Genomic DNA, 55,941 nt, shown 5'->3' on the forward strand with positions numbered 1-55,941 from the left:
AACGCCCATGGCGTTATCCGCCCTACACGCCCCGGAAACGCCGGACAGTGCCCCCGCTCCGTAGGGCGAATAACCGCTCGCGGTTATCCGCCGCTTATCCGCCGCCCCCTCACTCCTTCGCCCCACCCTCCTCCGTCTCCAACGCCGCCCTGACGATGTTCCGGCTATGCGCGCCGAAATGCCCGATCAGCTCGATCAGTTGCGCGTTCAGCCCCGCATTGTCGTGGGCCTCGGGGCGTGGCTGGTTGCTCTCGCTGAAGTCCTGCGCGGCGGAGGCCGGGCGGGCGGCCAGCCATTCGCCGATGGCGGCGTCGAAGGCCGCGGCGTGGGCGTTCGACTCGGCGGCCACCACCTCGCGCAAGTAGGTCGGCGAATAGGCCGGATAGGCACCGTCGCGGCGGGTGTCGGCGTAGGCGTCGAGCATCGGCTGCGGGCGGCCGTCGCGGAGCAGTTGGCGCAGCCAGTCGAACTGGTATTTCTCCACCGCGGTATGGCGGTTCGCGACACGCTCGATGGCCGCCTGCTTTTCCTCCGGGTAGCCGAGCAATGCCTTGCCCTCCATCTGTAGCATCGCCGCCAGGCTGGCACCGGGCAGCGGCGTGGAGTGGTAGGGCTGGGTGATGTCCTGGATGTAGTGCATGCCCCAGCCAAGGAACCGGTAGCCCCAGTAGGGATGACCGTTGGCGAAGGCGAAGCGGGACAGGCCGAAGTACTGGTAGGCACGCCATTCCGGCCAGGCCCGGGCGAGGAACGGCGCGCCGCTGTAGATCACCGCCGCCTCGTGATAGAAGCCCATGTGGAACGGCGCCTGGGAGCTGAACTCGAAGCGCGGGTCGCCGAATGGCTGGGTGCCGAAGCCGTAGCGCTGGCCGGCTTCGCCGGGGTTGTCGCTGAACAGGTTGATGTCGTGGCCGTAGTCCGGTTCGTCGGCGGCGGTGGCCAGCACTGCCAGGGGCGCGACTCGCTCGCCGGGCTCCAGGCGGATGAAACGCCAGGCGGTCCACGGCGAGAGGTTCTGGAACACCAGCACCTCCTGTGGCTTGAGGTGCGGGCGCTGCGGCTGGTCCTGCCCGGGAAGCGGCTGGAGCGCCAGCGCCAGGCGGATCTCCGGGTTGACCCGCAGCGCCGCGAGGAACGCCTGACGCAAGTCGCCGGCCTCGCCCTCGGCAGCGAAGCGCAGGGCGTCCGGACGCGCCGGGTAGTTGCCGATATGCGCTCGGGCGTAGGCTTCCTGCTCGTCCAGCAGGGCGGCCAGTCCGCCGCGCTCGGCGGCGAGGAACGCCTCCAGCGGCTCCACCTCGACTTCCGGCGCCTCGCGGATGGCCGCCAGCTCGCGCAATGCCAGGTAGCTGCCCACCGTATGGTTGGACCAGGCCCACAGGCTCGGCGAGACGACCCACGCCCCCAGCAGCAGGCAACGCAACAGCAACTTCATCGGCTTTTCGCTCTTGTCTCGACTCGGTGCCGGCAAGCCTACCAATGCGGGACACCCAGGGCACTGTCCTGCCTGGACATCGGAACTCTCCGATAGCGCCATCGGACCAATGTCTATCCACGCCGGGCCGGCCCCATGACCGCCATCAATGGCGCCCAGGCGCCAGGCGGCTAGACTTTCCCGACATCAGGCACGCTGATACAAGGCACCCATCTGATGCTCCAGTCCGTTTCGCCCAAGCACGACCTGCCCCTCAAACCCGAAGGCCAAGCGGCCAAGCCAGAACGCACCGGCACCTGGGCGCCGTTCTCGATCCAGGCCTTCCGCATCATCTGGATCTGCAACCTGTTCGCCAACCTCGGCACCTGGGCCCAGTCGGTGGCCGCCGCCTGGGTGGTCACCGACGCCCACGCCAGCCCGCTGATGGTGGCGATGATCCAGGTCGCCGCGGCGCTGCCGCTGGTGCTGCTGTCGATCCTCTCCGGGGTCATCGCGGACAACCACGACCGGCGCAAGATCATGCTCTGGGGACTCAGCTTCGAGATGACCGGGGCGATGTTCGCCACCCTGCTGGCCTTCCTCGGCTACCTCGACCCGGTGCTGCTGATCATCTCCATCCTCTGGATCTCCCTCGGCGGGTCGGTGACCATCCCGGCCTGGCAGGCGGCGGTCAACGAGCAGGTGCCGGCGCGCATGGTCAGCGACGCGGTGCTGCTCAACAGCGTCAACTACAACGTCGCCCGCGCCGCCGGCCCGGCCCTCGGCGGCCTGTTGCTGAGCGCGGTGGGACCGGCCTGGGTGTTCCTGTTCAACAGCTTCTGCTACATGGCCCTGATCTGGGCGATCTGGCAGTGGCGGCGCGACGTGCCCAAGCGCAGCCTGCCGCCGGAAGGCATCCTCGAAGGCGTCACCGCGGCGCTGCGCTTCACCCAGTACTCCACCGTCACCCGCCTGGTGATGATGCGCTCCTTCGCCTTCGGCCTCTCTGCCAGCGCGGTCTGGGCCCTGCTGCCGCTGCTGGCGCACCGCAACCCGGACGGCGACGCGGCGATCTACGGCTACATGCTCGGCGCCCTCGGCCTCGGCGCGATCCTCGGCAGCACCCAGGTCTCGCGCCTGCGCCAGCGGATCGGCAGCAGCCGGCTGATCAGCCTGGCCGGCTTCACCCTGGCGCTGATCCTGCTGACCCTCGGCCTGGTGGACAACCTCTGGGTCCTGTTCCCGGTGCTGATCCTCGGTGGCGGCTGCTGGATCGGCGCCCTCGCCACCTACAACTCGGCGGTGCAGATCCTCGTCCCCGACTGGATCAAGGCGCGCGCCCTGGCGCTGTACCAGACCGCGCTGTACGGTGGCCTGGCGCTGGGTTCGTTCCTCTGGGGCCATCTCGCCGAGACCATGACCGTGCACGGCGCGCTGCTGGCCGCCGGCTGCCTGCTGCTGGCCTCGGTGATCCTCCTGTACAACTCGCGCCTGCCGGAAATGGACGCCGCCAGTATTTCCCGCGCGCCGGCGAGCATGCCCGGGCAGCCGAGCTTCGTCTTCAACACGCGGCGGGGCATGGTGCTGGTCTCCATCGAATACCGGATTCCCGCCGAGCGCACCCGCGACTTCGTTCGCGCCGCCCAGCCGCTGCGCCGCCTGCGCCTGCGCAACGGCGCGGAGCGCTGGTCGCTGTTCCGCGACGTGAGCAACCCGGAGGTCTGGCAGGAACTGTTCCTGGTGGACAACTGGATCCAGCACCTGCGCATGCTCGACCGCATGACCCTGGCCGACAAGATCGTCATCGACAACGTCACCGCCCTGCATGCCGGCGACGGTCCGCCGCAGATCCGCCATTGCGTGAGCTACGAGGCCAGCAGCTACGATACGCCGCTGGTGAAGAGCGCCACGCCGCCGGCCAACGACGAGGCGGGCGCGACGGCGGGGAGCTGAGAACGGGGCCAGGCAGTCCCCCGGGGCGGACAGCGCCAGCGGCGTTATCCGCCATCCAACGCCGGCGCGGCGGATAACAGCAAACGGTTATCCGCCCTCCGAAGCGGTCGGCGGCGCGCGATCACTCCGCCGTCGGCTTCTTGCGCTTGAGCGGCGCCATGCCGTCGGCGCTGACCACCGCCGACGGCCCGGCCTTCGGCCGCGCGGCGGGCTTGCGCTTGGCCGCGGGCTTGGCGGCGGCGCCCTTCCTGTCCTGCTTTTTCTTCTTGCTGCCGGCGGCCTTGCCCGACGCCTTGAGTTTCTTCGGCCCCTGGTAGGCGGCCTTCAGTTCCTTGATGTTGCGTCGTTCGAAGTTCTGCTTGAGGTAGCGTTCGACGCTCGACATCAGGTTCCAGTCGCCATGGCAGATCAGCGAGATCGCCAGACCCTCGGCGCCGGCGCGACCGGTCCGGCCGATGCGGTGCACGTACTCGTCGCCGCTGCGCGGCATGTCGAAGTTGATCACCAGGTCCAGGCCTTCGACGTCCAGGCCGCGTGCGGCGACGTCGGTGGCGACGAGGATCTTCACCGCGCCCTGCTTCAGGCGCTCGATGGCCAGCTTGCGGTCCTTCTGGTCCTTCTCGCCATGCAGGACGAAGACCTTGTGCTGGTTGGCGATCAGCCGCCCGGTCAGGCGATCGGCGGAGACCCGGGTATTGGTGAAGACGATGGCTTTGGTGTAGGTCTCGTTGCTCAGCAGCCATTGCAGCAACTGTTCCTTGTGCGCCACGTCGTCGGCGGTGATGACCTGCTGGCGGACATTCTCGTTCAGCTCGCCGACCTGGTTCAGGCGCAGCACTTGCGGCTCGCGCAGCACCTCGGCGATCACCTTGTTCAACCCGGCGCCGCTGTGGGTGGCGGAGAACAGCAGGGTCTGGCACTCGGCCGGGCAGGCATTGGCCAGGGCCAGCACGTCGTCGGCGAAGCCCATGTCGAGCATGCGGTCGGCCTCGTCCAGCACCAGCACCTCGATGTCCTGCAACGGCAGGTTGCCGGCGTTGCGCTGCTCGAGCAGGCGGCCGGGGGTGCCGATGATGATCTCCGGGTTCTTGCGCAGGCGCGCGCCCTGCACCTTGAAGTCCTCGCCGCCAGTGATCAGGCAGGCCTTGATGAAGGTGAACTGGGCGAAGCGCTCGACTTCCTTGAGGGTCTGCTGGGCCAGCTCGCGGGTCGGCAGGAGGATCAGCGCGCGCGCCAGGGAGCGCGGCTTGTCCTCGGCCAGCAGGCGGTGCAGCAGCGGCAGCAGGAAGGCCGCGGTCTTGCCGCTGCCGGTCTGCGCCGTGACCCGCAGGTCGTGCCCCTCCAGCGCCTTGGGAATGGCCGCGGCCTGGACCGGCGTCGGCTCGCTGAAGGACAGGCTTTCCAGTGCCTTCAGCAGGCGTTCGTGGAGGGGAAATTGGCTGAACAAGGGAAACCTCGGCATTGCACGTGAAAATGGACAGGTGCATAGCCTAACGGTTGCCGCGCCGGCGCGCAGGCTTTATTCGCGCGGCGCGACGGCCAGCGCCGGCGTCGCAATCGGCTCGACGCCGGGTCGCCGCCAGGCAAGCACGGCGCGGGCGGCGATCGCAGACTCGTTCGACGCCCGCCGCCCAGAGGAACCAGGTCATGCCCGACGCGCCCGCATCCGCCGCCGAACGCCTCGAACGGCTGCCGCTGAGTCCATATCACCGACTGGTCTTCGTGATCATCGCGCTGGCGTTCTTCTTCGACTCGATGGACCTGGCGATGATGACCTTCCTGCTCGGCTCGATCAAAGCCGAGTTCGGGCTCGACTCGGCGCAGGCCGGGCTGCTGGCCAGCTCGAGCTTCTTCGGCATGGTGATCGGCGCGGCCCTGTCGGGCATGCTCGCCGACCGCTTCGGGCGCAAGCCGGTATTCCAGGCCAGCATCGTGCTCTGGGGCCTGGCCAGCTACCTGTGCTCCACCGCCGGCGACCTCGACAGCCTGACCTACTACCGGGTATTGCTGGGGATCGGCATGGGGATGGAGTTTCCCATCGCCCAGTCGCTGCTGTCGGAGATGATCCCGGCCAGCCGCCGCGGCAAGTACATTGCGCTGATGGACGGCTTCTGGCCGCTGGGCTTCGTCGCTGCCGGCTGCCTGTCCTACTTCCTGCTGCCGCTGACCGGCTGGCGCAGCATTTTCCTGGTGCTGGCGCTGCCGGCGGTGTTCGTCCTCGCCATCCGCTTCCTGATTCCCGAGTCGCCGCGCTGGCTGGAGCAGGCCGGCCGGCGCGAACAGGCGGACCGGGTATTGCGCGACATAGAAGCACGGGTGATGCGTTCGCTGGGCCTGTCCGAACTGCCGCCGCCGCTGCGCCAGCCGCAGCGGGAACGCAGCCGTCCGGGCTTCTTCAGCGCCTTCGCCGAACTCTGGTCGCCAGCCTACCGGCGCCGCACCCTGACCGTCTGGGGCCTGTGGTTCTTCGCCCTGCTCGGTTTCTACGGCCTGACCTCCTGGCTCAGCGCGCTGCTCCAGCAATCCGGCTTCGCCGTCACCCAGTCGGTGTACTACACGGTGCTGATTTCGCTGGCCGGGATACCCGGCTTCCTCTGCGCGGCCTGGCTGGTGGAAAGCTGGGGCCGCAAGCCGAGCTGCGTGCTGATGCTCCTCGGCGGCGGCGCGATGGCCTACGCCTACGGCCAGACCGCGGTGTTCGGCGGCAGCCTGGCACTGCTGATCGGCTTCGGCCTGGCCATGCAGTTCTTCCTGTTCGGCATGTGGGCGGTGCTCTACACCTATACCCCGGAACTCTATCCGACCTCCGCGCGCGCCACCGGCTCGGGCTTCGCCTCGGCGGTCGGGCGGATCGGCTCGCTGCTCGGCCCGCTGGTCACCGGGCTGGTCCTGCCGCTCACCGGCCAGGGCGGGGTGTTCACCCTCGGCGCCCTCTGTTTCGGCGTCGCCGCCCTGGTGGTCTGGGCCTTCGGCATCGAGACCCGCGGGCGCACCCTGGAGGAGCTTGCCGGCTGAGCCCGCGCGTCGGCGGAAAACCTTTGTAGACACGTCGGGGATGCGATCCGGCGCCCGATGGGGCACTCTTGGTTCCTTTGTGCGTTCCCGGCCCCCGCGTCGGGATGTCCGTTCAACCGCGGGGCCGGCCCGTCCCCCCCGCCCGCAACAAAGGAAGTCGCCTGTCCATGGACTCCACATCCCTTCTCGACCAGCTCTCCGGGTACTGGTCGGCGCTCGACCAACACCCTATCCTGCACGCCGGCCTGGCCTTCGGCCTGCTGCTGGTGGGCGCCCTGATCCTCGGCCGGGTGGCCCGCTACATCGTCCTCTACGCCGCCAACCTGCTCGCCCGCCAGCCCGCGCTGCACTGGCTCGGCGACCTGATCCGCAACAAGGTGTTCCAGCGCCTGGCGCAGACCACGCCCTCGCTGCTGGTGCAATTCGGCCTGCCATGGATCCCGGAGATGCCGGACAAGGCCGCGCACTTCCTCGGCAACCTGGCACTGGCCTTCACCGTGCTGTTCCTGATCCTCGCCCTCACAGCGCTGCTGAATGCCCTGCTGGACATCTACGCGCGTACCGAGCACGCCCGCACCCGCTCGATCAAGGGCTACGTGCAACTGGCGAAGATCGCCGTGTTCGTGTTCGGCGCGATCATCATCGTCTCGATCATCATCGACCGCTCGCCGCTCCTGCTGCTGTCCGGCCTCGGCGCGATGTCGGCGGTCCTCCTGCTGGTCTACAAGGACACCCTGATGTCCTTCGTCGCCAGCGTGCAGCTCACCAGCAACGACATGCTGCGAGTCGGCGACTGGATCGAGATGCCGCAGGTCGGCGCCGACGGCGACGTGGTGGACATCACCCTGTACACCGTGAAGGTGCAGAACTTCGACAAGACCATCGTCTCGGTGCCGACCTGGCGCCTGATGTCGGAGTCGTTCAAGAACTGGCGCGGCATGCAGCAGTCCGGCGGACGGCGGATCAAGCGGGCGATCTACGTCGACTCCAGCCAGGTGCGTTTCCTCGACGAGAAGGAAGAGCGGCGCCTGAGCCAGGTGCGCCTGCTCACCGAATACATGGCCCGCAAGCAGACCGAGTTGCAGGAGTGGAATGCCGCCAACGGCGGGGTCGCCCCGCTGGCCGCCAACCGCCGCCGGCTGACCAACATCGGTACGTTCCGCGCCTACGCCCTCGCCTACCTGCAGAACCATCCGGACATCCATCCGCACATGACCTGCATGGTCCGCCAGTTGCAGCCGACCGCCCAGGGCATCCCGCTGGAGATATACTGCTTCACCCGCACCACCGCCTGGGTCGACTACGAGCGCATCCAGGGCGACGTGTTCGACTACCTGCTGGCGGTGATGCCGGAGTTCGGCCTCGGCGCCTACCAGCAGCCCAGCGGCCAGGACCTGCGCCAGGGGCTGCAGGGCATGCTCGAAGGGCGTGACGCCGAGGCCCGTTCGTTCGAGGCGTTGGCCGCACCGAGCCGCAGCGACGAAGCCACTGTCTGAAGCGAGGGGAGCGCCGTCCATGAAACCGCACCTGATCTACTACGTCGCCACCAGCCTGGACGGCTTCATCGCCCGTCCCGACGGTAGCGTCGACTGGCTCGACCGTTTCGCCGAGGGCGGCAACGACCATGGCTACAACGGCTTCTACCAGGGCATCGACGGGCTGCTGATGGGCCGCGGCACCTACGATATCGTGCGCGGCTTCGGCGACTGGCCGTATCCGGGCAAGCCCTGCCAGGTGCTCACCCGCAATCCCCGGGAGAGCGCGGTGGAAGGCGTCGAGTTGCGCCATGGCACGCCCCAGGAAGGCCTCGCACGCCTCGGCGAACAGGGCTGCCGGCGGGTCTGGCTGGCCGGCGGCGGCAGCCTCGCCGGTAGTTGCCTGGCGGCCGGGCTGCTCGACGAGGTGATCGTCAGCGTCATTCCGCAGCTGCTCGGCGCCGGCATCCCGCTGTTCGCCGGCGGCCGCGAGCGGCGCCTGCAACTGCTGGAACAACATGGCTACAACAGCGGCATCGTACAGATGCGCTATCAGGTGATCGCCGAGGACGACCCGCAATGACCGACAACCTGCTGAGCATTTCCGCCGCCTGCCTGTTCGACGACCAGGGCAACCTGTTGCTGGTGCGCAAGCGCGGCACCCAGGCCTTCATGCTCCCGGGCGGCAAGCGCGAGCCGGGCGAAACGCCCCTCGCCGCGCTACAGCGCGAACTGCTGGAGGAACTGCGCCTGCCGATGGGCGCCTCGACCTTCGAGCACCTCGGCAGCTTCCAGGCGCCGGCGGCCAACGAGGCGAACACCCGCGTCGATGCCGATATCTACGTCGCCCGCTTGCCCCACGCCGTCTGTGCGCAGGCGGAGCTGGAGGAACTGGCCTGGCTGGTCCCCGGCCAAGCGCAGCCGGACAATCTCGCGCCGCTGCTGCGCGATCATGTCCTGCCGGCCCTGGCGCGGCGCGCGGCGGAAAACCCGGAAACCCAGGCCGAACACCGGACGCGCCCCGATCATGTGCGCTGAGCGCTAGCGCTACCGTCAACGAAAAAGGCCACCTCGGGGTGGCCTTTTCGCGTTCTCGCACCGATCGCGCGGAATATCGGCGGTTAACGCCTCTCCCCCGTGCGCAGCCTGCGGCTGAGCCTCAGAACGAAGTCCGGCGGTAGGCACGGTAGCGCGGGAACCAGAAGTTCGCCTCGATGGCGTCGTTCAGTACCTCGTCGCTGGTATGCAGGGCCTTGCCCTCGGCCTGGGCCTGCTTGGCCACGGCGACGGCGATGCGCTTGCTGACCTCGCGGATGTCGCCCAGCGCCGGCAACACGGCGCCCTCGCCCTGGGTAACGATCGGCGAGCAGTTGGCCAGGGCGTTGGCCGCGGCCATCAGCATGCCTTCGGTGACCCGGTTGGCCCGCGCGGCGATCACCCCCAGGCCGATGCCGGGGAAGATATAGGCGTTGTTGCACTGGGCGATGGGAATCCGCTTGTCGCCCACCTGCACCGGTTGGAACGGGCTACCGGTGGCGACCAGCGCCTGGCCGTCGGTCCAGTTGAGGATTTCCTGCGGAGTCGCCTCGACCCGCGAGGTCGGGTTGGACAGCGGCATCACCAGCGGCTGCTTGCAATGGCTGTGCAGCTCACGGATTACCTCTTCGGAAAACAGCCCGCGCTGCCCGGAGACGCCGATCAGCACCGTCGGCCGGGCATTGCGGATCACTTCCAGCAACGCCAGGTCGTCGCCCTGCTGGCCGCCCCAGGCACCGAGATCGGCGCGTTTCTGCGCCAGGCGGTGCTGGAAGTCGAGCAGGTTGCTCATGTCGTCGGTGAGCAGGCCCCAGCGGTCGACCATGAAGATGCGCCGACGCGCCTGGGCCTCGTCCAGGCCCTCCAGTTGCATGGCGGCGATGATCTGTTCGGCGATGCCGCAACCGGCGGAGCCGGCGCCGACGAAGGTCACGGTCTGCTCGCTGAGCTTCTCGCCCTTGGCCTTGCAAGCCGCCAGCAGGGTGCCCACGGCCACCGCGGCGGTGCCCTGGATGTCGTCGTTGAAGCAGCACAGCTCGTCCTTGTAGCGCTCCAGCAACGGCATGGCATTGGTCTGGGCGAAGTCCTCGAATTGCAGCAGGACGTTGGGCCAGCGGCGCTTGATCGCCTGGATGAACAGGTCGACGAACTCCTCGTACTGCGCCCCGCTCACCCGCTCGTGGCGCCAGCCCATGTACATCGGGTCGTTGAGCAGGTCCGGGTTGTTGGTGCCGACGTCCAGCACCACCGGCAGGGTGTAGGCCGGGCTGATACCGCCGCAGGCGGTGTACAGCGACAGCTTGCCGATCGGGATGCCCATCCCGCCGATGCCCTGGTCGCCGAGGCCGAGGATCCGCTCGCTGTCGGTGACCACCACGATCTTCACGTTGTTCTTGGTGGCGCTGCGCAGGATGTCGTCGATCCGCTCGCGGTCCGGGTAGGAGATGAACAGGCCGCGGTGGGTCCGGTAGATCTTCGAGAACTCCTGGCAGGCCTGGCCGACCGTGGGGGTGTAGATGATCGGCATCATTTCTTCCAGGTGCTCCTCGAGCAGGCGGAAGAACAGGGTCTCGTTGTTGTCCTGGATCGAGCGCAGGAAGATGTGGCGGTCCAGATCGGTGTTGCACAGGTTGTACTGGCTGTAGGCGCGCTCGGTCTGCTCCTCGATGGTCTCGATGTTGTGCGGCAGCAGGCCCTGCAGGTTGAAATCGATGCGTTCCTGGGTACTGAACGCGCTGCCTTTGTTCAGCAACGGCATCTCCAGCAGCGATGGGCCGGCATGGGGAACGTACAAGGGACGCTTGGCTGTTTCAGTCATATCTGGACTCGCTTCTACGGGCTTCACTCGGGTACGGGGAACACGAACATACCCCCGGCGCAGAGGCTTTCCAAGGCCACGGCGAACAACAGGTCATTGCCGGACCCGCAAGTATCGCCACTTGCACGGCGAAACCGGCGCGTCACATCCGGAACCGATCATTCGACGAATGGTCAGAAGGCCGGCGTCAAAATAGGTCACAATAGCCGCCGCTTTCGTAGGGGAATACGCTGGGAACGCCGATGAGTCCCCGATTTTCCTTCGTGAAGCCCGTTATCGCCGGGACAACCTGAATGCATCCAGGCCCGGAAGCAGTTGGCCGTTTCGTTTGACGGCCTGGTCGGAAGAGTCAGGAGGGCTCGTTCCGGTCACCCAGAAGACACTCCGATGAACAGAGAGTAACCACGAACCAGCGGAAGCCTGGACCGTTATTCACGCACGCGAAGACATGCCGAAATGCGTTCACCCTTTTTGACATGCCTGTCTGTAGGCTTCGCGGCCCTTCTGGCCGCCCTCTCGACGCCCAGCCTGGCTTCCAACCAGGTCACCCACACCTTCAAGCCGTCGAAGAATTCCACCCTGTCGCCCAGCCGGGTCGTCAGCACCCGCCAGTCCGCCAACCGCTCGGTGGTCGCGGCCGCCGCTTCCGAAGTCACCGACCGCGCCTTCAGCATGATCGGCACCCCCTACCGCTGGGGCGGCACCACGCCGAAGAAAGGCTTCGATTGCAGCGGCCTGGTCAACTATGTGTTCCAGGACGTCGACGACGTCGACCTGCCGCGGACCGCCCGCGCCATCTACAACATGGACAACAACAAGGTCTCCCGCGGCAAGCTGCAACCGGGCGACCTGGTGTTCTTCCGGATCCGCAGCCGCAGCGTCGACCACGTCGGCATCTACGTAGGCAACGACCGCTTCGTGCATGCGCCGCGGCGCGGCAAGAAGGTCCGCGTCTCCGACCTCAACAGCAGCTACTGGAAACGCCACTACCTGGCCGGCAAGCGCATCCTGCCGACCACCCTCGCCCAGGTCGAAAGCACCCGCAAGCGCTGATTCCGGCGCCTGCGGCTCGCTCAGATGCCCCGCCGCGCCTGTTTCCTCAGCAGGCGCGCGCTGTCCCAGCCGGTCAACAGCACCGCCAGCCAGATCGGCGCGTAGGTCCATAGCTGCTCGGGACGGAACGCCTCGCCGAGGAACAGTACCGCCACCAGGAACAGCAGCACCGGTTCGACGTAGCTGAGAATCCCGAACAGCCCCATCGGCAGCAGCCGGCTGGAAGCCATCATCGCGCCGAAGGCCAGCGCGCTGATCAGCCCCAGCATCGGCAGCAGCAGCCACAGGCGCGGCGCCTCGCGGAAGGCCTGGCTCTCGTCGCCCAGCCAGTACAGCGCGGCCAACGCCAGCGGCAGCAGGAAGAGCATCTCGAAGACGAACCCGGACAGCGCGTCCACGCCCATCCTGCGCCGCAGCATGAAGTACGGGGGATAGCCCAGCGCGGTGACCAGGGAGACCCAGGAGAACGCGCGGGTCAGCCAGAACTCGTGGAGCACCCCGGCCAGCGCGCAGGCCACGGCGATAGCCTGCAGCGGCGTCAGGCGCTCGCCGTAGAACACCCGCCCCACCAGCACCATCGCCAGCGGCAGGAGGAAGTAGCCCAGCGACAGTTCAAGGGTTTTCCCGGCCAACGGCGCCCAGATGAAGATGCCCCATTGCAGCAGCATCATCGCCGCGGTCAGCGGGAAGCAGGCCAGCAGCCAGGGCTCGGCGAACAGCCGGCACCAGGCGGCGCGCAGGGTCGGCCACTGGCGGGTGGCGACGACCAGCAGGAATACCATCGGGATCGACCAGACCACCCGATGCGCCACCACCTGCAGGCTGTCCAGCGGCTCCAGCAGGTGGACGTAGCCCGGCAGGGTAACGAACAGCACCGAGGCGGCCAGCGACAGCAGCACGCCCTGTCCGGAAATCCTCATGCACGCACCTCGCGCCGGCCGAGCCGGTTGACCCACAGCGAAGCGACGATCACCGCGCCGCCCAGGGCCAAGCGCGGCAGGTCGGCGTGCTGGTTCCAGATCAGCAGGTTGAGCAGCAACCCGACCGGCACGTGCAGGTTGTTCATCACCGCCAGGGTACCGGCGTCCACCTCGGTGGCGCCCTTGTTCCACCAGAACTGGCCGAGGGCGGTGGCCAGCAGCCCCATCCATACCAGTACGCCCCATTGCAGCTCGCCGGCCGGCAGGCGCTGCGGATCGCCGAACAGCAGCCAGGCAGGCAACGCCACCAGCAGCGCGCCAACGAAGAAATAACCGAAGCGCTGGCGCTGCGGCAGCTCGGACGGGTACTTGCGCACCATGCGCTTGTACAGCACCTGGCCGGCGGCGAAGGTGGCGTTGGCCAGTTGCAGCAGCAGGAAGCCCTGGAGGAACTCGCCGGTGATCCCGTCGTAGCGGATGATCGCCGCGCCCAGCACCGCCACCAGCGCGGCGGCCAGGGCCCAGAAGTTGAAGCGGCGGTTGAGCAGGTCGTCGAACAGGGCCACGTGGACCGGCGTCAGCACGGTGAACAGCAGCACCTCGGGCACCGTCAGCACGTTGAAGCTCAGGTACAGGCAGACGTAGGTGATGCCGAACTGCAGCGCGCCGACCAGCATCACCCCGCCGACGAAACGCGGTTCGACGCCGCGCCAGCGGGTCAGCGGGAGAAACACCAGGCCAGCGAGAAGGACCCGGGTAAGCACGGCGAAGTAGCTGTCGACCTGGCCGGCGAGGTACTCGCCGATCAGGTTGAAGGAGAACGCCCAGAGGACGGTGACGAACAGTAGATAACGCATGGACCAGGCACCAGGATGGGGCGCCGACCATAACGTTTTTGCCGCCGCCAAGGAAGGCCGCGCGGGCCCGCGGCCACCCTCGCCGCCCCTGTATTACTTGCCGTGCGCGGTGGGCCAGCGGTATTCGAGCCAGTGCTCCATGCGCTGGCGCAACAAGCCGCTCTGCTCGGCGATGTGCAGCCACTGGTCGACGTAGCGCTTGAAGGCCTCGTCGCGCGGCAGCAGGTAGGCCTTCTCGGCGAAGTCGAAGGGTTGCTGCGGATGCACGGCGCAGAGTTCCGGGTGCAGACGCGACTGCAGGCGGGCCTCGATGGCGTCGGTCATCATCAGGTCGGCCTTGCCGTCGACGATCTGCTGGAAGATCGTCACGTTGTCCGGATGCACCAGGATCCGGGCCTTCTTCAGGTTCGCCCGGGCGAACTTCTCGTTGGTGCCGCCGGGGTTGACGATGGCCGTCACGCCCGGCTGGTCGATCTGCTCCAGGGTCTGGAAACGCGCTTCTTCGCTACAGAGGGTGATCGGCGTCTTGCCGTCGCGCAGGTAGGGAATCGAGAAATACGCCTGGCGCTGGCGCTCCAGGTTGATCGAGATGCCGCTCATGGCGATGTCGAAGCGGTCGTCGGCGAAATCGCGCATCAGGTTCGGCCAACTGGTCGGCACCACTACCAGCTTGGCCCCCAGGCTCTCGGCCAGGCGCTGCGCCATGTCCACGTCGAAACCGGCGTAACCGCCCTCTTCCGTGCGGTAGCTGAAGGGCTTGTAGTCGCCAGTGGTGGCGACGCGCAGCACGCCGCTTTCGAGGATGCGGTCGAGGCGGCTCTCCTGCGCCTGGAGGCTGGCGCTGGCCAGCAGCGCAAGGCAGGCCAGGGCCTGGACGAGATGGCGGAATGACTTCGGCATGGCGACTCCTCGGGATGGCGGACCGCAGAGAGACTACGCAAGTCGGCAGCCGCGGCCAAATCCCGGAATGCAGGGGAACGCCCGATGACGCCGGGGCGCGGGCCGAGCATGCGGCAGGAGAAGCGGAAAAAAGTGCGCGAAACGGCTGACGACCTCACACCGCCATCGACAGCGGTACGCCCTGCAGCCATTCCGGGTGGTAGCGCAGCAGCATCTCCAGGCCGCGCTCCTGGTAGGCCGGGAAGCTGATCGCGACCAGCGTCTCGCCCTTGACCTTCTGCGGCGGGCCGAGGCGCTGGAGGATCACGCCGTTGCGAACGAAATAGCGCTCCATGGCCGTGGTGGTCACCGCCACCACCGAACTGGCGCCCAGGTACCAGGCGCATTGCAGGCTGGACCAGAATATCTTCATCGCCAGTTGCGGATCGTCCGCCGCGCTGGCGGCGTAACGCGAAAGCTCCCAGACCGACGGATCGCTGGGCGGGGTTTCGCTGCACAGGTAGGCGAAGACTTCCTTGAGCAGGTAGGCGTCGGTCGTCGGCAACAGGCGGGCACAACCGCAGATACCCTGGCGGCCCATGGCGACGATGTAGCGGGTTTGCGGATGGTCGAACTGGTCGAACTCCTGGTCGCGGACCCTGGAGGTGGAGACCACATCCCAGCCCAGCTTCTCGATGAAGACCTGATGCCGGTAGCGTCCCAGCTCGGCGATCATGGCGGCGGAAAGCCCTTCCAGCGATTCAGAGAGCAATTCGATCATGACCAAGTCCCCGTGTCGTGCCGGCCGAGAAAAAAAGGCGGCATCCCTACCCTGATACTCCTGGGCCCTCTCAGTCGGAGGACATACCAGCACACACATGAGGGGGAAGACTAAAGGAGGATGAACGGCAGGCAACCTGCCAGATCTGGTAGGGCGCGCCAGCCGGCGCGCCCTAAGCATCAGATGAGGCCCAGCGCCGCGGCGTAGGCGGCAGCCAGCGTCTTGTTCGGCGCGTCGAACTTCTTCTGGATGTTCTTGTGGTGGAAGTTCACCGTGCTCTCGGAGATGCTCAGGATGATGGCGATTTCCCCGGAACTCTTGCCGTCGGCGGTCCATTGCAGGATCTCGCGCTCGCGATGGCTCAGGCAGACCGGGTTGGACATCAGCATCGGATGCTCCAGGTCGGTCAGCTTCTGGGTCAGCAACTCGATCATGCAACGCAGCCGCAGGCGTATTTCCTCGCGCTCGAAGCTGGAGATATTCTGCTGGTCGCGCGCCACGGAAAGCACGCTGAGCAAATTGTTCGGCGCGCGGATCGGCAAGGTCGCGCCGACACAGAGGCCCCAATCGCGAGCCTCGTTCCAGAGCATCCGGCTCTGGTCGAACAGGCTGTCGCTCCAGACCACCATTTCCGAGGAGCGCAGGCCGTTGAGGATCGCCGGATCCACGGCCCCGTAGTTCTGCATCTGGTATCGTTCCAGCCAGGCCTTGGGATAGGTGCCATGGACCTCGGTCTTCGGCCGGGTGAAGGGAATCGTATGGCGCACGCCATAGGCGTAGTAATCGAAGCCCAGGCGCCGCACTTCCTTTTCCAGGACGGCGAACACGCCCTGGCTGTCGTGGATCGGCTGCATCTCGCTACGCAAACCGTCCCACCACAGCAAAAAGCCTCCGTCATTCCTCATTGCAGTAAGCCCTGATCGATAAAATGCATCACAGCAGAATTGGCCCGGGGTATGACGCTGTCAAGCGCGCAGCCTTGCCGATACGGCAAAATCATGGCAACCCTATCTGTTATGCCAGCACCGTTCAGGACGCAGCCTTCAGCCATCGCGCATCCCCCTCCCTATGACAACGTTCGACCACCTGGGCCGCTTTACCGCAAGCGATACTGTGCGGTTGTGACAATTCCATGAAACGCCGACAGGCCGCCGCCATGGCCGGGTCCTCGAGCAAGCGCCACAGCGCCCCGCGCAACTCCTGCTCGCGCAACGGCACGCCCAGGCGCATCCCGCAGCCGAGCCGGACCAGCCGTTCGGCATTGTCGAACTGGTCGTGGGCGCAGGGCAGCAGCACCTGCGGCACCCCCGCCGCCAAGGCCAGGCTCATGGCGCCGATACCGCCCGGATGGACCAGCCCGGCGCACGATGGCAGCAAGGCTCCCAGTGGCGCGTAGGCGCGCTGCAGCACATGGTTCGGCAAGCCGCGCAGCGGTTCCTGGCCGGCGCCGGTGAGGAAGATCCCACGTGCGCCGAGGCGTTCCAGCGCGCGCAGGGCCATGGCGTAGAAGTCGCCCTGCAGGTGTTCGGTCGAGCCCTGGGTGAACACCAGCGGCCGGCTGCCCTGATCGAGAAAGCGTTGCAGTTCGTCGTCGAGCGGGGTTCCCGGGATACTGCCGTCGAACAGCGGGAAGCCGGTCATGTGCAGGGGTTGCGGCCAATCCTGCTGGGGCGGCGCGAACCAGGCCGGGAACAGGCAGACCACGCCCTGCGGCGAATGCATCCATTGGGTGAAGATGCGCTTCACCGGCGTCTCCAGGCCGACCTTGCGGCGCACCGCGTTGATCTCCGGCGCGCAGGTGCGATCCAGCTTGAAGCGCTCGATGCAGCGCCAGAGCAGCTTGCGCATCGCCAGCGGCATCTGCTCGGGCACGTTGAACTTGGGGTGTACCGGCGGCAGGTGCGCCGACAACAAGGTCGATGGCGAGACCTGCGCGGACAGGTAGGGAATCCCGTACTTCTCGTGAGCGATGCGTGCGCCCAGCGCCCAGAGCGAGCCGACCACCACGATGTCGTCATGGCGCTGCGCCGAGACGTACTCGTAGACCGGCTCGATCATCCCGGCGATGGCTTGCCAGAGCACGCCGAAGGACGTCTTGGGGTCCCACAGGCGCGGATCGCCCATGGTCCGGCGGTAGGTCAGTTCGTCGCTCAGCGGGACGAACGCGATGCCGTGCTGCTCCACCGCGTCGCGAAACACCGGGATGGTGCAGAGGCTCACGCGGTGCCCGCGCAATTTCAGGGTCCGGGCCAGGCCGATGAAGGGAAATACGTCGCCGGCCGAGCCGATGGCGATGAGGATGGCGTGCATGGGGCTACTCCGTGCGTTATGCAACCGCAAAGCCCGGCCAGGCCGGGTCTTCGCAGGTCAAGGGTTCAGGCGTAGCCGATGGCCATCTCGTGGAATCCCGCCGCGCGTTCCGCCCGCTGCGGCTCCGGTTGCTTCAGCAGGTGCTCGAGCAGGGCGCGGTGCACGCGTACCGCGGCCAGCTTGGACTCCAGGTCGAGGAAATGCCCGGTGCCCTCCACCCGCGAGAAACTGCAGTGCGGCAGGTAGTCGCGGAACTGGCGGGCGTCCTCGGCGGTGGTGTATTCGTCCCAGCTGCCGTTGATGAAATGCACGTGGCTCTGGATCCGCTCCAGGCAAGCCAGGTAGCCCCGATCGTTGAGCGCCAGCACCTGGTCGATGTGAAAGCGCGCCTGCTCGTATTCGCCGGTGGCCAGCGAAGCCATGTGCTGATGGTTGCTGGCTTTCAGGCGCGGCGGCAGGTATTTGCCGACGGTCTCGTTGAGCAGATGGCCGATCGCCGACTTGTCGTCCAGCTCGATCAGCGCCTGCGCCCGCCCGACGTAGTCGAGCATCGCCTGGTTCAGTCCAGGGGCGAATGCCATCACCACCGAGCTGCGGATGCCGCGCGGATTGCGCGACAGCGCCAGCAGCGTGGAGATACCGCCCCAGGACGCGGAGACCAGGTGATTGACCTCGAAGCGCTCGATCAGCGCCAGGAGGATTTCCACCTCGTCGTCCTTGGTGATCAACCCGCGCTGCGGGTTGTGCTGACGCGACTGCCCGGCGAAGGGCAGGTCGAACAGCACCACGTTGAAATGTTCGGCCAGGCACTTGCAGGTCCGGGCGAACGAGGCGGTGGTCGCCATCGCGCCGTTGACCAGCATCACCGTGCTGCGCCCGGGATCCTGCCCAACGCGCTCGACATGTACCCGCAGGCCCTTGCAAACCGATACCAACAGACTTTCGCGCCGCATTTCACACCTCCCAAAAATTTTCGAACAGGCAAACAGCTATCGCTGCCACGGGTATCCCGGCATTACGTAGAGTTCGTTCTTATTGTTCGAACGGCAGACAAGTAACTCAGCGGCCATCCGCGCGGACCAGCCACGGCGGATGCGTACCCCTTCAGGCGAGGGGCTTGTGTGGGTCTTGCAGATCGGCCTGCGCAAACGATTGGCGTCCGTGTTCACGCGTAGCCGATGAACACTTTTTAGCCAATTCGAAAGCTAACGGTAACTGCCAGATTTCACAGGACGGGCGGCCGCCTGCGCATAAGCCCCTGCCCGCCCGCGATAAGGCGTGCCAGAGCGGCCGGCGGGGAACAGCGAGGGGTTGGCGGAAAAGGCATGAAAAAACCGGGCGCCAGGCCCGGTTTCCGGTGTCGAAACGCTCTGGCGTCAGGCTTTTGGCAGGGTCACGCCGCGCTGGCCCTGGTATTTGCCGCCACGGTCCTTATAGGACACTTCGCAGGCCTCGTCGGATTGCAGGAAGAGCATCTGCGCCACGCCTTCGTTGGCGTAGATCTTCGCCGGCAGGTTGGTGGTATTGGAGAACTCGAGGGTCACATGGCCTTCCCACTCCGGCTCCAGCGGAGTGACGTTGACGATGATGCCGCAACGCGCGTAGGTGCTCTTGCCCAGGCAGATGGTCAGGACGTCGCGCGGGATGCGGAAGTACTCGACGGTGCGCGCCAGGGCGAAGGAGTTCGGCGGGATGATGCAGACGTCGCTGTTGATGTCGACGAAGCTTTTCTCGTCGAAGTTCTTCGGATCGACCACCGCCGAATGGATGTTGGTGAACACCTTGAACTCGGCGGCGCAGCGCACGTCGTAGCCGTAGCTGGACACCCCGTAGGAAATCACCCGGCTGTCGTCCGCGCCGCGCACCTGGCGCTCGACGAACGGCTCGATCATGCCGTGCTCCTGAGCCATGCGGCGAATCCACTTGTCCGATTTGATGGTCATGGAGGGTGTCCTGTCGAAAGCTGCGAAAAATGATCGCGAATCTTACCGGGGCCGCCGCCCCAGGGCAAAGGCAGCCGTCGCCGACGGCTGCCCGATCGCCTCAGTCGTCGCTGATGCTGATGTTCGGCAGGCCGACGCTGGCCCGCTCGCTGAGAACGATGCGCGCGCCGACATGGCGGGCGATTTCCTGGTAGAGCATCGCCAGTTGGCTTTCCGGGTCGGCGATCACCGTCGGCCGGCCGCTGTCGGCCTGGGTGCGGATGGCGATCGACAGCGGCATGGACGCCAGCAGCTCGACGCCGAACTGCGCCGCCAGCTTCTCGCCGCCGCCCTCGCCGAACAGGTGCTCGGCATGGCCGCAGTTGGAGCAGATATGCACCGCCATGTTCTCCACCACGCCGAGCACCGGGATGTTCACCTTGCGGAACATCTCCACGCCCTTCTTCGCGTCGAGCAGCGCCAGATCCTGCGGGGTGGTGACGATCACCGCGCCGGCCACCGGCACCTTCTGCGCCAGGGTCAGCTGGATGTCGCCGGTGCCCGGCGGCATGTCCACCACCAGGTAGTCGAGGTTGTCCCAGGCGGTCTGGGTGATCAGCTGGATCAGGGCGCCGGAGACCATCGGCCCGCGCCAGACCACCGGCGTGCTGTCGTCGGTGAGGAAGGCCATCGACATCACCTGTACCCCGTGCGCCTCCAGGGGCTCGAACCACTTCTGCTCGCGGACCTTCGGCCGGGTGCCTTCCGGCAGGCCGAACATGATGCCCTGGCTGGGTCCGTAGATGTCCGCGTCGAGGATGCCCACCCGCGCACCCTCGCGGGCCAAGGCCAGGGCCAGGTTGGCGGCGGTGGTGGACTTGCCGACGCCGCCCTTGCCGGAAGCCACCGCGACGATGTTCTTCACGTTGCCCATCACCTCGACCTGCGGCTGTGCCTTGTGCGGCTGGATCACGCAGTCGACCCGGACCTCGGCGCGAGCGACGCCGTCGAGCGCCTCCAGGGCCATTTGCAGGGTTTGCGCCAGGCCGTTTCTGAACAGCCCGGCGGCGTACCCCAGTTCCAGGCGCACCCGCACGCGGTCGCCCTGGATCTCCACCTCGCGCAGGCAGCCGGCGCTGACGGGGTCCTGGTTCAGATAGGGGTCCTGGTACTGGCGGAGGGTGGCTTCCACCGTTTGGCGAGTGATAGCGGACATGGGGGATTTCCTGAGGGTTAAGCGGGGAATCGATGCTGGTCATCCTACCCGAGTGGCGCGCGGATGAAAAAAAACCGCCGCTTCTTTATAGTGACCGATCCGTTTAGCTCTCAGCCGATAAGCCGAACCCATGTCCGAACCACGCAAGATCCTCGTTACCAGCGCCCTCCCCTACGCCAACGGTTCCATTCACCTGGGACACATGCTGGAGTACATCCAGACGGACATGTGGGTGCGCTTCCAGAAGATGCGTGGCAACCAGGCCGTCTACGTCTGCGCCGACGACGCCCACGGTTCGGCGATCATGCTCCGCGCCGAGCGCGAGGGCATCACCTCCGAGCAACTGATCGACGCCGTGCGCGCCGAGCACATGGGCGACTTCGCCGACTTCCTGGTGGACTTCGACAACTACCACTCGACCCACTCGGAAGAGAACCGCGAGCTGTCCAGCGCGATCTACCTGAAACTGCGCGACGCCGGGCACATCGACACCCGCCCGGTGACCCAGTACTTCGACCCGGAAAAGCAGATGTTCCTGGCCGACCGCTTCATCAAGGGCACCTGCCCGAAGTGCGGCACCGCCGACCAGTACGGCGACAACTGCGAGGCCTGCGGCGCGACCTACGCCCCGACCGAACTGAAGGACCCGAAATCGGCGATCTCCGGCGCCACCCCGGTGCTCAAGGAATCGCTGCACTACTTCTTCAAGCTGCCGGACTTCGAGGCCATGCTCAAGCAATGGACCCGCAGCGGCGCCCTTCAGGAGTCGGTGGCCAACAAGCTCGCCGAATGGCTGGACAGCGGCCTCCAGCAGTGGGACATCTCGCGTGACGCGCCGTACTTCGGCTTCGAGATTCCCGACGCTCCCGGCAAGTACTTCTACGTCTGGCTGGACGCGCCGATCGGCTACATGGCCAGCTTCAAGAACCTCTGCGCGCGGCGTCCCGAGCTGGACTTCGACGCGTTCTGGGGCAAGGACTCCGGCGCCGAGCTGTACCACTTCATCGGCAAGGACATCGTCAACTTCCACGCGCTGTTCTGGCCGGCCATGCTCGAAGGCGCCGGCTACCGCAAGCCGACCGCGCTGAACGTGCACGGCTACCTGACCGTGAACGGCCAGAAGATGTCCAAGTCGCGCGGCACCTTCGTCAAGGCGCGCACCTACCTCGACCACCTGGACCCGGAATACCTGCGCTACTACTACGCGTCCAAGCTCGGCCGCGGCGTCGAGGACCTCGACCTGAACCTCGAGGACTTCGTGCAGAAGGTCAACTCCGACCTGGTCGGCAAGGTCGTCAACATCGCCAGCCGCTGCGCCGGCTTCATCCACAAGGGCAACGCCGGCGTGCTGGTCGGCGCCGATCCGGCGCCGGAGCTGCTCGCCGCCTTCCGCGAGGCCGCCCCGGGAATCGCCGAGGCCTATGAGGCCCGCGACTTCAATCGCGCCATGCGCGAGATCATGGCCCTCGCCGACCGCGCCAACGCCTGGATCGCCGAACAGGCGCCCTGGGCGCTGGCCAAGCAGGAAGGCCAGCAGGACAAGGTCCAGGCCGTCTGCGGCCTGGGCATCAACCTGTTCCGCCAGTTGGTGATCTTCCTCAAGCCGGTGCTGCCGAAGCTGGCCGCCGCCGCCGAAGCCTTCCTCAACGTCGCCCCGCTGACCTGGGCCGACCACCAGACCCTGCTGGCCAACCACCAGTTGAACCCGTTCCAGCCCCTGATGACCCGTATCGAGCCCGCGAAAGTAGAAGCCATGATCGAAGCCTCCAAGGAAGACCTCGCCGCCGCATCCCAACCCGCCGGCAACGGCGAGCTGGTCAAGGAACCCATCGCCGCGGAGATCGACTTCGACGCTTTCGCCGCGGTCGACCTGCGCATCGCCCTGATCGAGAAGTGCGAATTCGTCGAAGGCGCCGACAAGCTGCTGCGCCTGTCGCTGGACATCGGCGACGCGAAGCGTAACGTGTTCTCCGGGATCAAGAGCGCATATCCCGACCCGAGTGCCCTGGAAGGCCGCCTGACGCTCTATGTGGCCAACCTGGCGCCGCGCAAGATGAAGTTCGGGGTGTCCGAGGGCATGGTCCTGGCCGCCGGCCCGGGTGGCGAGGAGATCTACCTGCTGAGTCCGGACAGCGGAGCCAAGCCGGGCCAGCGCGTCAAGTAACGCAGACCACGAAGCCACGGAGGGCTCGATAGAATGAACGCATGGAAGCTTGCCGCCGGCGTCCTGCTGGCGGCGCTCTACGGATGCTCCGCCGAACACGCCGAAAGCGTCTCCGGCAATGCCGGTTTCCAGGGCGAGACGGGCAAACCCGGCACCGCCCTCGCCTACGAACACCGCGTCGGCATCCGCCTTCCCGCCGCGCGTATCGACGCGCAACTCGCCGCCAGCCGCGACGCCTGCAACAGCGAGCGCTTCGGCCAGTGCGACGTGCTCGCCATCGAACAACGCGGCGGTATCGGCCATTACGCCGAACTCACCGTGCGCATCGTCCCGGACGGCGTGGAGAAGCTGGTCGCGGCCGCTGCCGAGGGCGGCACGCTGGAAAGCCGGCAGACCCGCGCCGAGGACCTGGCCCAGGCGGTCGCCGACACCCGCCAGCAACGCGAGCGCCTGCAACGCGAGTACCAGACCCTGCAGCAATACCAGGGGCGCAAGGACATGAGCGTCGGCGACCTGCTGGCCCTGGCCAAGGAAATCGCCGCGGTGGAAGCCCAACTGGCCGACAACGCCCAGGCCGGCGCCCAGCAGCAGCGGCGCATCGCCACCAACCTGCTGACCCTGAGCTTCAGCAGCGAGGCGCAGCCGGACAGCCGCCTCGGCCAGCTCGCCACGGCCGCCGGGCAACTGCTCGACGACCTTGTCGATGGCACCATCGCCGCGATGAAATTCTTCGCCTACAGCCTGCCGTTCCTCGTCGTGCTGCTGCCGCTGGGCCTGTTGCTGCGCGGCCTGTGGCGCTGGCTGCGGCGGCCCGGCAAGAACGAGGCGCGCTGAGCCCAGGCATACGGGCGGACCGGGAGGGTCCGCTCTTTCGCCCAGGACCGCCTGACGGGCCTGGCAACTCACAAGGAGGAAGACCGATGACCGCCACCAGCGACCTGATCGAGTCACTGATTTCCTATAGCTGGGACGACTGGCAGGTGACCCGCCAGGAAGCCCGCCGGGTGATCGCCGCGATCCGCAACGACAACGTGCCCGATGCGACCATCGCCGCACTCGACAAGAGCGGCTCGCTGATCAAGCTGTTCCAGCGGGTGGGCCCGCCGGAACTGGCGCGCTCGCTGATCGCCAGCATCGCCGGGCGCACCACCATGCAGCGCTACCAGGCACGCAATGCCTTGATCCGCAGCCTGATCAACAATCCCCTGGGCACCCAGACCGACAACTGGATCTACTTCCCCACCATCACCTTCTTCGACATCTGCGCCGACCTCGCCGACGCCGCTGGCCGCCTGGGCTTCGCCGCGGCCGGCGCCACCGGGGTGGCCAGCCAGGCGATCCAGGGTCCGTTCAGCGGGGTCGGCGCCACCGGCGTCAATCCGACCGACCTGCCGTCCATTGCCTTCGGCGACCAGCTCAAGCTGCTCAACAAGGACCCGGCGACCGTCACCAAGTACAGCAACCCGCTCGGCGACCTGGGCGCCTACCTGAGCCAGCTTTCGCCGCAAGACAAGCTGAACCAGGCACAGACGCTGGTCGGCCAGCCGATCAGCACGCTGTTCCCCGACGCCTATCCGGGCAACCCGCCGTCGCGGGCCAAGGTCATGTCCGCGGCCGCGCGCAAGTACGACCTGACGCCGCAACTGATCGGCGCGATCATCCTCGCCGAGCAGCGTGACCAGACCCGCGACGAAGACGCCAAGGACTATCAGGCGGCAGTCAGCATCAAGAGCGCCAACACCTCCATCGGCCTCGGCCAGGTAGTGGTCTCCACCGCGATCAAGTACGAGCTGTTCACCGACCTGCTCGGCCAGCCGGTGCGCCGCGGCCTGTCGCGCAAGGCGGTCGCCACCCTGCTGGCTTCCGACGAATTCAACATCTTCGCCACCGCCCGTTACATCCGCTACGTCGCCAACCTCGCGTCGCAACAGGACCTGCGCAAGCTGCCGAAGACCCGCGGCGCATTTCCCTCCATCGATCTCCGCGCCTACGCCGGCAATCCGCGCAACTGGCCGCGGGACAATGTCCGCGCGCTGGCCTCGGAATACACCTCGCGGCCCTGGGACGACAACCTGTCGCCGGGCTGGCCGATGTTCGTCGACGATGCCTACGCCACCTTCCTCGACCCTGGAATGAGGTTCCCATGAAGACAGTCGCCCTGATTCTCGCCAGCCTCGCCCTGCTGGCCTGCACCGCGGAGTCCGGGGTGGACTTCGACAAGACCCTGACCCACCCGAACGGGCTGGTGGTGGAGCGCCCCGTCGGCTTCGACGCGCGGCGCAGCGCCGAGGGCTTCCGCTTCGACGAAGGCGGCAAGCTGCGCAACCCACGCCAACTGGAGGTCCAGCGCCGGGACGCGCCGCCCCCGACCGACCTGGCGAGCAGGCGCCTGGGCGACGGCGAGGCGCGCTACAAGGTAGAGGAAGACGACGGCGGCTCCGCAGGCAGCGAATACCGCCTGTGGGCAGCCAAGCCGGCGGGCGCGCGGTGGATCGTGGTCAGCGCCAGCGAGCAGAGCGAGGATGGCGAACCGACCTTCGCCCTGGCCTGGGCGCTGCTGGAGCGGGCCAGGTTGCAATAGAACCGCTCTCTGCGGAGTGCCGGACGCTCCGTGGAACCTCCGTCGATCCGGGCGGAGCAGCATCCTGCTCGGGTTGCGGTAGCGCTTTTTCGCTCAGTCTGCGCCCATCGGATTTTCCCTGAAATATTTTGTTTCATAGTACTGAGACTCAGGCGCGCCGCGGTTTTCCGGCGATGTGCGCAACAATTTGCACAGTTTTTTTGACGTAGCATCCGCGCGATCACGCACTTCGGATCGAGCACGGCGAACAGGGACGCCAGCCGTGCAGGTTTTTCGAGAAACAGGGGACAGCGGATGTTCAACCCGGCCAACCAGACCCACTTCAGCCTCAGCCTCGACGGCCTCCGTCACGACCTGCAGGTTCTCGAATTCAGCGGCCACGAAGGCATCAGCCGGCCCTACCGCTTCGAACTCGAACTGGTCAGCGAGCGCGCCGGCCTCGACCTCGAAGCGCTCATGCACCGACCCGCCTTCCTCGCCTTCACCCCGCAGGGCCAGGGTGTCCACGGCCTGGTCTACGGCGCTGCCCAGGGCGATGCCGGCAAGCGCCTGACCCGCTATCGCCTCACCCTCGTCCCACACCTGGCCTACCTCGCCCAGCGCAACAACCAGCGGATCTTCCAGCACCTCACGGTGCCGCAGATCGTCGCCCTGATCCTCGAGGAGCACGGCATCCTCGCCGACGCCTACCGCTTCCAGCTCGGCACCCGGTATCCCGAGCGCGAATACTGCGTGCAGTACGACGAAAGCGACCTGCATTTCGTCCAGCGCCTCTGTGCCGAAGAGGGCATCCATTTCCATTTCCGGCACAGCGCCGAGGCGCACCTGCTGGTGTTCGGCGACGACCAGACGGTGTTCCCCCGCCTGGGCCGTCCCACCGCCTACGTGCACGACAGCGGGCTGGTCGCCGACGAACCGGTGATCAAGCGCTTCAGCCTGCGCCTGGCCAGCCGCACCACGCGCACCACTCGCCGCGACTACGACTTCGAGAAGCCGCGGCTGCTGCTGGAGGCCGGCAATCGCCCCGCTGCCGACGCCCCGGCCGAGCCGGACCTGGAGGACTACGACTACCCCGGTCGCTTCGTCGATCGCCAGCGCGGCAAGCTGCTCAGCCAGCGCGCCCTGGAGCGCCACCGCGCCGACCGGCGCCTGGGCGAAGGGGTCAGCGACCAGCCGCTGCTGGTCAGCGGGCACTTCCTGGAGATCGCCGAGCACCCGCGCGCGGAGTGGAACGACCTGTGGCTGCTCAGCGAAGTCTTCCACGAAGGCAAGCAGCCGCAGGTGCTGGAAGAGAACGTTACCTCCGACACGTCGGCCAGCACGGACGACTTCCAGCAGGGCTACCGCAACCGCTTCCTCGCGACGCCCTGGGAGGTGTTCTTCCGCCCGCCGCTGGAGCACCCGAAGCCGCGCGTGCTGGGCAGCCAGACCGCGGTGGTGACCGGCCCGCCAGGCGAGGAAATCCACTGCGACCGCTACGGCCGGGTCAGGGTGCAGTTCCACTGGGACCGCGAGGGGCAGGGCGACGACAAGAGCAGTTGCTGGCTGCGCGTAGCCAGCGGTTGGGCCGGCAACGGCTATGGCGGCATCGTCATTCCGCGGGTCGGCATGGAAGTGCTGGTGGACTTCCTCGAAGGCGATCCCGACCAGCCGCTGGTCAGCGGCTGCGTCTACCACGCCGCCCACCCGGTGCCCTACGAGTTGCCGGCGAACCAGACCCGCAGCGTCTTCAAGAGCCTCAGCAGCCCTGGCGGCGATGGCTACAACGAGCTGCGCATCGAGGATCGCAAGGGCCAGGAACAGATCTTCGTCCATGCCCAGCGCGACTGGGACGAGAACATCGAGCATGACCAGAAGATCCGCGTCGGCCACGAACGCCACGACACCGTGGAGGCGAACAGCTACAGCGAGTTCAAGGCCGAGGAGCATCACACCGTGCACGGAGAGCGCAAGGTCGAGCTGAAGGCCGATGACCACCTGACGGTCGGCGACAGCCAGCACGTGAAGCTCGGTCGTGCCTACCTGGCCAGGGCCGGGCGCGAGATCCACCTGAAGGCCGGGCAGAAGATGGTGATCGAGGCTGACAGCGAACTGACGGTGAAGGCCGGCGGCAGCTTCATCCGGCTCGACGCAAGCGGCATCGCCATCAGCGGCCCGCTGGCACGGATCAATGCAGGCGGCGCACCGGGAAGCGGCTCGGGGATCGCGATCAAGATGCCGTTGACGCCGGGGGCGGCGGACGCCGATGTCGCAGGACGCCCGCTACAACCCGCCAACGCCGGTCTCCACGCCAGCGATCCGAAGCAGAACGGCGAATACCGCTTCGATATCCGTTTGCAGGATATTCCCGGAGACGAAGGATTCCCCTTGATTCATACGCCCTGGCGCATCGTCCAGGGTAAGGAGCACAACCTGGTATTGGAAGGCGAGAGCGACGAGAAGGGACGGTTGGTGCTGGACGACACTCAACAGCGTCAGCTATCGAACGCCTGCGAGCGTGCGCCTGGCGATGTCTGGCTGGTGTATCCGGGGCAACGAATAGGCATCCGTCCGCATCGGGAGCGTGAGGGTTGGGACGCCACGCGCCACGCGCTGGGCGCGCTGGACTTCCATGACACCCTGGGCGGCCAGCGCGCGCCCACCCCGCTCGAACACCAGCGCGGCAAGCTCGACAGTTGCTGCGAAGGCGACCTTTATTCCCACCTACTGGCCAAGGACTGATCCATGTTGCAGAAGAAGCCCTACAACGGCCTCCACGAAAAGGAACTCAACCAGATCAACCAGCAGGATGGCAGCCCCTGCGTAGCCATTTCCGCACCGGGCTGTTTCATCAAGGGGTCCAACCTCTTTTCCGAAAAGCGGGCCGGTAACCGGGTCCGCTTCTTCACCACCGGCCGGGACTACTTCAGCGACCTGGCCAGCGCCCTCGACAGCGCCAGTTCGAGCATCTTCATCACCGGCTGGCAGGTCAACTACGACGTCCTCCTCGACGGCCGCCGCAGCCTCTGGCAGTGCCTGCGCCAGGCGCTGGAGCGCTCGCCCGCGCTGAAGGTCTACGTGATGCCCTGGCTCAGCCCTTCCGGCAGCCTCGGCACCTATGACTTCGAAACCATGCTCGCGGTGTTCCAGCTCAACGCCGGACTCGAGGGCGGCGCGCGCGCCTTCTGTACGCCGGCGATCCAGCAGAGCGACATGCAGGGACTGGGCGTCGCCTTCTCCCACCACCAGAAATCCGTGGTGATCGACAACCGCATCGGCTATGTCGGCGGGATCGACCTTGCCTATGGCCGTCGCGACGACAACGATTTCAGCCTCGACGCCTCCGGGCGCCGGGGCAACGACGCCTATAATCCCGGCCTACCGCATCTTGGCTGGATGGCGGAGGACGAACACGTCAGCTCCATGGGCCTGATGATGGCCACCCTGTTCGACCTTTCCAGGCCGCTCGCCAGCCTGACGCTGCATGCGCCCACCCTTCGCCTGTCGCCCTTCCCGCACATCGCCGCCAGCGACGAACCGCTGCTGAGCATTCCCCTCGCACCCAGCCGCGCCCGCGCCCTCAACGGCGCCGCCTACCTTTCCGACCTGTTCCGCAGCCCGATGCTGCCCTCCCTGCAATGGCTCGGCCGCGCCTACAACAGCTCGAAAGAAGGCCTGGACGAAGGCTTCGAACGGCTCGATGCGCTCAGGCGGCAGATGGTCGCCAGCAGCATCCGCGCCATTGCCAACCTGATCGCCGACAACCTCGACGCCCTGCCCATCGAGCCTGAACTCGAACGCCGCCTGCGCGCCTGGCTGGAGGAACTGCGCACGGCCGCGCTCAACCTGCCGGAAGCCCTGCGGATCAAGAGCCTGCTCCTGATCAACCAGTGGATGAGCGAAACCGAACTGGGCCAGGTCCTGACCCTGATCAGCGGCAAGGGCTTCGAAGATATCCCGCAGAACCTGAGCGGCAAGGCCGGCGAGTTGGCCGGCTCGCTGTTCTGGACACTCCACAGGCTGATGCAGGCTCGCGCCGGAGGCCACCAGCAACCCTATCGCTACCTGGACGAAGCGCCTCAGCCATTGGCCTCGCCGGACAACGCCCGGCTGGCCGCCGACCAGCCGCGCATGCCCTGGCAGGATGTGCATTGCCGCATCGAAGGGCCGTCGGTGTACGACCTGGCGCGCAACTTCATCGACCGCTGGAACGGCCAGCAGGCCTACCTGGCCAAGACGCCGGCGCTACAGGATACGGCGCTGGTACGCAGCGCCCTGGAAGCCGTGATGAAGTGGCTGAACAGCCTGGCCGCCGCCGCGGGATTGGAGAACTACCTGGACGAGAAGCGCAACCTCCGGCTCGAACTGGACCCACCCACGCCCTGCTGGATCAACGCGCCGGAACAGTTGCCGCAAGAGCCGGAGGTGCGCCGCGGCGGCATGACCGTACAGGTACTGCGCAGCGCCGCGGCGCGCATGCTCGAACAGGAGCAGGCCGGCCGCCTCGGCGCGGGAGTGAACCTGCCCTTGCAGGTCGGCGTCTCCACCGAAGGAGTCCAGAGCAACTGCAAGGACGCCATGCTCCTGGCGATTTCCGGGGCGCAGCAGTTCATCTATATCGAGAACCAGTTCTTCCAGAGCGAGTTCGGCAAGGAAGGCGAAGTTTTCAAGGATCTGCCCCTTTCAGGCCCCATGGCCAGTCTGCGCGACGTTGGCAGCCTGCGACGCGACTTCGTCGTCCGGATACGCTTGGAGGAAGCCCTGGAGCAGCGCGACCTCTGGCTGCTGGACTGGGCCGAAGTGGAGAAGATCGCCCAGGAGCCTGGCACCGAGGCCCGCCAGTTCCTCAAGTCGATGCTCGCCATGTGGGGCGTGAACGCCCAGGGCTGGCTCACCCACAAGCTCGGCGAAGCCCAGCACGGCCTGCTCAACGAGATCGGCGAAGCCCTGGCGCGGCGCATCGAACGGGCCATCCAGCGCGAGCACCCGTTCCACGTCTACCTGGTCCTGCCGGTGCACCCGGAGGGCGCGCTGAACGTGCCGAACATCATGCACCAGGTGCACCTGACCCAGCAGAGCCTGGTGTTCGGCGAACAGAGCCTGGTCAAGCGCATTCAGCGGCAGATGGCGCTCAAGGCCCTGGAAGGCAAGTCCGACCCGGCCCAGGCCCGGGAAATCATCGAGCGCAAGGACGCTCGCGGTCGCCCGGTCTACGAACAGCAGGACTGGAGCCGCTACCTGACCCTGCTCAACCTGCGCACCTGGGCGGTGCTCGGCGGGCGGGTGGTCACCGAACAGATCTACGTGCACAGCAAGCTGCTGATCGCCGACGACCGGGTGGCCATCCTCGGCAGCGCCAATATCAACGACCGCAGCCTGCAAGGCGAGCGCGACTCCGAGCTGGCGGTGATGGTGCGCGACAGCGAGCCGCTGACGGTCAGGCTGGACGGCAAGAACGACGCCATCGTCGGCAAGGCCATCCACCAGTTGCGGGTGAATTTGTGGAAGAAGCATTTTGGCTTGAGCCAGGGGCCAGGCGGTTTCGTCAAGCCGGCCAGCGAGTTGAGTGCTTATCTGTCCATCCCGGCGGCTCAAGAGGCCTGGGAAGCTATACAAACATTAGCCAAGGAGAATACTCGTGCCTATGAACGGACTTTCAATTTTATTCCCCAAAATATCAGCCAGACTCAACTGCAACTGACTCCAGAGCCGCCTAAAGGATTTGAGGACGGATTTCCCGCCTCCATATGGCCCACCTGGGCATACAGAAAACCTGGCGAGTTAAGGGCGGGCGGACAACTGATGGAGCCGATGCCATATCAGGAAATCTTCTGGCGCTCATCTAATCTCACTTCGGTGAAAACCTTCCCACCACCCAACGGGGTTTCCGGTTTCATCACGGCTCTACCAACCAGTTGGACCCGTGGTGAGCGCAATGATTCTGGCTTGAATCTAAGCATCCTGGCACATCAGGACAGCAGATCGCTTCCCACCCAGGTCGCCATGAATGGAGATAGCTCGGCACAAGGAAAGCATCGCACATGAAAAGGGTTTTGATGGGGCTTATCCTATTGAGCAGCTCGAATATAACTTGGGCAGAAGCCCCCTCAAGTAAATACCAGGAGTGTCTGGGTCGAATGACCTTCGAGATACCGGAGGAGATGGAGTGGGCAACTTATGATGCCTCACGAGTCTGGCAGATATCCAAAGGGGGGGGGCATAACTTTACCGCCGAGGTGACCGCCGTAGGTGACAACGGCAGCTATGACTACGACAGTATGATTTTTTACGTTTCCGAAAAGGTTGATAAAAATGAATTCCATAACGCCTCAAACTACATAAAAGGAACAGCAGAAATATACCAAGACCATCTTAGAGAAAACATAAAACTAGATAAGAAAGCAATAAGTACGCTCCAAAAAAACAAGAGCGAAGAGAAAAGTATTGAACGGATAAAAAAAGGAATCGCAGAAATGGAGGCCAAGATTCCTCTCGCCAAGATCTACGAACACGATCTCGGCATCCCCGACTCCCATATCCTTGGCAGCAAGAATATCCCCTTCCATGTCCTGCTCTGGCGCAACCAGCGGGTCTATTACTTCACCTTCTCCAAGCCGACCGAGAACTCCGCCCAGCGCATCAAGGACCTAATCGCCCGTTTCCGCACCCGCGAGCTTTACGAAGTGCCGAACGAACCGGGCATCTGCTTCCCCTACGGCTTTATCGCCGACGACGGCAAGACCGCCTACGAATTGAAGAACAGCCTGCGTTTCACCCGCACGCCCAACGTGATCTTCAGCCTGCTCACCGCCTCGGCCAACGATCCCTGGCAGACCCGTCCCACCAGCGGCCTCTACGACAGCGACTTCCGTCCCGGCTACGACCGGCAGAAATGGAAAAAAAGCGCGCTGCTCGACAGCCTCCACATCGGCAAGCGCCTGGCCGCCTTCGAAGGCTGGCGCCTCGACCCGCGCCCCGACTCCGGCGAACGGGAACGCGCCTGGTTCGGCCTGGCCCATACAGGCGGCACCCTCGATCCGCTGGTAGCGATCCAGGTGCAGACCTTCCAGAAAGGCACCGACGACCTCACCGACTACACCCCGCCCCCCGAAGAAGTACTGCCCCGCCTGAAGGCCCTGAGCCAAAGCATCGAGCAGCGGCTGGCGCGCTGAAACCCACATCGCGGGCACTTGCACGAGCCTCCGCCATGGACCATGGGTCCTGGCGGCGCCTGCGACTGACTGGGTTGCCATGCCAAACTGCGAAGGTACGCTAGCCTTGCAGGGCAATCCCACCCGATAATAGGGGATTTCCCCCGACGGCCCCGGCCCTGCAACGAATGCTTCGCGTATGACTGAACTCGCCCTGATCCTGGTCAGCGCCATCCTGGTCAACAACTTTGTCCTGGTGCAGTTCCTCGGCCTGTGCCCGTTCATGGGCGTGTCGCGGAAGATCGAGACGGCCATCGGCCTGTCCCTCGCCACCACCTTCGTCCTGACCCTGGCGGCGATGTGCAGCCATATCCTGCAACGCTACGTGCTGCGCCCGCTGGACCTGGAGTACCTGCGCACCATCGGCTTTATCCTGGTGATCGCGGTGGTGGTGCAGTTCACCGAGATGCTGGTGAAGAAGACCAGCCCGCTGCTGTACCGGGTGCTCGGCATCTTCCTGCCGCTGATCACCACCAATTGCATCGTCCTCGGCGTCGCCCTGCTCAACGCCAACAAGGCTGAATACGGCTTCCTCCAGGCCACTACCCAGGGCTTCGGCGCCGGGCTGGGCTTTTCCCTGGTGCTGGTGCTGTTCGCCGCCCTGCGCGAGCGCATCGCCATCGCCGACGTGCCGGCGCCGTTCCGCGGCGCGGCCATCGGCATGATCACCGCCGGCCTGATGTCGCTGGCGTTCATGGGCTTCAGTGGGTTGGTCCGGCCATGAACGGCGTGTTCCTGGCGATCGGCGCGCTGCTGCCGATCTGCCTGGCCGGCGGTGCGCTGCTCGGCTATGCGGCGGTGCGCTTCCGCGTCCAGGGCGATCCGGTCGCCGAGCAGGTCAACGCCCTGTTGCCGCAGACCCAGTGCGGCCAGTGTGGCTACCCCGGCTGCAAGCCCTACGCCGAGGCGATCGCCGCCGGCGACAAGATCAACAAGTGCCCGCCGGGCGGCGAAGCGACCATCCGCGCCCTCGCCGACCTGCTCGACCTGGAGCCCGAGCCGCTCGACGCCGCCGAGGAAACCCCGCCGCGGGTAGCCTACATCCGCGAGGCCGAATGCATCGGCTGCACCAAGTGCATCCAGGCCTGCCCGGTGGACGCCATCGTCGGCGCCGCACGGCTGATGCACACGGTGATCGCCGACGAATGCACCGGTTGCGACCTGTGCCTGGAGCCCTGTCCGGTGGACTGCATCGAGATGCGCGAAACCCCAGACGACGTGCGCCACTGGAAATGGCCGCAGCCGTCGCCGCGACTGATCGCCAGCGACCGGGAGCGAGCGGCATGAGCACCCTGCACGCCTTCCCCGGTGGCCTCTGCCTGCCGGCCAACAAGGAGCGCTCCACCGCCCTGCCGATCCAGCAGGCGCCGCTGGCGCAGCGCTACATCGTGCCGCTCGGCCAGCACATGGGCGCGCCGGCGCGACCTTGCGTGGAAGTCGGCCAGGCCGTACTCAAGGGCCAGACCATCGCCCTCCCGGACGGCACCGTCAGCGCCGCGCTGCATGCCCCGACCTCGGGTACCGTGGTGGCGATCGGCGCACACCCCTATCCGCATGCCTCCGGTCTTCCCGCGCCGGCCATCGTCATCGCCAGCGACGGCCTGGAGCGCTGGACCGAGCTGCATCCCTGCCCGGACTTCCGCGCCGAAAGTCCGCTGGCGTTGCTCGAACGCATCCGCGCGGCCGGCATCGGCGGTCTCGGCGGCGCCGGCTTCCCCACCGCGGCCAAGCTCGCCGCGCGCCCGGCGGAAAAGATCCATACGCTGGTGGTGAACGGCGCCGAATGCGAGCCCTACATCAGCGCCGACGACCTGCTCATGCGCGAGCGCGCCACGCAGGTGCTGGGCGGCATCGATATCCTGGTGCAGATCCTGTGCCCCGAAGAGGTGCTGGTCGGCATCGAGGACGACAAACCGGAAGCCATCGCCGCCCTCGGCGCCGCCCTCGGTGAACGGCCCTATCGCATCGTCGCCCTGCCGACCCGCTATCCCTCGGGCGGCGAGCGCCAGCTGATCCAGTTGCTCACCGGCAGGGAAGTCCCGGCGGACGGCCTGCCGGCGGACATCGGCATCCTGTGCCAGAACGTCGGCACCCTGGCCGCCGTGCACGATGCCGTCGTCCTCGGTCGGCCGCTGATCTCGCGGATCACTACCCTCGCCGGCGGCGCCCTGGAGCGGCCGATGAACGTCGAGGCGCTGATCGGTACGCCGGTACACGAGTTGCTGGCGTTCGCCGGCCTCGCCGAGGGACGCCTGGAACGCGTGCTGATGGGCGGGCCGATGATGGGCTTCGCCCTGCCCGATCTCTCGGTGCCGCTGATCAAGACCTGCAACTGCCTGCTCGCCGGCGATGCCACGGAGCTGCCGGAACCAGTGCCGGCCATGCCCTGTATCCGCTGCGGCGACTGCGCCCAGGTCTGCCCCGTCAGCCTGCTGCCACAACAACTGCATTTCTTCGCCCTGGGCGACGAGCACGAGCAATTGCTCGCCCACAACCTGTTCGATTGCATCGAATGCGGCGCCTGCGCCTACGTCTGCCCGTCGAGCATTCCCCTGGTGCAGTACTACCGCGCGTCCAAGGCGGAGATCCGCGAGCAGCGGCAGAAGCTGCTGAAGGCCGAACAATCCCGTGAGCGTTTCGAGCAACGCCAGGCTCGCCTGCGCCGCGACGAGGAGCGCCGGGCCGCAGAACGCGCCCAACGCGCGGAGAAGGCCGCGCTGGCGCGCGCCGCCCAGGCCGAGCGCGAGGAAGCCGCCCCCGCCACGGCGGTCGACCCGGTGCAGGCGGCGATCGAGCGGGCCAGGGCGCGCAAGCAGGCCGGTAGCGGCAGCGAACGGCTGAAACGGCTGAAGATCGAAGCGAGCATGGCGCGGGTGGCCCTGAAGAAGGCCGAGAAACAGTTGCTCAGCCACGACACCCCGGAACAGCATGGCCTGGTCGCGGAACTGCGCGCCGCCGCCGAGGCCGCCGACAAGGCCCTGGCCGATGCCGAAGCCAGCCTGCCGCGCGACCTACCCAGCGCACCGCCTGCCGCGCTCGACGACGAAGCCGAACTGAAGAAGGCCAAGGCCCAGGCCGCCATGGCCCGCGCCCAGCTCAAGCGCTCGGAAAAGGCCTTCGGCGAAGCGCCCGGCGCCGAGCAACGGGCGACCCTCGACGAACTGCGCGCCGAGGTCGAGCGTTGCGAAGCCACCCTGGCCCGCCTCGAGCGTCACGCGCCGAAGCCCGCGGCGCCCGGCGACGACGGCCAGGCGGCGCTGAAGCGGGCGAAGATCGCCCTGGTCGGCAAGCGCGCGGCCTTGAAGAAGGCCGAGCAGGCCGGGGTGATGGACAGCGAGCTGGAACGCCTGCGCGGCGAGCTGCAAGCCGCCGAGCGCGACCTGCATGCCGCCGAGGACGCCTGCGGCAAGCCGGCGCCGGAGCTGGTGCGGATCGACAAGCGCCCGGTCGACCCGCGCACCCGCGAGCTGAAGACCGAGCTGGCCTACGCCCGCGCCGCCCTGAAGAAGCTCGAACGCCTGGCGAACGCCGACGCCGCCGCACTCGCCGCCGCCCGCGCGCGCCTGAGCGCCGCCGAGCGCGCCCTGACCGAACACGGCACGGAGTGACCATGGCCCTGCCCCGCCCCACCTCGCCCCACGCCCGCGGCTCCAACCGTACCCCGGCGATCATGCGCCTGGTGCTCGGCGCCTGCGTCCCCGGCCTGCTGACGCTGACCTGGCTGTACGGCCCGGGCACCCTGCTCAACCTGGCCTGGGCCAGCCTCGTCGCGCTGGCCTGCGAAGCCGCCATGCTGGCCCTGCGCAAACGTCCGCCGGGGGTGTTCCTCAAGGACGGCAGCGCGCTGGTCACCGCCCTGTTGCTGGCAGTCGCCCTGCCGCCCTACGCCCCCTGGTGGCTGACCCTGGTGGCGACCTTCTTCGCCCTGGTATTCGGCAAGCACCTGTACGGTGGCCTCGGACAGAACCCGTTCAACCCGGCGATGCTCGGCTACGTCGTGGCGCTGGTCTCGTTTCCCCTGGAAATGACCCGCTGGCCCTCGCCGGACAGCGCCCTCGGCCTGCCCGACAGCCTCCGCGAATTCCTCGGCCTCGCTAGCCGGCCGGACGCCTGGGCCCACGCCACCGCCCTCGACGTGCTGAAGACCGACCGCAGCCTGACCGTCGATGAGCTGTTCGCCGGCAACCCGGCCTTCGGCCACCTCGGTAGCGCCGGCAGCGAGTGGGTCAACCTGGCGTTCCTCCTCGGCGGCCTGTTCCTGCTCTGGCGCCGGCTGTTCACCTGGCACGCGCCGCTGGGCATGCTCGCCGGCCTGTTCGCCATGAGCCTGCTGTTCTGGAATGGTTCCGGCTCCGATTCCCATGGCTCGCCACTGTTCCATCTGTTCAGCGGGGCGACCATGCTCGGCGCCTTCTTCATCGTCACCGACCCGGTGTCCGGCGCCACCAGCAATCGCGGGCGGCTGGTCTTCGGCCTCGGCGTCGGCGTCCTCACCTACGTCATCCGCACCTGGGGCGGCTATCCCGATGGCGTGGCGTTCGCCGTGCTGCTGATGAACCTGGCGGCGCCGACCATCGACTACTACACCCGGCCGCGCACCTACGGCCATCGCAAGGCCGAGCGCGGCTTCAAGGCAGGCGACTGATGGACGCCGCGACTCGCCGTTCGATGCTGCGCAACGCCCTCCTGCTCGGGCTCTTCGCCCTGGTCGGGGTGGGCCTGGTGGCCCTGGTGCAGCAATTCACAGAAGCGCGCATCGCCGAAGCCCAGCGCGAGGCGCGCGGCCGCGCCCTGCTGGAACTGCTGCCGCCGGGCAGCTACGACAACCATCCGCTGGACAGCCAGGTGCCAACCTTCGCGCCGAAGCTGCTCGGCCTGGATGCGCCGCGTCCGGCCTATGTCGCCCGCCTGCACGGCCAGGCCAGCGCAGTCATCCTCCAGGCCAGCGCGCCGGATGGCTACAGCGGCGCCATCCAGCTACTGGTCGGGGTCACCGCCCAAGGCCGGCTGCTCGGCGTGCGGGTCGTCGCGCACAAGGAAACCCCCGGCCTCGGCGACCGCATCGAACTGGCCAAGAGTCCCTGGGTGCACGGTTTCGACGGCAAGAGCCTGGGCGATCCGGCGGACGCCGGCTGGGCGGTGAAGAAGGACGGCGGTACGTTCGACCAGTTCGCCGGCGCCACCGTCACCCCGCGCGCCGTGGTCCGCGCCGTGCACAAGGCGCTGCGCTACTTCGACGCCAACCGCGAACGCCTGCTCGCCCCCGAAGAGGCTGCCGGACATGAGTGAACAAGATTTCCGCGAGATCGCCCGCAACGGCCTGTGGCGCAACAACCCGGGTCTGGTCCAGTTGCTCGGCCTGTGCCCGCTGCTGGGCACCAGCAACTCGACGGTCAACGCCCTCGGCCTGGGCCTGGCCACCATGCTCGTGCTGGCCTGCTCCAATGCCGCGGTATCGTTGGTGCGCGGCGCGGTGAGCGAGGCGATCCGGCTGCCGGCGTTCGTCATGATCATCGCCGTGCTGACCACCTGCATCGAACTGCTGATGCAGGCCTGGACCTACGAGCTGTACCAGGTCCTCGGCATCTTCATCCCGCTGATCACCACCAACTGCGTGATCCTCGGTCGCGCCGAGGCCTTCGCGGCGAAGAACGGCGTGCTGCGCGCCAGCTTCGACGGACTGCTGATGGGCCTCGGCTTCGCCCTGGTCCTGCTGGTCCTCGGCGGCCTGCGCGAGCTGCTCGGCCAGGGTACCCTGCTGGCCGACATGCACTTGCTGTTCGGCCCGGCGGCGGCGGACTGGAAGATCCAGCCGTTCCCGCAGTACCAGGGCTTCCTGCTGGCGATCCTGCCGCCGGGCGCGTTCATCATGCTCGGCCTGCTGATCGCCCTGAAGAACCGTATCGATGAAAGCCTGGCGGAACGCGCCAAGGTGCAGGCGGGCGACGTACCCGCCACCCAGCGCCAGCGCGTCCGCGTCACCGGAGTGATTGAATGAATGCCGCCAAGCGCGCGGAGATCTTCCGCCGACTGCACGAAGACAACCCCGAGCCAAGGACCGAACTGGCCTACACCACCCCCTTCGAACTGCTCATCGCGGTGATCCTCTCCGCCCAGGCCACCGACGTCGGGGTGAACAAGGCCACCGCCCGCCTCTATCCGGTGGCCAACACCCCCGAGGCGATCCACGCCCTCGGCGTCGAGGGGCTGTCGGAGTACATCAAGACCATCGGCCTCTACAACAGCAAGGCGAAGAACGTCATCGAAACCTGCCGCATCCTCATCGAAAAGCACGGCGGCCAGGTCCCCGACAACCGCGAGGACCTCGAAGCCCTGCCCGGGGTTGGCCGCAAGACCGCCAACGTGGTGCTCAACACCGCCTTCCGGCAACTGGCCATGGCGGTGGACACGCATATCTTCCGCGTCGCCAACCGCACCGGCATAGCACCGGGAAAGAACGTTCTGGAGGTGGAGAAGAAACTGCTGAAGTTCGTGCCGCGCGAGTACCTGCTCGATGCCCACCACTGGCTGATCCTGCATGGCCGCTACGTCTGCAAGGCGCGCAAGCCGCAATGCGGAAGCTGCCGGATCGAGGACCTGTGCGAATACAAGCACAAGACTTCAGACGATTGATCAACTATTCGAAATCCTATCTTTACGATTGAAAAAATCTTTTTTACCAGCCACGGCTTTGTCGCTATAAGGTGCGCCATTACCACCCCATAAGTTGGAGTGAATGTCATGGCAAAAGCCAAAGAAGAACTCGAGATCGACGACGAAGCCGGCGTTGAAGAGGATGACGGCGAGGAAACCAGCGTCGAGGTGGCCAAGACCAACCTGACCAAGCGTCGCATCATCGACAACCTGCTGGAAGAACGCCGCCTGCAGCGCCAGTTGTCGGACTACGACTTCGACCTGTGAGAGCGCCGCCCACACCGCAAGCAAGCCCCGCAATTGGCGGGGCTTCGTTTTTTCCGCCGTTCAGAAGTAGTAGCCGATGTTCAGGTTGGTGCGGAATATCCACTCGTTGCTGCGCGACGAACTGGTGCTGCTGAAGCCCGTGCCGCTCTCGGCACCGCCGTAGGGATTGGCGTTGCGTCCCCAGGTGAAGTCCAGCCAGCCCATGATCGGCAAGGCGAAGAACTGCACCCCTGCGGTATACATCTGCGAGTCGTCCCAGCCGGCCTTGTCCTTGAACATGCGGCTGTAGTCGTTGTAGAAGCGCAGCTTCTTCAGCATGCCCAGGTTCGGCGTCGGCACGTCGTAGGCGACGTTGAAGGACGCCACCGAGGCCCTGGCGGCCATCAGGTAGGCCGGGGTCAGGCCGTTGGTACCCATGAGTACCACGTCGTCGCTGACGCCCGCCGGGTTCTTCGGATCGAAAGCGTAGCGAATGGCTTCGCCGCTGAACGTCCAGTTGCCGGCGTTGAGCACGCCATGCAACCCCGCCGCCCAGTAGCGGCCATCGTCCCTGGTGGTCGCGTTGTACAGGCGCGAGGCCGCCAGCGACGCGCCCAACTCGCTTTTCCAGCCATCTCCGGCGAGATTACGGGCGACCCGCAGGTTGAGCTGGTCACGTTTCTCGTTGTCCTGCCGCGAATGAATCGCCGCGACCGCGTTGTCGTCCAGGTCGGTATAACGGCCGACTTCCGGCGAATAGCGCACACCGCCCGGCAGCATCCGTGGGAAATAGCCGGCCTGGACATGCCAGTCGGCGTCCTTGTAGACGTACTTGGCGCCGCTGCCGGCGCTGACCCCGTAGCCCAGGAAGAACGGGATGTGGTAGCTCCAGCCGAACTGCGGATAGGGCTCCAGGCCGAACGGCTTGAACGGCGCGCCCAATTGCAGGCTGGATAGGTCGCTGAAGCGATAGCCGACGAAGCCGCGGTCGATGGCCCGCTTGCCGTCGTCCTGGAACCAGTAGCCGAGGTCGGAAAAGAAGTCCTCGTGGGTTGCCTGGATATCCAGGCGGAAGGTATCGAACAGTAGGCGGCCATTGTTTTCCGTGCTCTTCCAGTGTTCGTCGCGGTAGTTCACCCGCAGCGCGCCGCCGATATCCAGGCTGCTGCGCCCGTCGTCGCTGCGCAGGCCGACATGCGGGAAAGGCTTGCCGGTCTTCGACGCCTCGGACGGCGGCGAAGCGGCCAGGGCCGAAAGACTGGAAAGAAGAAGTACGGGGAACAGCGGATGGGTTTTCATCATGACCTCGTCTGCGAGTGCGCCAAGGCAGCGTTTTTTCGAGCAAGCCGAACCCCTTCGGCGAACTTCGCCGACAGCGCGGGTGGCCTTGGATAGTTGGTTTCCGGTTGCTCTTGTTTTTTATTTTTCCCGGCCGTCGGAACGGCCTCGGTTGTGTTATCGCTCCGCACTTCGTTTCATATGCGGCACAACGTTTCGAGCATTAACCATGCCAGTGCAAGAACAATCTCATAAAACAAAAAAATCCTTTAAATACAGTTGTTTATATATTAAACGCGCAACTTCTTTTCACCCTCGAAACAGGCTCTTGGCAAGGTAACGAAAACGCCCGAAGCGGGTGCGTAGAAAGATCACGGTGACACTTTTCGTCCCCCCGGAACGCTATTCCAGCCTTGGCCGGGCTCGATCCCCAGGCAAAAAAAACCGGCGTTACAAACGCCGGTCCAAAGGCAACGCGGGAATAACCGGGGATCAGAGGTCGAGCACCAGGCGCGATCCCTTGCAGCCGGACACGCAGACCATCATGGTCTGGTTGGCGATCTTTTCCGCCTTGGTCAGGACGCCGTCGCGATGCTCCGGCTCGCCTTCCAGCACACGGGTCTCGCAGGAACCGCAAACGCCCTCGCGGCAACTGCAATCGACCACCACGCCAGCTTCCAGCAGGGCGTCGAGCAACGACTTGCCGCTCGGCACCTCGATGCTCGTGCCGCTGCGCGCCAGGCGCACTTCGTAGCTGCCCTGGGGCGCCGCCGGGGCCTGGGGCGCGGCGGCGAAGCGCTCGATGTGCACATGCGGATGGCCAAGGCGTTCGCAGTGCGTCTCGAAGGCATCGATCATCGGGGTCGGCCCGCAACAGTAGAAATGCGCGGTGGACGCCCGTGCGCCAAGGAAGGCGCCGAGATCCATGGGGCCGCCCTTCTCGTCGTCGAAATGCAGCTGGATAGCGGCATCGCTGGCGGCCAGTTCTTCGACGAAGGCGGCTTCCTGGCGCGAGCGCGCGCAGTAGAGCAGTTCCACCGAACGTCCCAGCGCACGCAGGCGGTTGAACATGCAGTAGATCGGCGTCACGCCGATGCCACCGGCCACCAGTACGCTGTGCGCAGCGTTTTCCTCCAGCGGGAACAGGTTGCGCGGCCGGGATATCTGCAATTGCATGCCGACCCGCAGGCTATCGTGGACGAACGCGGAGCCGCCGCGGCTGCCGCGATCACGCAGGATGCCGAGCACATAGCGGCCGCAGTCCTCCGGCGAGTTGAGCAGCGAGTAGCTGCGCACCAGGCCGTTGGGCAGGTGCAGGTCGATATGCGCGCCGGCGCTGAATGGCGGAAAGACCTGGTCGCCCTGCGGGCGCAGTTCGACGCCGAGGATACCCTGCGCCTCGAAGCGCAGGGTATGGACGAAGGCCGCCAGTCTGTTGTCGTGAGTCATCTTCTACCTCGCTTTCAGGCTTCGTCGCAGTTCGCCAGGTCGATATCGAGGCGCGCCCAGGCGTCGATCTCCACCAGCAGTTCGGGAAACACCAGGCCGCTCACCTCGACCAGGGTGGAGGCGGGAAAAGTGCCCTGGCCGGCGAAGAACTCCTGCCGCGCGCGCCCAATAGCGTCCTTGTCGGCGATGCGGGTGACGTAGACGTTGAGCTTGTAGAGGTTGCCGACATGGCCTCCCGCCGCCTCCAGCAGCGCCTTCACCTTGCCCAGCACCACCAGGGCCTGGGCATGGGCGTCGAGCGCGGCGCCGCGCTCGGCGGCCTGGCGGGTGGCCGGGTGCGCGGTCATGCCGGACATCACCAGCTCCTCTCCCACCAGCAGGGCATTGGACCAGCTTGCATCCGGCAGGTCGGGTAGCGCCGCGGCGCGGATCCGGCGTACGGCGGTCACAGTTGCCGGGCCTCGATCAGTTCCAGCTGGGCCTTGGCCAGGTTCTTCAGGTGCCGCCGCAGGCGCACCAGGCCGAGGTCGTGCTGGTAGAGGTTCTCCCGCTGGTTGGCGTCCGGCTCCATGAATTCGAGCATTTCCCGGTCCTGCTCCAGCACCGCCCAGTGACGCGCCTCCAGGCGGTTCCTGTAGAGGAACCGCCAGGTGTCACGCTGCCAGCCGGTGAGCGGCCGGCAACGCCAGTGGAACACCGCGCAGAGGTCGCGGGCGATCGGCGTGTAACTGCCGACGATATGGAAGTTGCCACCCGGGCCGCCGGTCTTCGGATAGGGAATCTCCAGGCGCATCCAGTGCATCCCGGTGTCGGCCCATTCGGTCCAGTCGAAGTTGACCCCGCGCTGGCCGTCCTTCTCGAAGATGAAGCCGGTGTCGGTGTCGCGGGTGACGAAGCGTGCCTGGCTTTCGCCCTCGGACATGGAGTGCGACTGCTTGTGCAGGTAGGTGCCGTGCATGGGGTCCATGACGTTGTCCAGCACGTAGCGGTAGTCGCCGCGCCACTCGGTATAGCAGAGGAAGTGGGAAAACTCGGGGTCGGTCAGTTGCTCGGGCAGCACCAGCGGCGGGGCTTCCTCGACATTGCCCGCCGAGTTGTACAGCCACACGGCGCCGGCCGCCTCGGTGATGTGGAAGAAGCGCGTGGCCTGGCTGCCTTCCAGCTTGCAGCCGGGGCTGCCGGGCACGCGGGCGGTAACGCCGTCGCAGCGCACTTCCACGCCGTGGTAGGGGCATTGCAGGCGGTCGCCCAGGTTCACCCCGCGCGACAGCGGCGCGCCACGGTGCGGGCAATGGTCTTCGAGGGCATGCAGGGTGCCGTCGGTATCGCGCCAGACGGCCAGCTTGTAGCCCAGGCGGCGCAGGGACACCGGCTTGTCCTCGATGAAGCCCACCGGGCAGATCGGGTACCAGAGGTTCTTCAGGCCGTTGGCGAGAAGCTGTTCAACAGGGTTCACGGTGCTCATAGCGGTTTCCTCTCGGGGGAATTCACGCGCCCAGGCGGGCCATCAGGGTCTTGTAGGCTTCCTCGGTCCAGGGACCGCCGCCCGGGCAGGTCGGGCCGGCCTGGTTGAGGTAGCCGAGCAGCCCCGGCAGGTCGTGCAGGCCGGCGGCGTAGGCGCGCTCGATGGAATCGCCGAGCAGGTCTTCGAAGGCGTTCGGCTCGCGGGTACGGGCCTGATGGGGTTCGAGGTAACGGTCTTGCATGTCATTGGCCTCCAGTGCGGACCCGTTCGCGGATGGTTTCGCGAACCGGGACGAAGTCGTAGGTCGGGTAGCATTCGGTGCGGAACACGCCCCAGGCGGAGCGCTCCAGTTCGACGTTGACGCGTGGCAGCAGGGCCGGCGGCAGGCGCAGGGTGACGATCTGGCCGAGGCCCATGGCGACGGTCCAAGAAACGATCGCCACGCCCTCTCCCGGAAAGCGCTCCCACCAGTCCATGGCCTTCATGCGGGCCTGGATCTCGTCGAGATTCTTCGACTGGTCGTGCCGGAGCAGCACGGTCAGCAACAAGGTGTCGCTCATGCTCGTCTCAACTCCTGGGTTTGTCGGTGAGGAACCGGCCCTGCGGTGCCTCGACGCTTTTCTGTCGCCGGGTATTGCCGTCCAGGCCACCGGCGATGGCCCATTCGGCGAATACCGTAGGGCCAGGTTCGAACTCGCGGGCCTGCCACTCGCCGGTCAGTTGGTCCTCGTCGGCGTAGTACTCGACGAGGGCGCCGGCGGGGTTCCGGAAGTACCAGAAGTACGCCGAGGACACCGGATGCCGACCCGGGCCGATCTCGGTATCCCAGCCGCAGCGGGCGATGTGCATGCCGCCGCCGAACACCTCATGGATATCGCGCACGGTGAACGCCACGTGGTTCAGGCCGGCGCGCGGTTGCGGCAGTTGCAGCATGAACAGGTCGTGGTGGCCGCCCTCCTCCGCGCAACGCAGGAAGGCGCCGCGATTCGGATAGCGATCGGAGCAGACGAAGCCGAAGCGCTCGCGGTAGAAGCGTTCGCAGGCGTTGACGTCCTTGACGAAGAACACCACGTGGCCGACTTCGACGGGCTGCGCACGTTCGTAGATGGGGCTGGCCTGGTTGATCCGGCCCTTGAACTGCCAGGTGTTGGACTGGCCGCAGGCCACCTGGATGTCGCGTTTACGGGTGACCTGCAAGCGCACGGCCAGACCGTTCGGGTCGGTGCAGCCGATACGGCCCTCGCCCTCGATGAAGCCGGGATCATTGGCGATGCGCTCGGCGTACAGCTTGAGGTCCGCCTCGCTCTCCACGCCCCAAACCACTTCACGCAGGGTCGAGCCTTCCTCGATGGCCGGCGGCAGGCCGGGCTTGTCCCGCGCCGCGACTATCACGCGGCAGCCGTTGAGGCTTTCGAAGACCACCTGGTCCTCGCTCGCCTCGACCTGCGCCAGGCCCCAGTCGGCGAAGAAACGCGCGCTGGTGGCCAGGTCTTCCACGCCGTAGGTGATTTCGTCGATTCCCGATACGCTCATCGCGTCTTCCTCATCAGTGGCTGCCGGCCCAGGCCAGCGGCTGTTCGTTCAGGCCCCAGTAGAGGCTCTTCTGCTCCATGTACTGGAGTATCCCCAGGCGGCCCTTTTCGCGGCCCAGGCCGCTGTCGCGCCAGCCGCCGAAGGGGGTGGAGATGGAGAACTGCTTGTAGGTGTTGATCCACACGGTGCCGGCCTGCACGGCGCGGCCGAGCCGCCAGGCGCGCTGGAAGTCGCGTGTCCAGATGCCGGCGGCCAGCGCGTAGCAGCTGTCGTTGGCCTCTTCGATCAGGGCCTCTTCGCTGTCGAAAGGCATGGCCACCAGCACCGGGCCGAAGACTTCCTCCTGGCACAGGCGGGCGTCGTTGGTGAGGCCTTCGATGATGGTCGGGGTGTAGAAGTAGCCACGATCGAAGGCTGCGCCATGGGGACGTACGCCCCCCGTGCGCAGGCGACCGCCCTCGGCCACGCCCATCTCGACATAGCGCTCCACCGACTCGCGGTGCCGCGCGCTGATCAGCGGGCCCATCTGGGTGCGCTCGTCGGCCGGGTTGCCGACGCGCAGGGCCGCGGCGCCGGTGGCCAGGCGCTCCATGAATTCGTCGTAGCGCTCGCTGGCGACGAACAACCGCGAGCCGGCAATGCAGGATTCGCCGCTGGAACTGAAGATGCCATAGAGCACGCCGGCCACCGCGTGGTCGAGATCGGCGTCGGCCAGCACCATGGTCGGCGACTTGCCGCCCAGTTCCAGGGACACCGGCATCATCTTGTCGGCGGCGATGCGCGCGATGTGCTTGCCGGTGCGGGTGCCGCCGGTGAAGGACACGCGCCTGGCCAGGGGGTGGCGGGTCAGGGCATCGCCGATCAGCGCGCCCTTGCCCGGCAGCACGCTGACCAGCCCACGCGGCAGGCCGGCCTCATCGCAGATGCGCGCCAGCGCCAGGGCGGCCAGCGGGGTGATCTCGGCCGGCTTGACCACCACCGCGTTGCCGGCGGCCAGGGCCGGGGCGAGCTTCTGCGCCTCGGAGGCGATGGGCGAGTTCCACGGGGTGATGGCAACCACCACGCCCATGGGCTCGTACACGCTCATGCTGACGAAGTCGCCGCGCGACGGCGTGATGCTTTCCTCCAGGGTCTCGCAGGCGGCGGCGAAGAACTGGAAGGTGGCGGCGGCGCTGGCCACCAGGTTGCGGGTTTCCCTGATCGGCTTGCCGTTGTCCAGGCGCTGCAACTGCGCCAGTTCTTCGCTGCGCTCGCGGATCAGCGCGGCGATACGATAAAGCACGGTGGCCCGCTCATGAGGCTTGCGCTGGGCCCAGCCGCTCTCACGGAAGGCGCGGTGGGCGCCGGCCATGGCTTCCTCCACGTCCTCCAGGCTGGCCGCATGCAGGCGGGCGACGGCCTCGCCGGTGGCCGGATAGAGGCTTTCGTAGAGGTCGCCGCCGCCCGCTCGCCACTCGCCGGCGATGCAGATGGGTTGGATCGGGTTCAGGTCAATCACGGTAGTCGTCCCTAGATCGAAATCGCGTGGGCGTGGTTGCCCAACGCTCGGACCACGCTGTACACGGTCAGCGCCGATGTCTTCGGGTTGGCCGCCAGCGGTTTGCCACGCAAGGTCAGTTCGAAGCCGCCGAAGGCGCCGCTGGCTTCCACCTGGTGCACGTTCTCGCAGCTTTCGGGGTCGGCGATCAGGCGCACCTGGGTGCGGTCCAGGCCGAGGCCGGCGAGCGACAGGGTGGCGGCGACATTGGCGTTCTTCGGATAGAGCCGCGCCGCCTCGCGGGCGCTGCCGTCGAAGATCACCCGCGCCTTCTCCAGGCGCTGCAGGTCGCAGACCGTCTCGCCCGGCGTCCCCAGCCAGGCGCTCGCCGGCTTGCGCCCGGTGTAGCGCACCGACTCGAGGCCACCGACCCTGGCCGCCGACAGCGCATCGATGGCGCCGATGGCGCCGGGCAGCAGCTCGATGCGGCTGCCTCCGGCTTGCGCCGCGACTTCCAGGCGCTCCACCAGGCCCGGCTCGGACAGCGCGCCCACCGAGACCACCAGGCAGGGAATGCCTTGGGCCAGCGCCGGCAGCACGTGCTGCTCGATGGCGCGGTGCCCGGCGCACTCCACCAGAAGATCGGGGCGCTCTCCGGCCGGCAGCGCGCTGAGTACCCGCGGCGGCCGGCGCAGGCTGGCCAGGCGATGGCGGACCTGGGTCTCGGAGTCGCGAGGAACGATCACCGCATCGACCCTCAGTTGCGGATCGTTTTCCAACAGTTCCAGGACGCCGGCGCCGATGGCGCCGCAGCCGATCATGACGATATTCAGCATGGCGAGAGCCTCAGGCGGTGGCCTTGTCGGTCTTGGCATCGTTGGTCGGCGGGCCGGCGAAAATGCTCTTGAAGCTGCCCACCGCGAGCATGTCCACCTCCAGCAGGAAGGGACCTGGCTCGGCCAGGGCGCCATCGAGCACGGCGCTGAAATCCTTCAGATCGCTGACCTTGGCATGACGCAGGCCGAGGGAAGCCGACAGTTGGGCGTAGTCCGGGGTGTGCAGGTCGACGTAGCAGCGGCGGCCACCGTAGGCGGCGTCCTGGATGTTCTTGATCACCCCGTAGCCCTGGTCGTTCATCAGCACGATGAGCATGTCGGCCCGCTCCTGCACGGCGGTGGCCAGTTCGCCCAGGTTGAGGATGAAGCCGCCGTCGCCGGCGAGCACGAAGGTCTTGCGCCCAGGCGCGGTTTCCGCCGCGCCGACCGCCGCGCCGATGCCCATGGCCAGGCCCTGGCCGATGCCACCGCCGAGGGCGTGGACGCCGGCGCGGGGGCTGAAGATATTCAGGTGGCGGTTGCCCCAGGTGCTGTTGGAGACGGTGACGTCGCGCACCCAGTTGAAATTGCGGCCGGCCAGCGCCTGCAGTTGCTCCACCAGCGAAGCGTAGGGGCCAAGGCCGTCCACCAACTGGGCGCGGGCCTGGTTGCGCGCGGCGGCGAGATCCGCGGCGAAGGCCGGGTCCACCGACAGGCGCCCTTCCAGGCGGTCGGCGAGCCCCTTGAGGACCCGTTCGGAATCGCCGCAGACGAAGAAATCGCTGGGGTAGCAGCGGCCCTCCGCCGTGGCATCGGCGTCTGCCCGGTAAAGCGGACGCGGGAGCTTGAGTTCGTACTTGAGGGTTTCGTTGCCGCGCAGGCGCGAGCCCACCACGAGCATGGCGTCGCAGCTCTGGTAGAACCGCTCCACCGGTTTGTTCAGGTTGAAGGCGCCGAGGGAACGCGTGTCGTCTTCCGGGACGATGCCACGCCCCTGGGTGCTGGTGACCACGCCCACGCCCATGGCCAGCAGGCGTTGTACCTGCGGGCCGGCATGCCGGGCACCGCCCCCCAGCCAGAGCATCGGTCGCCGCGCCTGGGCGAAACGCTCGGCTAGGTCGTCCAGGGCTTGCTCGGAGGGCCTGGCCACCGGCACCGGCAGCGGCGACAGGTCGGCCGGCAGGTTGATCAGCGCCGATTGGATATCGATCGGGATTTCCACGCTCACCGGGCCGGCGGGCGCGGTCAGGGCGGTTTGCACGGCCAGCTTGAGGGTGCTGATGGCGGTGTCGACGCTGCGCACGCGGAAGGCCGCCTTGGAGATGGCCTTGAGCATGCTCAACTGGTCCGGCGCCTCGTGGATGTAGGCGAGGCTCCGATCCAGGTAGGGGGTTTCGATCTGCCCGGTCAGGTGCAGCAGCGGGGTGCCGGCAGTGAGCGCCTCGACCAGCGCCCCGGCAGCGTTGCCGGCGGCGGTTCCGGTGCTGGTCAGGCACACGCCCAGGCCACCGCTGGTGCGGGCGTAGGCATCGGCCATGTTGGCCGCCCCGGCCTCGCCGCGGGCCATCACGAAACGGATGTTGCCGCGGCTGGCGAAGGCATCGAGGATCGGCATGTTGTGGATCGAGATCACCCCGAAGGCGGCCTTCACCTCGCACTGTTCGAGGAAGGCGGCGATGGCGGCGCCGACGGTGACTTGGCTTGCGTTACGCATGACGGGACAACCCTCCGGAAACGTCGATATGACTGCCCGTCGTATAGGCAGACAGGGGAGATGCGAGGAACAGGATGGCGCGGGCCGCCTCGATCGGCTTGCCCAGGCGTCCCAGGGGAATCTGCTTGTTCCGCGCCAGCTGCGCGGTCCATTGCGCCCAGTCCAGCTCGCGCTCTTCGCGGGCTTCGAAACGGCGCCGCCACTGGCCGGACTCGACCAGGCCGATGAGGATGCCGTTGACCCGTACGCCCTTAGGCGCGAACTCGAAGGCCATGGAGCGCACCAGGTTCTTCACCCCGGCGCGGGCCGCGCTGGTAGCCACCATGTGCGGCTCCGGCTGGCTGGCCAGCAGCGAGTTGACGCAGACGATGGCCGCGTCGGCGCGGCTTTCCAGTTGCGGCAGGAAAGCGCGTACCGGGTGGATGACGGAAAAGAACTTCAGTTGCAGTTCCTCGCTCCAGGCCTCGTCCGTGGTCTCGGCGAAGGTCGAGACGCGGCCCTGGCCGGCGTTGTTCACCAGGATGCTGGCGCACCCCAGCGTTCTCTCGCAGGCTTCGGCGAAGGCGCGCACCTGCAACGCATCCAGCACGTCGCAGACACTGGCGAACAGGCGCGCCCCGGGGAAGCGCTGGCGTAGCGCGGACTCGGCGGCACGCAGGCGCTCGCCGTCGCGAGCGCAGAAAGCCACGGCGGCGCCTGCCTCCAGCAGCAGTTCCACCGTGGCCAGGCCGATCCCGGAGGAACCGCCGGTGACCACCGCCACCGCCTCGGACAGGTCATACGGTTTCATGCGGGCGACTCCGGAAGATCGGGGTGACGTTGTCCTGGCCGTCGGCGCGGTAGTCGAGCAGGTACGACAGCTCGTCGGCGCTGCTGCGCACCCGGCTGACCAGTCCCTCGATGCGTTCCGGGTCGATATGCCCGGCGGCGATGGTCGCCCCCATCGCCGCGATGACGCGACCGCTGTGATCACGTACCGGCGCCGCGACGGTGGAGATGCTCGCCTCGAAGAACCCCTCGCCCTGGACGAAGCCACGCTGGCGGTCGCCCTGGACCATGTCGAAGAGTTCCAGCACGCTGCGCGGGGTGTTCGGCGAGAACTGCTCCAGCTGCTCCTCCGGGTACAGCTCGCGCAGCTCGCCCAGGCTCAGGTCCTGCAGCAGGATGCGGCCGAGCACCGTGGCGTGGGCCGGCAACCGGGTCCCGACGTTCACCGAGCTGCTCAGCGGGGTGGACGGCGAAACCTTGGCCACGTAGACGATCGAACGGCCGTCGCGCACCACCAGGTTGCAGGGGTAGCGGATCTCGTCGCACAGGCGGTTCAGCAGCGGCTGGCCGAGTTCGGTCAGCTCCAGCGAGGCCAGGTACTCGAAGCCCAGGCGCAACACCGCCATGCCCAGGCGGTACTCGTTGCCGTTGCGGGTGACGAAGCCCATGGCCTCCAGGGTGGTCAGCAGGCGGAAGATGGTCGAGCGCGGCAGCTTCAGGCGCCGCGCCAACTCCGGCGCCGTCAGGGTACGGTCCTTCCGGCTGAACTCGCAGAGCAGCAGCAGGCCGCGTTCGAGGCCAGGCACGATGTACTTGTCTTGCGAATCGTCTGACTTATCCATTGGCGGTTCCTTCAAGAGAGAGGCGTTGCGCGTGGCCGATGCGTCCTGCGACCACTTCGGGTTGTTCGATCGGGCTGGCGTGGCCGGCCCCGGGAATCGACGAGAACGACGCGCCGAGCTGGCGGGCGATGGCGCCGCAACTCTCGGGCGTGGTGATGCCGTCGTCCTCGCCGCAATGCACCTCGCAAGGAGCGGCAGGCTGCCCGTTGCCCAGCAGGTCGTCGCCGCAGAGCAGCTCGACGGCCTGGCGGTAGCCCTCGGGGTTGAGCCGCGCCATGTTCCAGCGCACCCAGGCCAGGGCCTCCTCGCTGGGGTTGCGGCCGAGCAGGCGCGCGGTGCGCTCGCTGGCCATGCCGTCGATACCGAAGCGCTCCAGGTTCTCCAGGCGCTGGCGGCGCACCTGGGCGCCGCTGTCGCGCAGCTCGGCGGCGCCGTAGCCGCGCGCCGGGCTGAGCAGCACCAGGCGGCGCACCCGCGCCGCGCCGATGCCGGCGGCGTAGGCCGTGGCCATCAGCGCGCCGAGGGAGTGGCCCACCAGCAGGCAGCTCTCCACGCCCAGCGCATCCAGCAGCAGCTCCAGGCACGCGGCGTAGTCGCAGGCCTTGGGCCGGGCCGGCGGCAGCGGCGTGGACAGGCCGTAACCCGGCGCGTCCCAGGCGATCACCCGATTGCCGGCGGCCAGGCGCTGGGCGCAATGCAGCCAGGACGCCGAGCCCGAACCGATGCCGTGCAACAGCACCACCACCGGGCCCTGGCCGCATTCGCGGATGGCCAGCTGGGCGCCGTCGGCCAGTTGCACCAGCCGCTCGGGAAAGCGCTGTTGCAGGTTCGGGACGGGGGTGTGGGTCTGCGCCATGTTCATCGGCGGCCTCAGCGCTTGATGCTCGCCAGAGGGTGCTCCGGCGGGTAGGTCGGGGTGATCGGCTTCTTCGCACCGAGCATCACGCACATCAGCGCATCCTCGTCGCCGATGTTGATCTCCTCGCGGTACACGCCCGGCGGCACGGAAATCACGTCGCGGTCGGTGAGGATGGTCTCGAAGCGCTCGCCGTCCTTCTCCAGCACCACCTTGAGCTTGCCGCGCAGGACGAAGAACACTTCCTCGACGTCGATGTGCAGGTGCGGCGGGCCTTCGTGACCCGCCGGGATGACCATGGTGGAAAAGGTGAAGTGCTCGGACGGAATGGTGTTCATGTCACTGGCCACACCGGTGCCGCCGGTGCCGATGTAGCGCATCTGCGCGCGGCGGAACCTGGGGTCGTAGTCGGCCTGGAACTTCAGCGCGTTCCAGTCGTACTTGCGGGTGGAGTAACGGGCGATGCGGGTGTTGCACCACTCCTCGAAGCTGGCGCCTTCGGGGCGGTCCCAGGATTTCGGGGCGTTCTGGTTCAGATCGGTCATGGAGTCCTCCGGATCAGGGCATGACGAACCCGCCGTTGACCGGCAAGGTTTGTCCAGTGATGAAGCGGGAAAGGTCGGAAAGGGCGAACAGCACCGCGCCGCAGACATCCGCCGGCTGTTGGCCGCGCTGGAGCGCGCGCTGCTCGCGGTAGAGCCGGTGGCGGGCGGCCGGCACGTACTCGGTGGCCTCGACCTCCACCAGTCCGGGAGCGATGGCGTTGACGGTGATGCCGTCGCCGCCCAGCTCGCGGGCCAGGCTGCGGGTCATGGCGATCAGCGCGCCCTTGCTGGCGCTGTAGGCGAGCAGGTTGGGCGCGCCCCACAGCGGGGTGTCGGAGGCCAGGTTGACCACCGCGCCACGTCCGGACTCGCGCAGCGCCGGCAGGCAGGCACGGGTCATCAGCCAGGTGCCGCGCACGTTGACCTGGAGCACCCGGTCGAACACCTCGATCTCCAGTTCTTCGCAGCTCTTGCCGCCGGAGTTGGTGATGGAGGCGTTGTTCACCAGGCCGTCGAGACCGCCCAGGCGCTCGACCGCCGCGGCCACGCAGCGCTCGATCGAAACCGGGTCGGCCAGGTCCAGTGGCAGGCCGCTGATATCCAGGCCCTGCTCGGCGAGTTCACGGGCGGAGCGCTGCACGCGTTCCTCCAGGATGTCGGCGATCACCACCCGGGCGCCGGCGCGTGCCGCCGCTTCGGCGAAGGCGTAGCCGAGGCCGCGGGCGCCGCCGGTGAGGAGCACGCGGCGACCGTCGAGAAGAGAGTTCTGGCTCATGGCGTTCACACCGTGCCCAGGTTGGCTTTCGGCAGGTAATGCAGGACGCGCTTCTCGGCCCAGACCACCGCGCCATAGGCGAGCACGCCGATCAGGGTGAGCATGACGATGGCGACGAACACCCCGGCGGTGTTGCCCTGCCCTTCGGCATCCACCAGCAGGAAGCCGAGGCCCTTGTTGCCGCCCACCAGCTCGCCGACGGTGACGCCGATCACCGCCAGGGTGGAGGCGATGCGCAGGCCGGAGAACAGCGCGGCCATCGCCGAGGGGAACTCCACCAGGCGGAAGATCTGCCAACGGCTGGCGCTCATCGCGCGCACCAGGTTGATCATGTCCGGGTCGACGGTGCGGATGGCCGAGAGCACGTTGATCATCACCGGGAAGAACACGATCAGCACGGCGATGAGGATCTTCGGGTACACCGTATAGCCCAGCCACATCACGAACAGCGGGGCGAAGGCCACCTTCGGCGCGATCTGCAGCGCCAGGATGTAGGGCGAGAGCATGGCCTCGGTGGTCGGCGACAGGCCGAGGGCAACGCCGATGCTCACGCCAAGCAGCGCGCCCAGGGCGAAACCGACGACGATCTCCAGGCTGGTGATCGCCGTGTGCTCCAGCAGTCCGGCGCCGTGCCACATGGCCACGCCCTCCGCCGCCACCCGGCTCAGCCCCGGCAGGACGAACTCGGGCATGCCGAGCAGGCCGGGCCCCCACTGCCAGGCAGCGAGGAACAGGAACAACAGCGCGAGACTGCCGAGCAAGGGTCTGGTGGAGAGGTTCATGGGCGGGCTCCGTGCTGCGCGGTCAGGTCGGCGGACTCGACGAAACGGTTGGTGTAAAGCTCGTCCAGCGGCGTCTCGCGGCCGACGATGCCTTCGCTGACGTAGAACCTGCGAACCTTGTCCAGGCGCTGCGGATCGATGTGCCCGAGCGGCTGCTGGTTGGCGTAGACGTGCTCGACATAGAGCCGCAGGACCCGTTCCAGGCTGGCCTCGCGGCCCTTGTAGGCGGGCACCGCGGCAGCGAAGGTGGCGGCGGCCTGCCTTGGGTCGGCGATGATGTCGCGCATGCCCATGAGGGTCGCCCTGACCACCCCGCCGACCACCTCAGGCTGCTTCTCGATGGCCTCGTCCGAGGCGAGGATCGCCTGGGCCATGCTCTCGAACACCTCGCTGCCCGGCAGCAACTTCACCTGCCGGCCGGCATCCTCGGCACTCACCACCCAGTCCGGCACGCCGGCCATGGCCTGCGAGCGGCCGGCGGAGAACAGTTGCCAGACGCCGGATGGGCCGGCCGCCTGGATGTCCACGTCGGACTTGCCCAGGCCAGCCTTGCGCATCGACGCCAGCAGGGCGTAGTAGGTGGTGTCGGAGTAGGACATCACGGTCAGGGTCTTGCCCTTGAGGTCCTTGACGCTGTCGATACCGGCCGTGCCATCGGTGGCGATCATGGTCACCCCGCCGGCACCGAGCACCGCCACGGCTTTCACCGGGATGCCGTTGGCGCGCACCACGATCGGCGTATCGCCGATGGCGCCGCCGACCGGTGCGTTGCCGGCGCCGATCTGCTTGGCCACGTCGACCCCGCCCTTGCCGGCGACGAAGGTCACCTTCAGGCCCAGGTCGGCGTAGTAGCCCTTCTCCCGGGCGATCACCCAGGGTGCGAAGGCCGGCGAGTTCGGCGGTGCCGGCAGCAGGTAGGTGACTTCCCGCGGGGCGGCCTGGACGGTCAGGCCGGCGGCGAACAACGCGCCGCACAATGCGGCGTTGAGCAATGACTTGGACATCAGCGGCTCCTGTAACGGAATTCGGATCGGCAGGCGGCGATCAGTGCAGCTCGGCGCTCTCGCCCACTTTCAGCAGGGTCATCAGGCGCCCGACCAGCGGCCCGATCTCCGGCAGCTTGCGGCGCTCCAGCGGGTTGTCGCGCAGCGGCAGGCCGACCTCGATCTCCTCGACGATGGTGCCCGGCCGCGCGCTCATCACCAGGATGCGATCGGACATGGCGATCGCCTCGACCAGGTCGTGGGTAATGAACAGCGCGGTCTTGCGTTGCTCGCAGAGCATCCGCGCCAGGTCCTGCTGGAGGATCATCTTGGTCTGCGCGTCGAGGGCCGAGAACGGCTCGTCGAGGAACAGCACCTGCGGGTCGGTGGCCAGGGTTCGGGCCAGGGCGGCGCGTTGGCGCATGCCGCCGGAAAGCTGGAACGGATAGTGCTCGGCGAAACCGGCGAGGTGACACTTCTCCAGCATTTCCTCGGCGATGGCGCGCCGTTCGCCGGCCGCGCGACCGTCGATCTCCAGGCCCAGCTCGATGTTGCGGCGAATGCTGCGCCAGGGCATCAGCAGGTCCTTCTGCAACATGAAGGAGACCTTGCGTACCGGACCGCTGACCCGCTCGCCGCCGACCCGCACCTCGCCTTCGCTGGGTGCGTAGAGACCCGCCCCCATGTTCAGCAGGGTGCTCTTGCCGCAACCGGACGGCCCGATGATGGACACCACCTCGCCGCGGCGGATGGCCAGGTCGAGCCCCTGCACCGCGAGGGTCGCCGCGCTTTTGCCGCGGCCCGGAAAATGCTTGGCGACGCCGCGGAATTCGATTTCGAGACGGCTATCCGCAGGAGCGGCTACAGGTAGCGAATGCTCGGAAGTGAGGATGCTCAACGACGTCGCTCTCATCTGGACTAAGCCTCTTGTCTTGTTTTATATATGAAACATCGTTTTAAATATAAAACTTGCAGAAGCCATGCCAGATGAAAGTTCACCGGCGAAACAGCCTTGTTCCGAGTATTAAACTTTTAAAATCAGAGAGTTGAATTAAAGCGCGGAGAATTACCGAGGAATCCTGCGACGAAAGGCGCTCCGAGCGGTTTTCACGCGGTTCGCCAGGCTTCCGGGAAGTGGGGCGTTGTTGCACACACAAGGAGCAACATTGCTCCAT

Annotated in this window: 51 protein-coding genes; 21 read left to right on the forward strand and 30 right to left on the reverse strand. The window is 66.9% G+C overall.

Annotation, left to right across the window (positions count from 1 at the left end; all coding sequences use genetic code 11):
• Positions 1 to 109: 109 nt before the first annotated feature.
• A complete protein-coding gene (locus HMPREF1224_RS19700) occupies positions 110 to 1,435 on the reverse strand; it encodes a phospholipase C/P1 nuclease family protein (protein ID WP_003117534.1) in 1,326 nt (441 codons plus the stop codon).
• Between the two features lie 216 nt (positions 1,436 to 1,651).
• Here HMPREF1224_RS19700 and HMPREF1224_RS19705 point away from each other — a divergent pair, with 216 nt between their 5' ends.
• A complete protein-coding gene (locus tag HMPREF1224_RS19705; RefSeq protein ID WP_003103747.1) occupies positions 1,652 to 3,367 on the forward strand; it encodes an MFS transporter in 1,716 nt (571 codons plus the stop codon).
• Between the two features lie 121 nt (positions 3,368 to 3,488).
• Here the strand turns inward: HMPREF1224_RS19705 and HMPREF1224_RS19710 are convergent, their stop codons facing one another.
• A complete protein-coding gene (locus HMPREF1224_RS19710; RefSeq protein ID WP_010793278.1) occupies positions 3,489 to 4,829 on the reverse strand; it encodes a DEAD/DEAH box helicase in 1,341 nt (446 codons plus the stop codon).
• Positions 4,830 to 5,014: 185 nt separating this feature from the next.
• Here HMPREF1224_RS19710 and HMPREF1224_RS19715 point away from each other — a divergent pair, with 185 nt between their 5' ends.
• From HMPREF1224_RS19715 to HMPREF1224_RS19730, 4 genes are all read left to right on the forward strand, one after another.
• Positions 5,015 to 6,382, forward strand: a complete 1,368-nt coding sequence (locus HMPREF1224_RS19715; RefSeq protein ID WP_003103751.1) for an MFS transporter — start codon at positions 5,015 to 5,017, stop codon at positions 6,380 to 6,382.
• Positions 6,383 to 6,549: 167 nt separating this feature from the next.
• Positions 6,550 to 7,878 carry a mechanosensitive ion channel family protein gene (locus HMPREF1224_RS19720; RefSeq protein WP_003103754.1) on the forward strand — a complete coding sequence of 443 codons (1,329 nt, stop codon included), beginning with the start codon at positions 6,550 to 6,552 and terminating at the stop codon, positions 7,876 to 7,878.
• Positions 7,879 to 7,897: 19 nt separating this feature from the next.
• Positions 7,898 to 8,440 carry a dihydrofolate reductase family protein gene (locus tag HMPREF1224_RS19725; RefSeq protein ID WP_003119560.1) on the forward strand — a complete coding sequence of 181 codons (543 nt, stop codon included), beginning with the start codon at positions 7,898 to 7,900 and terminating at the stop codon, positions 8,438 to 8,440.
• Positions 8,437 to 8,895 carry an NUDIX hydrolase gene (locus HMPREF1224_RS19730; protein ID WP_003113894.1) on the forward strand — a complete coding sequence of 153 codons (459 nt, stop codon included), beginning with the start codon at positions 8,437 to 8,439 and terminating at the stop codon, positions 8,893 to 8,895. The genes HMPREF1224_RS19725 and HMPREF1224_RS19730 overlap by 4 nt, the downstream gene beginning before the upstream one ends.
• A 121-nt stretch (positions 8,896 to 9,016) precedes the next feature.
• Here HMPREF1224_RS19730 and HMPREF1224_RS19735 read toward each other — a convergent pair whose 3' ends face one another.
• Positions 9,017 to 10,711, reverse strand: a complete 1,695-nt coding sequence (locus HMPREF1224_RS19735) for an NAD-dependent malic enzyme (RefSeq protein WP_003103761.1) — start codon at positions 10,709 to 10,711, stop codon at positions 9,017 to 9,019.
• A 456-nt stretch (positions 10,712 to 11,167) separates the two neighbouring features.
• Here HMPREF1224_RS19735 and HMPREF1224_RS19740 point away from each other — a divergent pair, with 456 nt between their 5' ends.
• A complete protein-coding gene (locus HMPREF1224_RS19740; protein WP_003103763.1) occupies positions 11,168 to 11,764 on the forward strand; it encodes a C40 family peptidase in 597 nt (198 codons plus the stop codon).
• A 20-nt stretch (positions 11,765 to 11,784) separates the two neighbouring features.
• On the opposite strand, the gene rarD is transcribed toward HMPREF1224_RS19740, so the two are convergent.
• The 9 genes from rarD to apbC all read right to left on the reverse strand — a co-directional run bounded on the left by rarD (position 11,785) and on the right by apbC (position 20,649).
• On the reverse strand, positions 11,785 to 12,684 hold the full coding sequence (rarD, locus tag HMPREF1224_RS19745) for an EamA family transporter RarD (protein ID WP_003103767.1): 900 nt from the start codon (positions 12,682 to 12,684) through the stop codon (positions 11,785 to 11,787).
• Complete coding sequence (locus HMPREF1224_RS19750) at positions 12,681 to 13,541, reverse strand: carboxylate/amino acid/amine transporter (RefSeq protein WP_010793279.1); 861 nt, start codon at positions 13,539 to 13,541, stop codon at positions 12,681 to 12,683. The genes rarD and HMPREF1224_RS19750 overlap by 4 nt, the downstream gene beginning before the upstream one ends.
• A gap of 93 nt (positions 13,542 to 13,634) precedes the next feature.
• Positions 13,635 to 14,441 (reverse strand): cyclohexadienyl dehydratase, encoded by an 807-nt coding sequence (gene pheC / locus HMPREF1224_RS19755; protein WP_003092003.1) that lies wholly within the window; start codon positions 14,439 to 14,441, stop codon positions 13,635 to 13,637.
• Between the two features lie 154 nt (positions 14,442 to 14,595).
• Positions 14,596 to 15,201, reverse strand: coding sequence for an acyl-homoserine-lactone synthase RhlI (gene rhlI / locus HMPREF1224_RS19760; RefSeq protein WP_003111059.1), 606 nt, complete (start codon positions 15,199 to 15,201; stop codon positions 14,596 to 14,598).
• Between the two features lie 179 nt (positions 15,202 to 15,380).
• The gene (rhlR, locus tag HMPREF1224_RS19765) at positions 15,381 to 16,106 is read right to left on the reverse strand and encodes a quorum sensing system transcriptional regulator RhlR (protein ID WP_003119559.1); all 726 of its coding nucleotides are present in this window, start codon (positions 16,104 to 16,106) and stop codon (positions 15,381 to 15,383) included.
• 124 nt (positions 16,107 to 16,230) lie between these two features.
• Positions 16,231 to 17,511 (reverse strand): glycosyltransferase, encoded by a 1,281-nt coding sequence (locus tag HMPREF1224_RS19770; RefSeq protein ID WP_003092007.1) that lies wholly within the window; start codon positions 17,509 to 17,511, stop codon positions 16,231 to 16,233.
• Positions 17,512 to 17,576: 65 nt separating this feature from the next.
• Complete coding sequence (rhlA, locus tag HMPREF1224_RS19775; RefSeq protein ID WP_003092013.1) at positions 17,577 to 18,464, reverse strand: 3-(3-hydroxydecanoyloxy)decanoate synthase; 888 nt, start codon at positions 18,462 to 18,464, stop codon at positions 17,577 to 17,579.
• 423 nt (positions 18,465 to 18,887) lie between these two features.
• Complete coding sequence (gene dcd / locus HMPREF1224_RS19780; RefSeq protein WP_003092017.1) at positions 18,888 to 19,454, reverse strand: dCTP deaminase; 567 nt, start codon at positions 19,452 to 19,454, stop codon at positions 18,888 to 18,890.
• A 100-nt stretch (positions 19,455 to 19,554) separates the two neighbouring features.
• Positions 19,555 to 20,649, reverse strand: coding sequence for an iron-sulfur cluster carrier protein ApbC (apbC, locus tag HMPREF1224_RS19785; RefSeq protein ID WP_003092020.1), 1,095 nt, complete (start codon positions 20,647 to 20,649; stop codon positions 19,555 to 19,557).
• A gap of 130 nt (positions 20,650 to 20,779) precedes the next feature.
• Between apbC and metG the strand changes: the two genes are divergently transcribed.
• From metG to HMPREF1224_RS19855, 15 genes are all read left to right on the forward strand, one after another.
• Complete coding sequence (metG, locus tag HMPREF1224_RS19790; protein WP_003113898.1) at positions 20,780 to 22,813, forward strand: methionine--tRNA ligase; 2,034 nt, start codon at positions 20,780 to 20,782, stop codon at positions 22,811 to 22,813.
• Between the two features lie 33 nt (positions 22,814 to 22,846).
• Positions 22,847 to 23,647 (forward strand): DUF4349 domain-containing protein, encoded by an 801-nt coding sequence (locus HMPREF1224_RS19795; protein WP_003117530.1) that lies wholly within the window; start codon positions 22,847 to 22,849, stop codon positions 23,645 to 23,647.
• 86 nt (positions 23,648 to 23,733) lie between these two features.
• Positions 23,734 to 24,960: a type VI secretion system effector muramidase Tse3 gene (gene tse3 / locus HMPREF1224_RS19800; protein WP_003092026.1), complete on the forward strand. Its 1,227-nt coding sequence runs from the start codon at positions 23,734 to 23,736 to the stop codon at positions 24,958 to 24,960.
• Positions 24,957 to 25,394 (forward strand): T6SS effector muramidase immunity protein Tsi3, encoded by a 438-nt coding sequence (gene tsi3, locus HMPREF1224_RS19805; protein ID WP_003117529.1) that lies wholly within the window; start codon positions 24,957 to 24,959, stop codon positions 25,392 to 25,394. Before tse3 ends, tsi3 begins: the two co-directional genes overlap by 4 nt.
• A 294-nt stretch (positions 25,395 to 25,688) precedes the next feature.
• Complete coding sequence (gene tssI / locus HMPREF1224_RS19810; protein WP_003147991.1) at positions 25,689 to 28,115, forward strand: type VI secretion system Vgr family protein; 2,427 nt, start codon at positions 25,689 to 25,691, stop codon at positions 28,113 to 28,115.
• 3 nt (positions 28,116 to 28,118) lie between these two features.
• Positions 28,119 to 31,418 (forward strand): phospholipase D, encoded by a 3,300-nt coding sequence (gene pldA / locus HMPREF1224_RS19815; protein ID WP_003112916.1) that lies wholly within the window; start codon positions 28,119 to 28,121, stop codon positions 31,416 to 31,418.
• Between the two features lie 428 nt (positions 31,419 to 31,846).
• The gene (locus HMPREF1224_RS0112085; RefSeq protein ID WP_003109999.1) at positions 31,847 to 32,545 is read left to right on the forward strand and encodes a T6SS immunity protein Tli4 family protein; all 699 of its coding nucleotides are present in this window, start codon (positions 31,847 to 31,849) and stop codon (positions 32,543 to 32,545) included.
• Between the two features lie 178 nt (positions 32,546 to 32,723).
• Complete coding sequence (gene rsxA, locus HMPREF1224_RS19820) at positions 32,724 to 33,308, forward strand: electron transport complex subunit RsxA (protein ID WP_003092041.1); 585 nt, start codon at positions 32,724 to 32,726, stop codon at positions 33,306 to 33,308.
• Positions 33,305 to 33,871, forward strand: a complete 567-nt coding sequence (gene rsxB, locus HMPREF1224_RS19825) for an electron transport complex subunit RsxB (RefSeq protein ID WP_003092043.1) — start codon at positions 33,305 to 33,307, stop codon at positions 33,869 to 33,871. Before rsxA ends, rsxB begins: the two co-directional genes overlap by 4 nt.
• The gene (gene rsxC, locus HMPREF1224_RS19830) at positions 33,868 to 36,192 is read left to right on the forward strand and encodes an electron transport complex subunit RsxC (protein ID WP_010793280.1); all 2,325 of its coding nucleotides are present in this window, start codon (positions 33,868 to 33,870) and stop codon (positions 36,190 to 36,192) included. The genes rsxB and rsxC overlap by 4 nt, the downstream gene beginning before the upstream one ends.
• 2 nt (positions 36,193 to 36,194) lie before the next feature.
• On the forward strand, positions 36,195 to 37,229 hold the full coding sequence (locus HMPREF1224_RS19835) for an RnfABCDGE type electron transport complex subunit D (RefSeq protein WP_010793281.1): 1,035 nt from the start codon (positions 36,195 to 36,197) through the stop codon (positions 37,227 to 37,229).
• A complete protein-coding gene (gene rsxG / locus HMPREF1224_RS19840) occupies positions 37,229 to 37,873 on the forward strand; it encodes an electron transport complex subunit RsxG (protein ID WP_003092047.1) in 645 nt (214 codons plus the stop codon). Before HMPREF1224_RS19835 ends, rsxG begins: the two co-directional genes overlap by 1 nt.
• Entirely contained in the window at positions 37,866 to 38,582 is a 717-nt protein-coding gene (locus tag HMPREF1224_RS19845; RefSeq protein WP_003107418.1) for an electron transport complex subunit E, read from the forward strand. The genes rsxG and HMPREF1224_RS19845 overlap by 8 nt, the downstream gene beginning before the upstream one ends.
• Positions 38,579 to 39,217, forward strand: coding sequence for an endonuclease III (gene nth / locus HMPREF1224_RS19850; RefSeq protein WP_003092050.1), 639 nt, complete (start codon positions 38,579 to 38,581; stop codon positions 39,215 to 39,217). The genes HMPREF1224_RS19845 and nth overlap by 4 nt, the downstream gene beginning before the upstream one ends.
• A 108-nt stretch (positions 39,218 to 39,325) precedes the next feature.
• Positions 39,326 to 39,505 (forward strand): PA3496 family putative envelope integrity protein, encoded by a 180-nt coding sequence (locus HMPREF1224_RS19855; RefSeq protein ID WP_003092052.1) that lies wholly within the window; start codon positions 39,326 to 39,328, stop codon positions 39,503 to 39,505.
• Between the two features lie 60 nt (positions 39,506 to 39,565).
• On the opposite strand, the gene HMPREF1224_RS19860 is transcribed toward HMPREF1224_RS19855, so the two are convergent.
• The 18 genes from HMPREF1224_RS19860 to HMPREF1224_RS19945 form a co-directional block, all read right to left on the reverse strand.
• Positions 39,566 to 40,786, reverse strand: a complete 1,221-nt coding sequence (locus tag HMPREF1224_RS19860; protein ID WP_003163207.1) for a hypothetical protein — start codon at positions 40,784 to 40,786, stop codon at positions 39,566 to 39,568.
• Positions 40,787 to 41,254: 468 nt separating this feature from the next.
• The gene (locus tag HMPREF1224_RS19865) at positions 41,255 to 42,211 is read right to left on the reverse strand and encodes a PDR/VanB family oxidoreductase (RefSeq protein ID WP_003163206.1); all 957 of its coding nucleotides are present in this window, start codon (positions 42,209 to 42,211) and stop codon (positions 41,255 to 41,257) included.
• A 14-nt stretch (positions 42,212 to 42,225) separates the two neighbouring features.
• Positions 42,226 to 42,660: a RidA family protein gene (locus HMPREF1224_RS19870; protein WP_003112911.1), complete on the reverse strand. Its 435-nt coding sequence runs from the start codon at positions 42,658 to 42,660 to the stop codon at positions 42,226 to 42,228.
• Positions 42,657 to 43,676, reverse strand: coding sequence for an aromatic ring-hydroxylating oxygenase subunit alpha (locus HMPREF1224_RS19875; protein WP_010793283.1), 1,020 nt, complete (start codon positions 43,674 to 43,676; stop codon positions 42,657 to 42,659). The genes HMPREF1224_RS19870 and HMPREF1224_RS19875 overlap by 4 nt, the downstream gene beginning before the upstream one ends.
• Positions 43,677 to 43,698: 22 nt before the next feature.
• Entirely contained in the window at positions 43,699 to 43,917 is a 219-nt protein-coding gene (locus HMPREF1224_RS19880; RefSeq protein WP_003112909.1) for a recombinase-like helix-turn-helix domain-containing protein, read from the reverse strand.
• A gap of 1 nt (position 43,918) precedes the next feature.
• Entirely contained in the window at positions 43,919 to 44,236 is a 318-nt protein-coding gene (locus tag HMPREF1224_RS19885) for a hypothetical protein (protein ID WP_010793284.1), read from the reverse strand.
• A gap of 7 nt (positions 44,237 to 44,243) precedes the next feature.
• Positions 44,244 to 45,209 (reverse strand): VOC family protein, encoded by a 966-nt coding sequence (locus HMPREF1224_RS19890; RefSeq protein ID WP_003453560.1) that lies wholly within the window; start codon positions 45,207 to 45,209, stop codon positions 44,244 to 44,246.
• 13 nt (positions 45,210 to 45,222) lie between these two features.
• On the reverse strand, positions 45,223 to 46,707 hold the full coding sequence (locus tag HMPREF1224_RS19895; RefSeq protein ID WP_003453562.1) for an aldehyde dehydrogenase: 1,485 nt from the start codon (positions 46,705 to 46,707) through the stop codon (positions 45,223 to 45,225).
• Positions 46,708 to 46,718: 11 nt separating this feature from the next.
• The gene (locus tag HMPREF1224_RS19900; protein ID WP_003130116.1) at positions 46,719 to 47,522 is read right to left on the reverse strand and encodes an aspartate dehydrogenase; all 804 of its coding nucleotides are present in this window, start codon (positions 47,520 to 47,522) and stop codon (positions 46,719 to 46,721) included.
• 10 nt (positions 47,523 to 47,532) lie between these two features.
• Positions 47,533 to 49,215: a thiamine pyrophosphate-binding protein gene (locus tag HMPREF1224_RS19905; protein ID WP_003130114.1), complete on the reverse strand. Its 1,683-nt coding sequence runs from the start codon at positions 49,213 to 49,215 to the stop codon at positions 47,533 to 47,535.
• Positions 49,208 to 50,005: an SDR family oxidoreductase gene (locus tag HMPREF1224_RS19910; protein ID WP_003112903.1), complete on the reverse strand. Its 798-nt coding sequence runs from the start codon at positions 50,003 to 50,005 to the stop codon at positions 49,208 to 49,210. The genes HMPREF1224_RS19905 and HMPREF1224_RS19910 overlap by 8 nt, the downstream gene beginning before the upstream one ends.
• Positions 49,992 to 50,825: an IclR family transcriptional regulator gene (locus tag HMPREF1224_RS19915; protein WP_003112902.1), complete on the reverse strand. Its 834-nt coding sequence runs from the start codon at positions 50,823 to 50,825 to the stop codon at positions 49,992 to 49,994. Before HMPREF1224_RS19915 ends, HMPREF1224_RS19910 begins: the two co-directional genes overlap by 14 nt.
• Positions 50,818 to 51,687 carry an alpha/beta fold hydrolase gene (locus HMPREF1224_RS19920; protein WP_003112901.1) on the reverse strand — a complete coding sequence of 290 codons (870 nt, stop codon included), beginning with the start codon at positions 51,685 to 51,687 and terminating at the stop codon, positions 50,818 to 50,820. Before HMPREF1224_RS19920 ends, HMPREF1224_RS19915 begins: the two co-directional genes overlap by 8 nt.
• An 8-nt stretch (positions 51,688 to 51,695) precedes the next feature.
• On the reverse strand, positions 51,696 to 52,226 hold the full coding sequence (locus HMPREF1224_RS19925; RefSeq protein WP_003112900.1) for a cupin domain-containing protein: 531 nt from the start codon (positions 52,224 to 52,226) through the stop codon (positions 51,696 to 51,698).
• A gap of 13 nt (positions 52,227 to 52,239) precedes the next feature.
• The gene (locus HMPREF1224_RS19930; protein WP_003112899.1) at positions 52,240 to 53,001 is read right to left on the reverse strand and encodes an SDR family oxidoreductase; all 762 of its coding nucleotides are present in this window, start codon (positions 52,999 to 53,001) and stop codon (positions 52,240 to 52,242) included.
• A gap of 5 nt (positions 53,002 to 53,006) precedes the next feature.
• On the reverse strand, positions 53,007 to 53,783 hold the full coding sequence (locus HMPREF1224_RS19935) for an ABC transporter permease (RefSeq protein ID WP_003112898.1): 777 nt from the start codon (positions 53,781 to 53,783) through the stop codon (positions 53,007 to 53,009).
• Positions 53,780 to 54,787: an ABC transporter substrate-binding protein gene (locus tag HMPREF1224_RS19940; protein ID WP_003112897.1), complete on the reverse strand. Its 1,008-nt coding sequence runs from the start codon at positions 54,785 to 54,787 to the stop codon at positions 53,780 to 53,782. The genes HMPREF1224_RS19935 and HMPREF1224_RS19940 overlap by 4 nt, the downstream gene beginning before the upstream one ends.
• Before the next feature lie 40 nt (positions 54,788 to 54,827).
• Positions 54,828 to 55,679, reverse strand: a complete 852-nt coding sequence (locus tag HMPREF1224_RS19945; RefSeq protein ID WP_003130104.1) for an ABC transporter ATP-binding protein — start codon at positions 55,677 to 55,679, stop codon at positions 54,828 to 54,830.
• Positions 55,680 to 55,941: the final 262 nt, after the last annotated feature.

Source organism: Pseudomonas sp. P179 (assembly GCF_000478485.2).
In the GTDB taxonomy this organism is placed as follows: Bacteria; Pseudomonadota; Gammaproteobacteria; order Pseudomonadales; family Pseudomonadaceae; genus Pseudomonas; species Pseudomonas aeruginosa.

Bases quoted from the DNA above. Each gene is read 5' to 3' on its own strand.
- pldA (WP_003112916.1), top strand. From the start codon at position 28,119: ATGTTGCAGAAGAAGCCCTACAACGGCCTCCACGAAAAGGAACTCAAC.
- HMPREF1224_RS19865 (WP_003163206.1), bottom strand. From the start codon at position 42,211: ATGACTCACGACAACAGACTGGCGGCCTTCGTCCATACCCTGCGCTTC.
- HMPREF1224_RS19905 (WP_003130114.1), bottom strand. From the start codon at position 49,215: ATGCGTAACGCAAGCCAAGTCACCGTCGGCGCCGCCATCGCCGCCTTC.
- HMPREF1224_RS19715 (WP_003103751.1), top strand. From the start codon at position 5,015: ATGCCCGACGCGCCCGCATCCGCCGCCGAACGCCTCGAACGGCTGCCG.
- HMPREF1224_RS19705 (WP_003103747.1), top strand. From the start codon at position 1,652: ATGCTCCAGTCCGTTTCGCCCAAGCACGACCTGCCCCTCAAACCCGAA.
- rhlA (WP_003092013.1), bottom strand. From the start codon at position 18,464: ATGCGGCGCGAAAGTCTGTTGGTATCGGTTTGCAAGGGCCTGCGGGTA.
- HMPREF1224_RS19770 (WP_003092007.1), bottom strand. From the start codon at position 17,511: ATGCACGCCATCCTCATCGCCATCGGCTCGGCCGGCGACGTATTTCCC.
- rsxG (WP_003092047.1), top strand. From the start codon at position 37,229: ATGGACGCCGCGACTCGCCGTTCGATGCTGCGCAACGCCCTCCTGCTC.
- HMPREF1224_RS19925 (WP_003112900.1), bottom strand. From the start codon at position 52,226: ATGACCGATCTGAACCAGAACGCCCCGAAATCCTGGGACCGCCCCGAA.
- HMPREF1224_RS19835 (WP_010793281.1), top strand. From the start codon at position 36,195: ATGGCCCTGCCCCGCCCCACCTCGCCCCACGCCCGCGGCTCCAACCGT.
- HMPREF1224_RS19855 (WP_003092052.1), top strand. From the start codon at position 39,326: ATGGCAAAAGCCAAAGAAGAACTCGAGATCGACGACGAAGCCGGCGTT.
- HMPREF1224_RS19725 (WP_003119560.1), top strand. From the start codon at position 7,898: ATGAAACCGCACCTGATCTACTACGTCGCCACCAGCCTGGACGGCTTC.
- HMPREF1224_RS19940 (WP_003112897.1), bottom strand. From the start codon at position 54,787: ATGTCCAAGTCATTGCTCAACGCCGCATTGTGCGGCGCGTTGTTCGCC.
- HMPREF1224_RS19945 (WP_003130104.1), bottom strand. From the start codon at position 55,679: ATGAGAGCGACGTCGTTGAGCATCCTCACTTCCGAGCATTCGCTACCT.
- HMPREF1224_RS19900 (WP_003130116.1), bottom strand. From the start codon at position 47,522: ATGCTGAATATCGTCATGATCGGCTGCGGCGCCATCGGCGCCGGCGTC.
- dcd (WP_003092017.1), bottom strand. From the start codon at position 19,454: ATGACCATCAAATCGGACAAGTGGATTCGCCGCATGGCTCAGGAGCAC.
- HMPREF1224_RS19740 (WP_003103763.1), top strand. From the start codon at position 11,168: ATGCGTTCACCCTTTTTGACATGCCTGTCTGTAGGCTTCGCGGCCCTT.
- HMPREF1224_RS0112085 (WP_003109999.1), top strand. From the start codon at position 31,847: ATGGAGGCCAAGATTCCTCTCGCCAAGATCTACGAACACGATCTCGGC.
- rhlI (WP_003111059.1), bottom strand. From the start codon at position 15,201: ATGATCGAATTGCTCTCTGAATCGCTGGAAGGGCTTTCCGCCGCCATG.
- HMPREF1224_RS19935 (WP_003112898.1), bottom strand. From the start codon at position 53,783: ATGAACCTCTCCACCAGACCCTTGCTCGGCAGTCTCGCGCTGTTGTTC.
- apbC (WP_003092020.1), bottom strand. From the start codon at position 20,649: ATGTCCGCTATCACTCGCCAAACGGTGGAAGCCACCCTCCGCCAGTAC.
- HMPREF1224_RS19710 (WP_010793278.1), bottom strand. From the start codon at position 4,829: ATGCCGAGGTTTCCCTTGTTCAGCCAATTTCCCCTCCACGAACGCCTG.
- HMPREF1224_RS19930 (WP_003112899.1), bottom strand. From the start codon at position 53,001: ATGAGCCAGAACTCTCTTCTCGACGGTCGCCGCGTGCTCCTCACCGGC.
- rsxA (WP_003092041.1), top strand. From the start codon at position 32,724: ATGACTGAACTCGCCCTGATCCTGGTCAGCGCCATCCTGGTCAACAAC.
- tsi3 (WP_003117529.1), top strand. From the start codon at position 24,957: ATGAAGACAGTCGCCCTGATTCTCGCCAGCCTCGCCCTGCTGGCCTGC.
- rarD (WP_003103767.1), bottom strand. From the start codon at position 12,684: ATGAGGATTTCCGGACAGGGCGTGCTGCTGTCGCTGGCCGCCTCGGTG.
- HMPREF1224_RS19920 (WP_003112901.1), bottom strand. From the start codon at position 51,687: ATGAACATGGCGCAGACCCACACCCCCGTCCCGAACCTGCAACAGCGC.
- rhlR (WP_003119559.1), bottom strand. From the start codon at position 16,106: ATGAGGAATGACGGAGGCTTTTTGCTGTGGTGGGACGGTTTGCGTAGC.
- HMPREF1224_RS19860 (WP_003163207.1), bottom strand. From the start codon at position 40,786: ATGATGAAAACCCATCCGCTGTTCCCCGTACTTCTTCTTTCCAGTCTT.
- HMPREF1224_RS19880 (WP_003112909.1), bottom strand. From the start codon at position 43,917: ATGCAAGACCGTTACCTCGAACCCCATCAGGCCCGTACCCGCGAGCCG.
- metG (WP_003113898.1), top strand. From the start codon at position 20,780: ATGTCCGAACCACGCAAGATCCTCGTTACCAGCGCCCTCCCCTACGCC.
- HMPREF1224_RS19875 (WP_010793283.1), bottom strand. From the start codon at position 43,676: ATGAGCACCGTGAACCCTGTTGAACAGCTTCTCGCCAACGGCCTGAAG.
- HMPREF1224_RS19915 (WP_003112902.1), bottom strand. From the start codon at position 50,825: ATGGATAAGTCAGACGATTCGCAAGACAAGTACATCGTGCCTGGCCTC.
- nth (WP_003092050.1), top strand. From the start codon at position 38,579: ATGAATGCCGCCAAGCGCGCGGAGATCTTCCGCCGACTGCACGAAGAC.
- HMPREF1224_RS19845 (WP_003107418.1), top strand. From the start codon at position 37,866: ATGAGTGAACAAGATTTCCGCGAGATCGCCCGCAACGGCCTGTGGCGC.
- HMPREF1224_RS19910 (WP_003112903.1), bottom strand. From the start codon at position 50,005: ATGAAACCGTATGACCTGTCCGAGGCGGTGGCGGTGGTCACCGGCGGT.
- HMPREF1224_RS19720 (WP_003103754.1), top strand. From the start codon at position 6,550: ATGGACTCCACATCCCTTCTCGACCAGCTCTCCGGGTACTGGTCGGCG.
- pheC (WP_003092003.1), bottom strand. From the start codon at position 14,441: ATGCCGAAGTCATTCCGCCATCTCGTCCAGGCCCTGGCCTGCCTTGCG.
- HMPREF1224_RS19735 (WP_003103761.1), bottom strand. From the start codon at position 10,711: ATGACTGAAACAGCCAAGCGTCCCTTGTACGTTCCCCATGCCGGCCCA.
- tssI (WP_003147991.1), top strand. From the start codon at position 25,689: ATGTTCAACCCGGCCAACCAGACCCACTTCAGCCTCAGCCTCGACGGC.
- HMPREF1224_RS19890 (WP_003453560.1), bottom strand. From the start codon at position 45,209: ATGAGCGTATCGGGAATCGACGAAATCACCTACGGCGTGGAAGACCTG.
- HMPREF1224_RS19795 (WP_003117530.1), top strand. From the start codon at position 22,847: ATGAACGCATGGAAGCTTGCCGCCGGCGTCCTGCTGGCGGCGCTCTAC.
- rsxB (WP_003092043.1), top strand. From the start codon at position 33,305: ATGAACGGCGTGTTCCTGGCGATCGGCGCGCTGCTGCCGATCTGCCTG.
- HMPREF1224_RS19700 (WP_003117534.1), bottom strand. From the start codon at position 1,435: ATGAAGTTGCTGTTGCGTTGCCTGCTGCTGGGGGCGTGGGTCGTCTCG.
- HMPREF1224_RS19730 (WP_003113894.1), top strand. From the start codon at position 8,437: ATGACCGACAACCTGCTGAGCATTTCCGCCGCCTGCCTGTTCGACGAC.
- HMPREF1224_RS19885 (WP_010793284.1), bottom strand. From the start codon at position 44,236: ATGAGCGACACCTTGTTGCTGACCGTGCTGCTCCGGCACGACCAGTCG.
- rsxC (WP_010793280.1), top strand. From the start codon at position 33,868: ATGAGCACCCTGCACGCCTTCCCCGGTGGCCTCTGCCTGCCGGCCAAC.
- HMPREF1224_RS19750 (WP_010793279.1), bottom strand. From the start codon at position 13,541: ATGCGTTATCTACTGTTCGTCACCGTCCTCTGGGCGTTCTCCTTCAAC.
- tse3 (WP_003092026.1), top strand. From the start codon at position 23,734: ATGACCGCCACCAGCGACCTGATCGAGTCACTGATTTCCTATAGCTGG.